General features: G+C 70.9%; 52 protein-coding genes and 5 tRNA genes (1 of these 57 running past the window's edge). 33 read left to right on the top strand and 24 right to left on the bottom strand.

The window, feature by feature from the left end; all coding sequences use genetic code 11:
* From LZ198_RS20575 to LZ198_RS20555, 5 genes are all read left to right on the top strand, one after another.
* Positions 1-141 carry the end of an aspartate aminotransferase family protein gene (locus LZ198_RS20575; RefSeq protein WP_253973723.1) on the top strand. 1089 nt of this gene lie to the left of the window's left edge, so the window shows 141 of its 1230 coding nt (coding positions 1090-1230); its start codon lies off the left edge, out of view; it ends in the stop codon at positions 139-141.
* Between the two features lie 109 nt (positions 142-250).
* Positions 251-1567 (top strand): J domain-containing protein, encoded by a 1317-nt coding sequence (locus LZ198_RS20570; protein ID WP_253973722.1) that lies wholly within the window; start codon positions 251-253, stop codon positions 1565-1567.
* A 17-nt stretch (positions 1568-1584) separates the two neighbouring features.
* Positions 1585-3426 (top strand): molecular chaperone DnaK, encoded by a 1842-nt coding sequence (gene dnaK / locus LZ198_RS20565; RefSeq protein WP_253973721.1) that lies wholly within the window; start codon positions 1585-1587, stop codon positions 3424-3426.
* Entirely contained in the window at positions 3427-4242 is an 816-nt protein-coding gene (locus LZ198_RS20560; protein ID WP_253973720.1) for a tetratricopeptide repeat protein, read from the top strand. It abuts the gene before it with no gap.
* A gap of 217 nt (positions 4243-4459) precedes the next feature.
* Positions 4460-5215, top strand: coding sequence for a VOC family protein (locus LZ198_RS20555; RefSeq protein ID WP_253973719.1), 756 nt, complete (start codon positions 4460-4462; stop codon positions 5213-5215).
* Here the strand turns inward: LZ198_RS20555 and LZ198_RS20550 are convergent.
* From LZ198_RS20550 to LZ198_RS20530, 5 genes are all read right to left on the bottom strand, one after another.
* Positions 5202-5681 (bottom strand): FAS1-like dehydratase domain-containing protein, encoded by a 480-nt coding sequence (locus tag LZ198_RS20550; protein ID WP_253973718.1) that lies wholly within the window; start codon positions 5679-5681, stop codon positions 5202-5204. The genes LZ198_RS20555 and LZ198_RS20550 overlap by 14 nt on opposite strands.
* A 4-nt stretch (positions 5682-5685) precedes the next feature.
* Positions 5686-6081 carry a MaoC family dehydratase gene (locus LZ198_RS20545; RefSeq protein ID WP_253973717.1) on the bottom strand — a complete coding sequence of 132 codons (396 nt, stop codon included), beginning with the start codon at positions 6079-6081 and terminating at the stop codon, positions 5686-5688.
* Between the two features lie 89 nt (positions 6082-6170).
* Positions 6171-7340: an SDR family oxidoreductase gene (locus tag LZ198_RS20540; RefSeq protein ID WP_253973827.1), complete on the bottom strand. Its 1170-nt coding sequence runs from the start codon at positions 7338-7340 to the stop codon at positions 6171-6173.
* 24 nt (positions 7341-7364) lie between these two features.
* Positions 7365-7961 (bottom strand): dephospho-CoA kinase, encoded by a 597-nt coding sequence (gene coaE, locus LZ198_RS20535; RefSeq protein WP_253973716.1) that lies wholly within the window; start codon positions 7959-7961, stop codon positions 7365-7367.
* A complete protein-coding gene (locus LZ198_RS20530; RefSeq protein WP_253973715.1) occupies positions 7962-8435 on the bottom strand; it encodes a hypothetical protein in 474 nt (157 codons plus the stop codon).
* Between the two features lie 133 nt (positions 8436-8568).
* On the opposite strand from LZ198_RS20530, the gene LZ198_RS20525 reads away from it, so the two are divergent.
* The 6 genes from LZ198_RS20525 to LZ198_RS20500 all read left to right on the top strand — a co-directional run bounded on the left by LZ198_RS20525 (position 8569) and on the right by LZ198_RS20500 (position 14816).
* Positions 8569-9081, top strand: coding sequence for a cytochrome c family protein (locus tag LZ198_RS20525; protein ID WP_253973714.1), 513 nt, complete (start codon positions 8569-8571; stop codon positions 9079-9081).
* A gap of 4 nt (positions 9082-9085) precedes the next feature.
* The gene (gene yihA, locus LZ198_RS20520) at positions 9086-9706 is read left to right on the top strand and encodes a ribosome biogenesis GTP-binding protein YihA/YsxC (RefSeq protein ID WP_253973713.1); all 621 of its coding nucleotides are present in this window, start codon (positions 9086-9088) and stop codon (positions 9704-9706) included.
* A gap of 78 nt (positions 9707-9784) precedes the next feature.
* Positions 9785-11452, top strand: coding sequence for a DUF6178 family protein (locus tag LZ198_RS20515; RefSeq protein ID WP_253973712.1), 1668 nt, complete (start codon positions 9785-9787; stop codon positions 11450-11452).
* Positions 11453-11603: 151 nt separating this feature from the next.
* Entirely contained in the window at positions 11604-12890 is a 1287-nt protein-coding gene (exoJ, locus tag LZ198_RS20510; RefSeq protein ID WP_253973711.1) for a spore coat polysaccharide polymerase ExoJ, read from the top strand.
* Positions 12880-14031: a spore coat polysaccharide biosynthesis glycosyltransferase ExoK gene (gene exoK, locus LZ198_RS20505; protein WP_253973710.1), complete on the top strand. Its 1152-nt coding sequence runs from the start codon at positions 12880-12882 to the stop codon at positions 14029-14031. Before exoJ ends, exoK begins: the two co-directional genes overlap by 11 nt.
* 104 nt (positions 14032-14135) lie before the next feature.
* A complete protein-coding gene (locus LZ198_RS20500) occupies positions 14136-14816 on the top strand; it encodes a DUF4097 family beta strand repeat-containing protein (protein WP_253973709.1) in 681 nt (226 codons plus the stop codon).
* Positions 14817-14959: 143 nt separating this feature from the next.
* Here the strand turns inward: LZ198_RS20500 and LZ198_RS20495 are convergent, their stop codons facing one another.
* Genes LZ198_RS20495 through LZ198_RS20480 form a run of 4 tightly spaced genes read right to left on the bottom strand, consistent with a single transcriptional unit; the run spans position 14960 to position 18706 of the window.
* Positions 14960-16054 (bottom strand): quinone-dependent dihydroorotate dehydrogenase, encoded by a 1095-nt coding sequence (locus LZ198_RS20495; RefSeq protein ID WP_253973708.1) that lies wholly within the window; start codon positions 16052-16054, stop codon positions 14960-14962.
* Between the two features lie 10 nt (positions 16055-16064).
* Positions 16065-17060, bottom strand: coding sequence for an amidohydrolase family protein (locus LZ198_RS20490; protein ID WP_253973707.1), 996 nt, complete (start codon positions 17058-17060; stop codon positions 16065-16067).
* Between the two features lie 46 nt (positions 17061-17106).
* Positions 17107-17838 carry a Smr/MutS family protein gene (locus tag LZ198_RS20485; RefSeq protein ID WP_253973706.1) on the bottom strand — a complete coding sequence of 244 codons (732 nt, stop codon included), beginning with the start codon at positions 17836-17838 and terminating at the stop codon, positions 17107-17109.
* A gap of 49 nt (positions 17839-17887) precedes the next feature.
* Positions 17888-18706, bottom strand: a complete 819-nt coding sequence (locus tag LZ198_RS20480) for a TerB family tellurite resistance protein (protein ID WP_253973705.1) — start codon at positions 18704-18706, stop codon at positions 17888-17890.
* Positions 18707-18762: 56 nt separating this feature from the next.
* Here LZ198_RS20480 and folD point away from each other — a divergent pair, with 56 nt between their 5' ends.
* Positions 18763-19644, top strand: a complete 882-nt coding sequence (gene folD, locus LZ198_RS20475; RefSeq protein ID WP_253973704.1) for a bifunctional methylenetetrahydrofolate dehydrogenase/methenyltetrahydrofolate cyclohydrolase FolD — start codon at positions 18763-18765, stop codon at positions 19642-19644.
* On the opposite strand, the gene LZ198_RS20470 is transcribed toward folD, so the two are convergent.
* Together LZ198_RS20470 and LZ198_RS20465 are read right to left on the bottom strand one after the other, a co-directional pair.
* Positions 19641-20261 (bottom strand): TIGR02265 family protein, encoded by a 621-nt coding sequence (locus tag LZ198_RS20470; RefSeq protein WP_253973703.1) that lies wholly within the window; start codon positions 20259-20261, stop codon positions 19641-19643. The genes folD and LZ198_RS20470 overlap by 4 nt on opposite strands.
* 391 nt (positions 20262-20652) lie before the next feature.
* Positions 20653-21864, bottom strand: coding sequence for an OmpA family protein (locus tag LZ198_RS20465; RefSeq protein ID WP_253973702.1), 1212 nt, complete (start codon positions 21862-21864; stop codon positions 20653-20655).
* 288 nt (positions 21865-22152) lie between these two features.
* Between LZ198_RS20465 and LZ198_RS20460 the strand changes: the two genes are divergently transcribed.
* Together LZ198_RS20460 and LZ198_RS20455 are read left to right on the top strand one after the other, a co-directional pair.
* Positions 22153-23097 carry an ADP-ribosylglycohydrolase family protein gene (locus LZ198_RS20460; RefSeq protein ID WP_253973701.1) on the top strand — a complete coding sequence of 315 codons (945 nt, stop codon included), beginning with the start codon at positions 22153-22155 and terminating at the stop codon, positions 23095-23097.
* Positions 23098-23519: 422 nt separating this feature from the next.
* Positions 23520-25064, top strand: a complete 1545-nt coding sequence (locus tag LZ198_RS20455; protein ID WP_253973700.1) for a sensor histidine kinase — start codon at positions 23520-23522, stop codon at positions 25062-25064.
* A gap of 69 nt (positions 25065-25133) precedes the next feature.
* Here the strand turns inward: LZ198_RS20455 and LZ198_RS20450 are convergent, their stop codons facing one another.
* Together LZ198_RS20450 and metF are read right to left on the bottom strand one after the other, a co-directional pair.
* Positions 25134-25553, bottom strand: coding sequence for a hypothetical protein (locus tag LZ198_RS20450; protein WP_253973699.1), 420 nt, complete (start codon positions 25551-25553; stop codon positions 25134-25136).
* Positions 25550-26422 carry a methylenetetrahydrofolate reductase [NAD(P)H] gene (gene metF, locus LZ198_RS20445; protein ID WP_253973698.1) on the bottom strand — a complete coding sequence of 291 codons (873 nt, stop codon included), beginning with the start codon at positions 26420-26422 and terminating at the stop codon, positions 25550-25552. The genes LZ198_RS20450 and metF overlap by 4 nt, the downstream gene beginning before the upstream one ends.
* Before the next feature lie 94 nt (positions 26423-26516).
* On the opposite strand from metF, the gene gcvT reads away from it, so the two are divergent.
* From gcvT to gcvP, 3 genes are all read left to right on the top strand, one after another.
* Complete coding sequence (gene gcvT / locus LZ198_RS20440; protein ID WP_253973697.1) at positions 26517-27602, top strand: glycine cleavage system aminomethyltransferase GcvT; 1086 nt, start codon at positions 26517-26519, stop codon at positions 27600-27602.
* Between the two features lie 38 nt (positions 27603-27640).
* Positions 27641-28027, top strand: coding sequence for a glycine cleavage system protein GcvH (gene gcvH, locus LZ198_RS20435; protein WP_253973696.1), 387 nt, complete (start codon positions 27641-27643; stop codon positions 28025-28027).
* A gap of 88 nt (positions 28028-28115) precedes the next feature.
* A complete protein-coding gene (gcvP, locus tag LZ198_RS20430; RefSeq protein WP_253973695.1) occupies positions 28116-31028 on the top strand; it encodes an aminomethyl-transferring glycine dehydrogenase in 2913 nt (970 codons plus the stop codon).
* Between the two features lie 121 nt (positions 31029-31149).
* On the opposite strand, the gene LZ198_RS20425 is transcribed toward gcvP, so the two are convergent.
* From LZ198_RS20425 to LZ198_RS20415, 3 genes are all read right to left on the bottom strand, one after another.
* A complete protein-coding gene (locus tag LZ198_RS20425) occupies positions 31150-32082 on the bottom strand; it encodes a cation diffusion facilitator family transporter (protein ID WP_253973694.1) in 933 nt (310 codons plus the stop codon).
* Positions 32083-32152: 70 nt separating this feature from the next.
* The gene (locus LZ198_RS20420) at positions 32153-33391 is read right to left on the bottom strand and encodes an energy transducer TonB family protein (protein WP_253973693.1); all 1239 of its coding nucleotides are present in this window, start codon (positions 33389-33391) and stop codon (positions 32153-32155) included.
* Positions 33392-33512: 121 nt separating this feature from the next.
* Positions 33513-35348 carry a SpoIID/LytB domain-containing protein gene (locus tag LZ198_RS20415; protein ID WP_253973692.1) on the bottom strand — a complete coding sequence of 612 codons (1836 nt, stop codon included), beginning with the start codon at positions 35346-35348 and terminating at the stop codon, positions 33513-33515.
* A gap of 81 nt (positions 35349-35429) precedes the next feature.
* Between LZ198_RS20415 and LZ198_RS20410 the strand changes: the two genes are divergently transcribed.
* Positions 35430-37115, top strand: a complete 1686-nt coding sequence (locus LZ198_RS20410; RefSeq protein WP_253973691.1) for a right-handed parallel beta-helix repeat-containing protein — start codon at positions 35430-35432, stop codon at positions 37113-37115.
* An 82-nt stretch (positions 37116-37197) separates the two neighbouring features.
* Here the strand turns inward: LZ198_RS20410 and LZ198_RS20405 are convergent.
* A tRNA-Cys gene (locus LZ198_RS20405) sits at positions 37198-37269 on the bottom strand.
* Between the two features lie 158 nt (positions 37270-37427).
* On the opposite strand from LZ198_RS20405, the gene LZ198_RS20400 reads away from it, so the two are divergent.
* The 4 genes from LZ198_RS20400 to fdxA all read left to right on the top strand — a co-directional run bounded on the left by LZ198_RS20400 (position 37428) and on the right by fdxA (position 40636).
* Positions 37428-38579: an acyl-CoA dehydrogenase family protein gene (locus LZ198_RS20400; protein ID WP_253973826.1), complete on the top strand. Its 1152-nt coding sequence runs from the start codon at positions 37428-37430 to the stop codon at positions 38577-38579.
* 100 nt (positions 38580-38679) lie between these two features.
* Positions 38680-39030 carry a rhodanese-like domain-containing protein gene (locus LZ198_RS20395; RefSeq protein WP_253973690.1) on the top strand — a complete coding sequence of 117 codons (351 nt, stop codon included), beginning with the start codon at positions 38680-38682 and terminating at the stop codon, positions 39028-39030.
* A 72-nt stretch (positions 39031-39102) separates the two neighbouring features.
* Positions 39103-40191: an aspartate-semialdehyde dehydrogenase gene (gene asd / locus LZ198_RS20390; RefSeq protein ID WP_253973689.1), complete on the top strand. Its 1089-nt coding sequence runs from the start codon at positions 39103-39105 to the stop codon at positions 40189-40191.
* Between the two features lie 109 nt (positions 40192-40300).
* Entirely contained in the window at positions 40301-40636 is a 336-nt protein-coding gene (gene fdxA, locus LZ198_RS20385; protein ID WP_253973688.1) for a ferredoxin FdxA, read from the top strand.
* Positions 40637-40712: 76 nt separating this feature from the next.
* Here the strand turns inward: fdxA and LZ198_RS20380 are convergent, their stop codons facing one another.
* From LZ198_RS20380 to LZ198_RS20370, 3 genes are all read right to left on the bottom strand, one after another.
* Positions 40713-41300, bottom strand: a complete 588-nt coding sequence (locus tag LZ198_RS20380; RefSeq protein WP_253973687.1) for a hypothetical protein — start codon at positions 41298-41300, stop codon at positions 40713-40715.
* Positions 41301-41672: 372 nt separating this feature from the next.
* Entirely contained in the window at positions 41673-42722 is a 1050-nt protein-coding gene (locus LZ198_RS20375; RefSeq protein WP_253973686.1) for a hypothetical protein, read from the bottom strand.
* 16 nt (positions 42723-42738) lie between these two features.
* Complete coding sequence (locus LZ198_RS20370; protein ID WP_253973685.1) at positions 42739-43938, bottom strand: MFS transporter; 1200 nt, start codon at positions 43936-43938, stop codon at positions 42739-42741.
* Between the two features lie 58 nt (positions 43939-43996).
* Here LZ198_RS20370 and LZ198_RS20365 point away from each other — a divergent pair, with 58 nt between their 5' ends.
* Positions 43997-44473 (top strand): GNAT family N-acetyltransferase, encoded by a 477-nt coding sequence (locus LZ198_RS20365; RefSeq protein ID WP_253973684.1) that lies wholly within the window; start codon positions 43997-43999, stop codon positions 44471-44473.
* Between the two features lie 3 nt (positions 44474-44476).
* Here the strand turns inward: LZ198_RS20365 and hrpB are convergent, their stop codons facing one another.
* The 4 genes from hrpB to LZ198_RS20345 all read right to left on the bottom strand — a co-directional run bounded on the left by hrpB (position 44477) and on the right by LZ198_RS20345 (position 50142).
* The gene (gene hrpB, locus LZ198_RS20360; protein WP_253973683.1) at positions 44477-47041 is read right to left on the bottom strand and encodes an ATP-dependent helicase HrpB; all 2565 of its coding nucleotides are present in this window, start codon (positions 47039-47041) and stop codon (positions 44477-44479) included.
* 36 nt (positions 47042-47077) lie between these two features.
* On the bottom strand, positions 47078-48664 hold the full coding sequence (locus LZ198_RS20355; RefSeq protein ID WP_253973682.1) for a hypothetical protein: 1587 nt from the start codon (positions 48662-48664) through the stop codon (positions 47078-47080).
* A gap of 68 nt (positions 48665-48732) precedes the next feature.
* Entirely contained in the window at positions 48733-49437 is a 705-nt protein-coding gene (locus LZ198_RS20350; protein ID WP_253973681.1) for an HAD family hydrolase, read from the bottom strand.
* Between the two features lie 48 nt (positions 49438-49485).
* Positions 49486-50142 carry a HEAT repeat domain-containing protein gene (locus LZ198_RS20345; protein WP_253973680.1) on the bottom strand — a complete coding sequence of 219 codons (657 nt, stop codon included), beginning with the start codon at positions 50140-50142 and terminating at the stop codon, positions 49486-49488.
* Positions 50143-50226: 84 nt separating this feature from the next.
* Here LZ198_RS20345 and LZ198_RS20340 point away from each other — a divergent pair, with 84 nt between their 5' ends.
* The 10 genes from LZ198_RS20340 to LZ198_RS20295 form a co-directional block, all read left to right on the top strand.
* On the top strand, positions 50227-50619 hold the full coding sequence (locus LZ198_RS20340; RefSeq protein WP_253973679.1) for a DsrE family protein: 393 nt from the start codon (positions 50227-50229) through the stop codon (positions 50617-50619).
* A 251-nt stretch (positions 50620-50870) separates the two neighbouring features.
* On the top strand, positions 50871-52154 hold the full coding sequence (cglB, locus tag LZ198_RS20335; RefSeq protein ID WP_253973678.1) for an adventurous gliding motility lipoprotein CglB: 1284 nt from the start codon (positions 50871-50873) through the stop codon (positions 52152-52154).
* A gap of 89 nt (positions 52155-52243) precedes the next feature.
* Positions 52244-53248 carry an ATP-grasp domain-containing protein gene (locus LZ198_RS20330; RefSeq protein ID WP_253973677.1) on the top strand — a complete coding sequence of 335 codons (1005 nt, stop codon included), beginning with the start codon at positions 52244-52246 and terminating at the stop codon, positions 53246-53248.
* 64 nt (positions 53249-53312) lie between these two features.
* Positions 53313-53762, top strand: coding sequence for a hypothetical protein (locus LZ198_RS20325; protein ID WP_253973676.1), 450 nt, complete (start codon positions 53313-53315; stop codon positions 53760-53762).
* 5 nt (positions 53763-53767) lie between these two features.
* Entirely contained in the window at positions 53768-54598 is an 831-nt protein-coding gene (gene rlmB / locus LZ198_RS20320) for a 23S rRNA (guanosine(2251)-2'-O)-methyltransferase RlmB (RefSeq protein WP_253973675.1), read from the top strand.
* Between the two features lie 102 nt (positions 54599-54700).
* Positions 54701-54773, top strand: a tRNA-Thr gene (locus tag LZ198_RS20315).
* A 78-nt stretch (positions 54774-54851) separates the two neighbouring features.
* Positions 54852-54935: transfer RNA gene (locus tag LZ198_RS20310), tRNA-Tyr, on the top strand.
* A 9-nt stretch (positions 54936-54944) separates the two neighbouring features.
* Positions 54945-55020: transfer RNA gene (locus LZ198_RS20305), tRNA-Gly, on the top strand.
* Positions 55021-55046: 26 nt separating this feature from the next.
* Positions 55047-55122, top strand: a tRNA-Thr gene (locus tag LZ198_RS20300).
* A 17-nt stretch (positions 55123-55139) separates the two neighbouring features.
* Positions 55140-55265: GTP-binding protein (locus LZ198_RS20295; RefSeq protein ID WP_229908275.1), on the top strand; the 126-nt coding region annotated here is incomplete at its 3' end.

Genomic DNA, 55265 nt, shown 5'->3' with positions numbered 1-55265 from the left:
CTGGCCCGGCTGCGCGAGGGGGGCGTGCTCGGCAACGCCGCCGGGGAGCGCACGGTGCGCTTCGCGCCGCCGTTCACCGTCACCCGCGAGGAGCTGGACGAGAGCCTCGCCATCATCGAGCGGGTGCTGACGGCCCTCTGAGGTCGTCACGCCGCCCATCCGACCGGGTCGGGGAGACACTGGGTGTTTGACGCCCTGTGTCTCCCAAACCTACGCTCGGCCTTTCGGCAACCCATCCGTGGACCGTCTCGTGAACGCGCCAAACATGATCGTCGGCCTGGGGGCCCGCACGGACCACCTGGCGACGGTGCCCAACCTGGATGCCTCCCGCCTCCAGCTCAGCGCGGAGGAGGCCTCTGTCCTGTCGCTCGTCGGTCGCGTCGAGCGAATCGACCAGTTGTTGTCGCGTTCCACCCTGGGTGAGGCGCGCACCATCGCCGTGCTCCTGTCCCTCCGGGCCAAGGGCGCCATCGTCCCCGCGCGCGTCGTGCCGCGAAACCAGCCCGCCCCGGCGGTGGACGCGGCGCTGGCCGAGGAAGTGGACCTGGAGCCGGAGCGGAAGCGGGAGATCATCGAGCTGGAGCGCTCGCTCGACACGCTGGACCACTTCACCGTGCTGGGGCTGCGCCCCGGGGCGCCCGCGTCCGAGGCGAAGCAGGCCTATTACAACGCGTCACGGCGCTTCCACCCGGACCGGTACTTCGGCAAGAACCTGGGCAGCTTCCGCGCCCGGATGGAGCGCATCTTCCGGAGGCTGACGGAGGCCCACAACGTCCTGACCCAGCAGGACAAGCGCGACGCCTACCTGAAGGCGAACCCGGCGCTGGCGCTCGCCTCCACCGCGGCGGCTTCGCCCGCGCCCGCCCCCGCGCCTCCGCCCCCGTCGAACCCCGCGCTGGAGCTGACGCCCATCGCGCCCCGGCCTCCGGCGCCACCTCCTCCGGCGCCCGCGCCGCCCCCGCCCGCGCCGGCCCCGCAGGATGGGGAGTCCGAGGCGCGCCGCGCGGAGCGGCAGGCCCGGCTGGCCCGCCACCCCTACATGGCGCGCAACGTGCGGCTGTCGGAGCTCATCGCCCGGGGCAAGGCGGCGGTGTCCCGGGGGGACTGGGAGCGCGCCTACCAGGACTTCCACCAGGTCCAGACGCTGGACCCCAAGAACCGCGAGGTGGCGACGCTGCTGGTGGAGGCGCGGCGGCGTCACGACGAACACCGCGCGTCCCTCGAGCTGGCCCGGGGCCGGGAGCTGGACCAGCACGGGGACTCGGTGGGGGCCCTGGCCGCCTACCGGCTGGCCGCCTCCCTGGACGCGCAGAGCGCGGAGGCCGCCTACCTTTCCGCCCGGTCGGGCCTCGAACAGGGGCAGGACGTGGGCGAGGTGCGGGTGCTGGCGCAGCGCGCCGTGGACCTCCAGGGGCAACGCGTGGAGCACCAACTGCTCCTGGGCAAGGTGCTCGTGGAGCTGGGGGCGAAGAAGCAGGCCAAGCGGGCCTACGAGGACGCGGCCAGGTTGGACCCGGACAACGCGGACGCGAAGGCGGCCCTCAAGAAGTTGCGGTGGACGTTCTAGGATGAGCGCGGACTCCCATGGCTGAGCCCGAACCCCTCATTGGCATCGACCTGGGCACGACGAACAGCATCGTCGCCACCGTCCAGGACGGTCAGCCCGTGGTCATCAAGAACCGCACCGGACAGGCGCTCACGCCGTCCGTCGTCGCGGTGTCGAAGAATGGCAAGCGGCTGGTGGGCAGCATCGCCAAGCGCCAGGCCATCACCAACCCCCAGGAGACGGTGTACGCCGCCAAGCGGCTCATCGGCCGGAAGTTCTCCTCGCACGAGGTGCAGGACGCCCTGCGCCAGTTGCCGTACGAGGTGGTGTGCGGGCAGCACGACGACCTGCGCGTGCGCATGGGCGGCAAGGACCTGGCCGTGCCGGAGCTGTCCGCGATGATCCTCCAGGAGCTCAAGGCGGACGCGGAGGCCCACTTCGGGCGGCCGGTGAGCAAGGCCGTCGTCACGGTGCCGGCGTACTTCAACGACGCCCAGCGCCAGGCGACGAAGGACGCGGGCCGCATCGCCGGGCTGGACGTGCTGCGCATCATCAACGAGCCCACCGCGGCGGCGCTGGCCTATGGCTTCAGCCGCACGGTCAACGGGCGCGTGGCGGTGCTGGACCTGGGCGGGGGCACGTTCGACGTGTCCGTGCTGGAGATCAACCAGGGCGTCTTCGACGTCGTGGCCACCGGGGGCGACACGTACCTGGGCGGCGAGGACTGGGACAACCGCATCATCGAGTGGCTCGTCTTCGGCTTCGCGAAGGAGCACGGCATCGACCTGCGCAAGGACCGCATGGCCTTGCAGCGGCTGAAGGACGCGGCGGAGAAGGCGAAGGTGGAGCTGTCCGGCATGCGCGAGACGCAGCTCAACCTGCCCTTCATCAGCACGCCGCCCGGAGGCGGGGCCGCGCTGCACCTGCAGGCGGCGCTCGCGCGCGAGAAGCTGGAGGACCTGACCAACGACCTGACCGAGCGCGTGGTGGGCCTCACCACGGAGGTGCTCGGTGAGGCGGGGGTGCGGCCGTCGGAGCTGAAGGAGGTCATCCTCGTGGGGGGCATGTCGCGCATGCCCCGCGTCGTGGAGGCCGTGCGCAACTACTTCCGTCGCGAGCCGTGCAAGGGCGTCCACCCGGAGGAGGTCGTCGCCCTGGGCGCGGCGGTGCAGGCGCACGCGCTGGTGGCGCAGGAGAGCGAGCTGCTCCTCCTGGACGTCACGCCGCAGAGCCTGGGCGTGGCCATCGCGGGTGGGTTCGTGCGGCGCATCATCCCCAAGAACACCACGGTGCCCACCTCCGCCACGGAGGTGTTCGCCACGTCGAAGGACTTCCAGCGGGTGGTGAAGATCATGGTGCTCCAGGGCGAGCACGACGCCGCGCACCAGAACGAGCTGCTGGGGGAGTTCGTCCTCTCCGGCCTGCGCGAGGCGCCGCGCGGGCAGGTGGAGATCGAGGTGACGTTCGACATCAACGCCGAGGGCATCGTCTCCGTCTCCGCCAGGGACCGCGAGACGAGCCTGCGCCAGTCCATCACCGTCACCGCGTCGAGCGGGCTGACGGAGGACGAGCTCAAGCGCATCATGGACGAGCAGCGCGGCTATCTCATGGCGGCGCGCATCTCCGAGGAGCTGATCGCCCGGCGCGTGGAGCTGGACACGCTGGCGCGCGACGTCATGGACGCGCTCACGCGCGCGCGGTTGCTGCCGGGGGGCGGCGGCCTCCCCCCGGACGCGGTGCCCCGGGCCGAGCAGGTGTTGGAGCACGCGCGGCAGGTGCGCGCGGGAGAGGACGTGGGCGCCCTGGGGCGCGCGTGCGAGCTGCTCGCGGCCAGCCTCGCCCAGCTCAAGAACCCCGCGCGAAGCGGCATGGGGAGATAGATGAGCACCCAGCGCGCCAACCAACTCGTGGAAGCGGGATTGTGGCTGCGCCTCAGTGGCGACGCGCAGGGTGCGCAGAAGCTCTTCGAGCGGGCGCTCGAGCTGGACCCCGGCAACACCCGCGCCCAGGAGTCGCTGGCGACGCTGGTGGGCGGGAACACGGGCACGGGCCCGTTCTCCGCGCCGTCCACGGAGGTCTCCACCCGCGCCACGCCGCTTCCCTCGCTGGAGGGTGACTGGGGCGCGTGGGCGGTGGGTGAGCCGAGCCTCGCCGTGGAGGAGACGGCCGTCGTCCGCACGGCCAGCGTCCTGCTCCCGGACGCGGACGCGGGGCCTCCGGAGAGCGACGTGCTGGAGCTGCTGTCCCGCGACGAGACGCCCATCACCCAGGAGTACGGCCTTCCCCCGGACACGTACCGCGCCCCGCTGGGCGAGACGGAGCTGGAGCGACTGCTCCGTGGTGCCGGGGACCTGCTGGAGCTGGACGACCACTCGGGGGCCGTGGACCTGCTGTTCAAGGCGCAGGAGCTGGCGCCCGGGGACCCGCGCGTCGAGGCCCTGCGGCTGCGCAGCGAGCGGATGCTGATGGCGATGCTGGAGTCGAAGCTGGGGGACCTGGGGCGGGTGCCCCGCGTGCGCCTCCAGCCCGACGACGTCATCTGGCTCAACCTGGACCACCGCGCCGGCTTCGTGCTGGCGCAGATCGACGGCGGGGTGACCTACGAGGACCTCTTCGCCCTGTCCGGGATGACGCGGCTCGATACCGCCCGCATCCTCGCGCAGTTGCTCGACGAGGGCGTCATCGCCTCCGGGTGAGGCGCGAGCCCGCTGCCCTCCGAGCGCGATGCCCGTCTGGATTCGCGGCGCGAAGCCGGGGCCTCCGTTTCCCAGACCGCCGGTGGCGAAGGCGGGCACCCTGTCGACGTGGGAGGGCTGACCCGCGCCCACCTGTGTCGCGACGCGCACCCCGGAGGGCACGGCGCCAGATTCCTGTTGTTTTGACAGGTATCTGTCGAAATGGCAGGGTTTGGTCATGTCGACCGAAGTCAGCATTCCGATGCTCCCCTGTGTCGAACTGGAGCCGACGCTGGGGTTCTACGCGCGGCTGGGGTTCGAGGTGACCTATCGACAGCGCTCACCCAATCCCTATGCGGTGACGCGGTGGGGCGGTGCGCAGCTCCACTTCTTCGGGCTGAAGGGCCTGGAGCCGTCCCGGGCGTTCAGCACGTGTCTGTTCATCGTCGACGAGGTCGAGCGTCTCCACGCGGACTTCTCGGCGGCCCTGCGCGCGGACCTCGGCAGGCTGCCCCTGCGTGGCGTGCCGCGAATCACGCGGATGCGGCCGGGCCAGTCGCGCTTCTCCGTCGTGGACCCGAATGGCAACACCGTCATCTTCGTGCGCCGGGACGAGCCCGCGGGCTACGGGGACGAGGCGGCGGCGCCGGAGCGGAGCACGGGGTTGGGCAAGGCGCTCGCGTTGGCCCGTCGCCTGCGCGACTTCAAGAACGACGACGCGGCGGCGGCGAAGGTGCTGGAGACGGCGCTGCGCAAGGGCGTCGAGGGGAGCCGCCTGGAGAAGGCCCGGGTGCTCGCGGCCCGCCTGGAGCTGGCCGTGGCCCTGGAGGAGGCCGCGGGGGTGACGGTGCTGCTCGAGGCGCTCGGGGCGCTGGCGCTCACCCGGGAGGAACGCGTGGCGCTCGACGCGGAGCTGCGAGCGCTCGAGACGCTCCTCGGGGACGGCGCGACGCGCTCGCTCCCCGAGGGGGCACGCCCCGTCAGCCGCGGATGACCGCGGTCCAGGTGCCCTTCACCACGACGTCGCCGCGCTGGTTGCGCGACTCGGAGGTGACGACGACGAACTCCATGCCGGCCTTCTCGAAGATCTCCGCGATGCGGCCGGTGGTGGTCATCACGTCGCCCGGGCGCATGACGTCCAGGAACTCCAGCTCCTGCTCGCCGTGGACGAGCATCAGCAGGTTGATGCCCAGCTCGGGGTCCGCCACGGCCGAGCCGAACGGGCGGATGGCGAAGACGACGGCGAAGCTGGGGAAGGCGATGAGGTCGCCGTAGGGGCCGTCCTTGGCCGCCTGCGCGTCGTGGAGCAGGGGGCTGACGTGCGCGGGCGCCTCTCCGGGCGTGCCGGCGGCGGGGTGGGCGCCTCCGAGCGCCAGCGCGAACTCGCGCATCTTCTCCGCGCCGATCGTGTACGTGTACGGGCCGTACTCACGGCCGATGAAGCGTTTGTCGATGGCCATGGCGCTATCCGATGGAGGCTTCGACGACGGCGCCCTTGAGGACGGCCTCGCCGCGCTGGTTGGTGGCGGTGACTTCCGTGACGAGCCGGTGGCCCTCGAGGACGGTGACGCGGCCCTGGAAGGTGACGGTGTCCTCCAGCCGCACGGGGCGGGAGAAGCGCACCTTCACGCGGCGGATGCGGCCCGGGTCTCCCACGAAGATGCCGACGGCCTCCACCGCCCAGCCCAGCGTGCAGAGGCCCTGGAGGATGACGCCACCCAGGCCCGCGGCCTGGCCGACCTCCGGGTCGATGTGGATGGGATTGAAGTCCCCGGACGCGCCCGCGTAGTAGATCGGCCGGTACCGGTCGCACTCGCGGACGTGCGTGAACGTGTCGCCTACCTGGAACGTGCGTGCCATTCGGTGATGTCTAGCACGGGCCGCCAGCGCCCCGGTTCACGAAGTGCCCGCGTTCCACGTCGCGAAATGCAAGGGGGGCGTGGCGTATTTCAATGTCCGGAGCGGGCCGCCGCGGCGCCGCCGTCCTCGCGCTCCGTGGCCGGTCCGTGGTCCAGCGGGTCCTCGACCTCGGAGCCCTCGCGGCGCTTGCGGTACTGCTCGCGCACGTACGTCACCAGCTGGTCCAGGTACGCGGAGAGGGGAGGGCAGCGGACACCCGTGCCGTCCAGCAGCTCCAGCGTGTTGTGGCAGTTGTAGATGGCCAGGTGGTTCACGTAGCTGATGGCCGCGCGCTGCGGGCGAGCCAGCTTCTCCAGCACCGGCAGCCGCAGCATGACGTCGGCCGCGCGCGCGGACAGGTTGAAGCGGGGCAGCTTCTTGTTGGCCTTCTCCGCGATGAGCTCGTACACGCGCCGCGCGCTCATGGGGTTGGGGTCCACCAGGTGGAAGGTGCGGCCCGCCGCGCGCGGGTCCTTCGACAGCCGCAGCACCGCGTCCACCACGAAGTCCACCGGCACCACGTTGAGCGGCGCCACGCCGTTGCCCGGCAGGGGCAGGGGCACCACCAGCGGCGACGTCACCAGCAGGATGCCCAGGTAGTAGGGCCCCTCGAACTTGTCGATCTCCCCCGTGCGCGAGTCGCCCACCACGCTGGACGGCCGGAAGATGGTGACGGGCAGGGTGGCCGACGCGCGCATCACCAGCCGCTCCGCCTGGAACTTCGTCTCCTCGTAGGGATTGCGGAAGCCCTGGCCGCGGTCCAGCTCGTCCTCGGCGATGACGCCCACCCGGTCCCCGGACACGTAGCAGGTGGAGAAGTGATTGAAACGCGACAGACGCTCGCAGTCGCGCGCCAGCTCCAGCATGTTGCGCGTGCCGTCCACGTTCACCCGCCACGCGGTGTCCTTGGGCACGCCCAGTTGCGCCACGGCGGCCAGGTGGAAGATGTCCGTCACCCGCTCGCACAGGCGCTGGTACTCCTCCCCGGACAGCCCCAGGTGCATGTCCACCACGTCGCCGGTGAGCAGCTCCACCGTGGCCCCCTTCAGTCGGGACGCGTGCTTCTGCGCCTCCTTGAGGGCCTTGGGCTGCACCAGCGCGAAGATGTGGCCCTTGGGATCCTCCCGGGCGATGTGCTCCACCAGTCGCTTGCCGATGAACCCGGGGTAGCCGGTGATGAAGTACGTCCCCGAACCGGCCTTCTTGCGCGTCTCGCTCATTGCGGCGCGCAGCATACCCGTCCGTCAGCCGCGCGCGAGCATGGCGCGCCAGACCGACTCGACCTGGGCCCGGGTGGCCGCCAGGTCACCCCTGTTGTCGATGACCCACGTCGCGTGGGCCCGCTTGTCGTCCAGGGGGAGCTGGGCCGCCAGCCGGGCCTCCGCGCCGGCCGCGTCCAGGCCGTCTCGCGCCATCAGCCGGGCCTTCTGGACCTCCCGGGGGACCCACACCAACGCCATGCCGTCCATCCACGGGTGCATGCCGCTCTCCACCAGCAGGGGGACGTCGTAGACGACGCGCGACACGCCTCGCGCCTCGGCGTCGTTCAGCCGCTGGGCGAAGGCGTCCCTCACGGCGGGGTGGACGATGGCGTTGAGCGCGGCGCGCTCGGCGTCGTCGCCGAAGACGCGGGCCCCCAGCTTGGGGCGGTCCAGGCGCCCGTCGGGGCCCACCACGCCCGGGAAGCGCTCCGCGATGGCGGCCAGGGCCGGGGTGCCCGGCTCCACCACCTCCCGCGCGAGCACGTCCGCGTCGACGACCTCCGCGCCCAGCTCGCGCAGCATCCACGTGACGGTGCTCTTGCCGGAGGCGATGCCGCCCGTCAGTCCGAAGACGCGCACCTACTTGGCGGCCTTCTGCGTGGTGAACGTGAACGACTGCACCGTCTTGCCGTCCTCGTTGAAGAAGATGGCGAGCCCCAGCTTGGGGTACAGGAAGTAGGTGCGGAAGTCGTCCGTCAGCTTGCGCTGGTAGCAGGGCGTCGCGGGCGCCGGGCCGGAGGGGCACGCGGGGCCGTAGTTCGTCTCGATGGTCTCCTTGTCGATGACGGGCCCGGGGAACACGTCGATGCGCTCGATGAGGCCCGTGCCGGGGTCCACCTTGAACTGCGCCTGGCTGGTCCCCTTGATGGCCTCCTTCCCCAGGTACGCGATGATCTCCTTGCCGTCCTGGGTGACGGTGCGCGACGGCTCGCCGAACTTCTTGACGACTTCGTCTTTCTTGGTGACGCCGGGCTCCACGCCCTGCCAGGGCTTGGCGACGGCGACGGTGGGGGCGGCGAAGGCGAGCACTGCGAGCGCGGTCAGGGTCCTCATCACGACTTCCTCCCTAATGGAAAGGGCGGGCGGGCCTCAAGCGCCTCCCTCTCATTCCAACGGACGATTCCGACGGGCATTCAACCACGAGACGCCTTGCCCCGTCCGGGGGGGTCTGCTACTTCGCGAGCCCATGCGCGCTCCTGGCACCCGCATCCTGCCCTTCCTCTTGCTGGCGCTGTGCTGTGGCGTGGCCGGGGCGGCTGATTTCGTCGGCGCGGACAGCTGCAAGGGGTGCCACCCGGAGGCCTACGAGGCCTGGCAGCGCTCCAAGCATGCCCGGGCGGTGAACTCCCTCACCGAGCAGCAGCAGAAGGACGGCCGGTGCCTGTCGTGCCACTCCCCGGACCAGGCCGCGCAGGCGTCCGCGAGTGTGAGCTGCGAGACATGCCACGGCGGCGGACAGTACTACTCGCCGGAGTACGTCATGAAGGATCCGGAGCTGGCCCGGCTGGTGGGGCTGGTGGATCCGTCGGAGAAGCAGTGCCGCTCCTGCCACGACGCCTCCTCGCCCTCCCTGCGGCCGTTCGACTTCAAGGAGTCGCTCAAGGCCATCGACCACTGGTCCGCGGAGCGGGCCCGTCGCGCCGCCCGCACGGAGTCCACCCCCACCGCGGCGCCCTCGACAGCGACCGCCAAGAAGTAGGGCCGTGATCAAGATCCTCGACGCCCGTTTCGTCACCACCGCGGTGGAGCCCAAGGGTTATCCGCAGGAGCACGCCGCGGAGGTGGCTTTCGTGGGCCGCTCCAACGTGGGCAAGTCCTCGATGATCAACGCCTTGTGCGGCCGCAAGAAGCTGGTGCGCGTGTCCAACACGCCCGGCCGCACCCGCACGCTCAACTTCTTCGACGTGGACCTGGAGTGGGGCACCAAGCGCCACCAGGTGCGCCTCGCCGACCTGCCCGGCTACGGCTTCGCCCGCGCCAGCAAGGCGGACAAGGCCCAGTGGGAGAAGATGATCACCACCTACCTGGAGAAGCGGCACCGGTTGGAGGTGGTGGTGAGCATCATCGACGCGGAGGTGGGCCCCACCCCGGACGACCTGGCCACGCTCGACTACCTCCAGGAGTTCAAGCGCCAGGTGATGGTGGTGGCCACCAAGGTGGACCGGCTCACCAAGGCCAAGACGCGCCCGAGGCTGCAGGAGCTGGCGAAGCTCATGGACCTGCCCCTGGAGGCCGTCCTGCCCTTCTCCTCGACGGCGCGCCTGGGCGTGGACGAGGTCTGGGCCGCGCTGCTCGGCACGTTCGGCAAGACCACCCGCGTCTGAGGGCCCGGGAATCGGGTAGTGGTCGCTCGGGTGGGGTTGTGCTCCCCGCCCGGGAGGGGCTGTGGTAGGCACGCCGCCGTGTCAGAGAACGGCAAGGGAAATGGCAAGGACGCGCAGCTCGCCCTCCGCGAGCTGAGCCAGCGGTTGATGCGGTTGTCGCCCCGCCAGCGCGTGGACGCGCTGCTGGAGGGGCCGGACGCCCAGGCGGTGATCCGCGCGCTGCCGCCAGAGAACCTCTACGTCACCATCCAGGAAGTCGGCCTGGCGGACGCCACGGAGCTGGTGCAACTGGCCTCGCCCGGCCAGTTCCGCGCCTTCGTGGACCTGGGCGGCTGGAAGCGCGACGCGCTGGACGCGCACGACGTGCTCACCTGGCTGCGCGCGGCGCGCGTGGGCAGCGACGACTCGGCGGAGTTCCTGCGCAAGCTGCACGCGCTGGACCTGGAGGTGCTGGAGCTGCTGCTGCGCGAGTTCGTCGTCGTGCACGACCTGGAGGAGAACCCGGACGTCAACCCCCAGGGCGTGACGCTGGAGACGCCGGAGGGGCGCTACCTCGTCGAAATCAAGGCGGAGGGGGTGGAGATGTCCGCCGTGCGCACCCTCCTCAACGACCTCATCGCGGAGAACCCCTTCGAGGCGGTGCGCCTGCTGGAGGCGGTGCGCTGGGAGATTCCCGGGGAGATGGAGGAGACGGCCTTCCAGTTCCGCCAGGGGCGCCTGCTGGACCTGGGCTTCCCGTCGCTGGAGGACGCGGTGTCGCTCTTCAGCCGCGTGGACGTGGGGCCGTCGCCCCGGCCCGGCCCGGGCAGCGCGCTGGCGACGACGCAGGGGCACGTGGACTACCTGGAGGCCGCCTTCCGGGGCCTGGACGACCTGGAGCGCACCAACGCCGAGGACGAGCTGACCAGCGTGGCCAACGCGGCGCTGGTGGCGGAGCTGGCGGACCCGGGGGACCTGGACGCCGTGCGCCGGGTGGGGGAGATGGTGCGTGACTACCTCAGCCTGGGCCTGGAGCAGTTGACGGGCGCGGACCCCACCCGCGCCACCCAGCTCCTGCGCGACACGCCCCTGCGCCGCGTCTTCCAGACGGGCTTCACGCTGACGCTGCAGCTCAAGTTCCGCGCGGACCGGCTCGCCAAGGTGCCCGGCGCCGTCCTGGACGGGGTGCTCCTGGTGTTGCCGGAGGAGGCGGCCGCGCTGGAGGCCCTGCGGCGCAAGCGCCCCCGGCGCGCGCTGAAGGTCGAGGGCGCGGAGCCGGTGCCGTTCCGCTCGCTCAAGGAGGTCGCCTCCAGCGAGGCGGCGCTGGCGCGCGCCGAGGCCCAGGTGGAGGTCTTCCGGGGCCTGTTGGGAGGCACGCCGGAGGCCGCGCGCGTGGCGGTGGCCCGCTTCGGCGTGCCCCTGGAGACGCTGGGCGTGGACCGGCTGTTCGCCGCGGGCGTGGCCATGGCGGTGCTGGACGAGCGCGCGGACGCGCGCCCGGTGCCGCTGGGCCGCGCGGTGGAACTGGGGCAGCGCCTGTTCGAGGGCACGCCCCAGGCGCCCCGGCTGCGCGCCTCCGCCGCCGAGCGCGCCCTGGCCGGGCTGGAGGGGGCGGTGGCGCCCGCGGCCCGGGACGAGCTGCGGCGCATGGTGGCGGTGACGCTCGGCCGGCTGCTGTCCGAGCTGGGCGCCGCGTGGCTCGAGGAGGAGCAGTGGAGCCCCGTCGCCTCCGAGGTCCTCCCGATGGAGAGCGCGCCGGTGCCGTAGGTTTTTCAGCCTCGGGGGGCACCGCCCGCACCGCGGTGCCTCCAAGTCAGCGGAGATCCGAGGCTTTGTCGGCCCGGAGTCCTGGCGCGTCCCTTGCTCAAGGCTGGCCCTCGCGTGGCTGTTCGCGCGCCAACGCCTGAGGAGGAGGGACATGGTGCCGGGTGAGCAGGGGCAGCGGCGTGACGTGTGGGCCTTCTATTCGCTGACCGCGTTCGCGGCGGTGATGTACGCGGTGCCGGGCGAGTGGATACCGGCGCTCGCGCCGCTGCGGCTGGCGTTCGTGACGTCGGCGTTGGCGGCGGGGTTGATGTTGGTGCGCAGGCTGGGACGGGCGGAGCCCATCCACCTGGACGGCGCGCGGGGACTGGCGCTCATCGGCTTCTCCACCCTGGCGCTGTCCTCGGTGGCGTGGTCGGTGAACCCGGAGGTGACGCGGGCCACCGGCATCGAGCTGCTCAAGCTCACGGCCATCTACCTGACGTTCATCAACGTCATCACCAGCCAGCGGCGCCTGGCCGCGGTGTGCGGCGCCATCGTGATGGCATCCGTGGTGACGTCCATCGGCGTCATCAACTGGTACCTGGTGGGGGAAGCGCTGGTGGAGGGCTTCCGGGCGCGGTGGGTGGGCGTCTACGCGGACCCGAACCACATGGCCATGAACCTGGTGCTGGTGGTGCCGCTGGCGGTGGCCTTCCTGGCGCGCAAGGGCTCCAGTTGGCTGTGGCGGCTGGCGTGCCTGGTGGCGGCGGTGCTGGCGGTGGTGGCCATCGTGGTGTCGCACTCGCGCGGCGGCTTCATCGGCCTGTCGGTGGCGATGGCGCTGTGGGCCATCCGCGAGAAGCGCCGCATCCAGGCCGTCGTCGTCGGCTCGCTGTTCGTGGTGGGCCTGGTCGTCTTCGCGCCCTCCAGCTTCTGGGCCCGCAACGAGACGGTGGCGGCCTTCCACGAGGACGCCTCCGCCATGGGCCGCGTCTACGCGTGGCAGGTGGCCAGCCGCATCAGCCTGGACCGCCCGCTGCTGGGCGTGGGCGCCGGCGGCTTCCGCTACGCCTGGGCCGAGTACGCGCCCCCGGAGGCCCGGCGCGCGTACGTGGCGCACAACATCTTCCTGGACGTCATCGGCGAGCTGGGCTGGGTGGGGCTCGCGTTCTTCATGGTGTTCGCCGGCGGCGCCGCGGGGGGCGCGCTGGGGGCGTCGCGAAGTCGCGAGGTGGGGTGGATGGCGCGGGCCCTGGCCGCGTCCATGGCGGGCTATCTGACGTGCGACTTGTTCTCCGGCTACATCCTCTCCGCGCACTGCTACGTGTTGTTCGGGCTGGCGGCGGCGGCGCATCGGATTGCCCGCGCGGAGGAGGCGGCGGAGGCGGTGGGTGTCACGGGGCCCGTGCGGTCCGACGGTCCGGTGACTGCGTGGGAGGGGTCGGGACATGCGGCGTGAAGAAGCTCGGATGGAGCTGGAGCCCATCCGCCTGGTGCAGTTCACCCGGTCGTTCCATATCGGCGGCACGGAGGTGCAGGTGCTGGAGCTGCTGCGGGGGTTGCCTCCGCACTACCGGCTCCAGGTCTCCGTCCTGGAGGACGCCGGTCCGCTGATGGGGGCGGTGTGGAACCTGGGCCACGTCGCGGAGGCGTTCCCGCTCAAGGGCTCCGTGGCGCAGGCCAACACCGCCTACCAGGTGCTCCGGCTCGCCCGGTGGCTCCGGGCGAACCGCGTGGAGCTCGTCCACGTCCACGACTTCTACTCCACGCTCATCGCCGTGCCGGCGGCGAAGCTCGCGGGCGTGAAGGTCATCGTCGGACGGTTGGACCTGTCCCACTGGCAGGGCAAGGCGCGCCGGGCGGTGCACGCGCGGCTGACGGCCATGGCGGACCACGTCGTCGCCAACGCGGAGGCCATCCGCCGCCTGCTCGTGGCCGAGGAGGGGCTGCCCGCCTCGAAAATCTCCGTCATCCACAACGGCCTGGACCTGGCCCGCTTCGACGCGCGCGTGCGCGACGGCCTCAAGGCGCCGCTGCCGGACACGGGGGGCGCCCCCGTCGTCGTGCACGTGGCCAACATGAACCACCCGGTGAAGCGCCAGGAGGACCTGCTGCTCGCCCTGGCCATCCTCCACCACGGCGGCACGCCCCTGCACGCCTACCTCGTGGGCGACGGCCCGCGCCGCAAGGGCCTGGAGAAGCTCGCCGCGCAGCTGGGGGTGTCCGACACCGTACACTTCCTCCGCCACCGCACGGACGTGGCCGCCATCTACGCGCGCGCCAACCTGGGCGTGCTCTGCTCCAACGCGGAGGGCATGTCCAACGCCATCATGGAGGGCATGGCCGCGGGCCTCCCCATGGTCGTCACGCGCGTGGGCGGCAACACCGACCTCGTGCGCGACGGCGAGCGCGGCCTCGTCGTCCCGCCGGAGCGCCCCGCACAGCTCGCCCAGGCCTTCAGCCAGCTGCTCGCGCATCCTGAGAATGCGAGGAAGATGGGCCGCGCCGCGCGGGAGTTCGTCGCCCGCGAACTCTCGTTGGAGCGGCTGATCCGCCTCCATGACGCGCTGTACCAGAAGGTGGCGCGAGGCATCGGCTGAGTCCATGTCAGACCGGCGTGGATACTCCACGTCGCTCGCCGGCAATGGGCCTCCGGGTCATCCGTAGGGCAGGGTGTTCCCACCCTACCTCGGAGCACCTTCGTATGTGGCTTCCCCTGCTGGCAGTCCTGGCCTCGGCTCCGGCGTCCCAGAACTGGAAGTTCGAGACGGACGGGACCCCCCAGGTCCAGGTCTCCGTTGTTGATGGCGCCGTTCGCGTAGATGCGGTAGACGGGAATAACGTTGTAATCGAGGCGGTTCTGGAAAACCCGGGAAGTGGCCGGGAATCCATCGAGGTGGTCCAGAAGGGGGATGTCATCCAGGCACGGGTGTGCTGCGGCCCCTGCGAGGAGGGGAACCACTCGTGCAAGGGGAAGGCCCCGGCGGTCCGGATGACGGTGAAGGTGCCCCGGCAGGCGGAGCTGGAAGTCTCGGTGGTGAACGCGGCGGTGGCGGTGAAGGGCGTGGCGGGGGAGCAGGAGATTGCGAGCGTCAACGGACGTGTGGAAGTGAACGGCTCGGAGCGACGTTTGTCGGTGAGCGCCGTTGATGCGGAGGTGGTACTGGCTCCTCGGAAGTTGGGAGCCACGTCGGTGAGCACGGTGTCGGGCGATGTCCGGCTGAAGCTTCCGGACCCGGCGGACGCGACGGTGGAATTCACGTCTGTCGGAGGGCGTTTGAACGGGAAGTCGGCGGGAATGGGGTCGCGGAACGTGACCTACGGCGCCGGCACCCAGACGGTGGAAGTGAGCACCGTGAGTGGTTCGCTCACCGTCCAACCATAGATTTCGAGGCCCGCCTCCCAGTCAGGCGGCCCGGGGCGCTCGCCGGTGAAACTCCAAGGCGCCGGCGAGCGCTCATTTTTTCGTCCAGTCCCCGACGTCCGGATGGAGGCCCCTCCCAGGCGCCTCTCCGGCCGTCGAGGAGGCTAGGCGCGCGGCGCGGAGGGCGCCCGGTGGTCGGCGCCCACGACGTCCGCGACGCGTGAGAAGCCATCCCGGGCGAGCAGCGCGGCCAGCGCGGGCAGCATGCGGCGCACCATGCCGGGGCCCTCGTAGATGAAGCCCGTGTACACCTGCACCACGGATGCGCCGGCGCGGAGCTTCTCGTAGACGTCCTGCGCGGTGAAGACGCCGCCCACGCCGATGATGGGCAGGCGCCCCCCGGAGCGCTGGTACGCGCGGCGGATGACCGCGTTGGAGGGCTCGCGCACGGGCGCGCCGGACAGGCCCCCGGCCTCCTTCGCGACCGGGTGCTCGAAGGGCCGGGCGATGGTGGTGTTGGTGGCGATGAGGCCCGCCAGCCGCTGCCGCAGGGCCACGTCCACCACCTCGTCCACGGCCTCGGGGGCGAGGTCCGGGGCGATCTTCAGGAACAGGGGCTTGCCGGGGGCCACCGTGGAGAGGCGCTCCTGGACGGCGGAGAGCAGCAGGGAGAGCTGCTCGGGCTCCTGGAGGCTGCGCAGCCCCGGGGTGTTGGGCGACGAGGCGTTGACCACCACGTAGTCCCCCAGGGGCGCGAGCGCGTCCACGCAGGCCACGTAGTCGTCCACCGCCTTCTCCAGCGGCGTGTCCTTGTTCTTGCCCACGTTGACGCCCAGGGGGCCGGGGCGCCACGTGAGGCGACGCAGGCGGACCGCGGCGTCCGGGGCGCCGTGGTTGTTGAAGCCCATGCGGTTGATGACGGCCTGGTGTTCCGGCAGGCGGAACAGGCGCGGCCGTGGGTTGCCGGGCTGGGGGCGGGGCGTGAGGGTGCCGATCTCCACGGCGGAGAAGCCGCAGGCGAACAGGCCGTCCACCGCCTCCGCGTCCTTGTCCAGGCCCGCCGCCAGGGCCACCGGGTGGGCGAAGCGCAGGCCGGCCACCTCCACGGCCAGCGTCTGCGCGAGCCCGGCCAGCGCCCGGGTCCGGAGCGAACGGCACAGCCCGGGCAGGTGCCCCAACTGGCGCAGGCCGGCCACGCCGAGCCGGTGCGCGCGCTCCGCGTCGAGCTGGAAGAGGAGCGAGCGGGTCAGTCCGTACATGGCCTGCGTCTCAGCCCGCGATGAACGACGCCTGCCGCGCCCACGCGAGCGTCTGGTCCACCTGCTCGGGGGTGAGGATGCCGTTGCTCTCGATGAGCTCGATCTCCCGGCGCATGTCCGTCTCGAGCAGGTAGGGGCCGTCCGTGTTGATGGTGAACTTCACCTTGCGGTCCCAGAAGGTGCGGATGATGTGGCGCAGCTCCTCCACGCCCTCCACCGCCTTGGTGTGCAGGTTGGAGGTGGGGCACAGCTCCAGGACGATGTCGTTCTCGCGCAGCACCTTCATCGCGTTCTCGTCGTAGGCGGCGCGGATGCCGTGGCCGATGCGGTGCGGCTTGAGCTTCTCCACCACGGACATGACGCCCTCGGCGCCCGTGCCCCGCGTCTCGCCGGTGTGCACGGTGCACTTGAGGCCGCCCCGGCGCGCCCGCGCGAACAGGTCCTCGTACTGCGTCACCACCTCCGGCCGCAGCTCCATGGCGTTGGTCTCCGTGCCCGCCAGGTCGATGCCGTACACGCCGCGCGTGCGGTACTTGATGGCCTTGTCCACGATGATGCTGTTGAGCCGGTGGTCGAACTCGCGCGCCAGGCAGAAGATGAAGCCCACCTTCACCCCGTACTCGAGCACCGCCCGGTCCATGCCCCGCAGCGCCGCGTGGATGATGTGGTCCAGGTCCAGCTCGGAGTTGAGGTTGCGCTTCATCGGGTTGAAGCGCAGTTCGATCTGCGTCACCCGGCTGCCCCGGTACTCCTTGCCGATGATCTCGTACACCGAGCGCTCGATGGCGCTCGGCGACGATTGGATCTTCTCCGTCCAGGTGTGGAGGATCTTCAGGTAGTCATCCAGGCTGCCCACCTTGCCCGGACGGGAGGTGATGAGCTCCACGAAGTCGAAGTAGTTCTTGACGGGGAGCTTGAAGCCTTGCTGATGGGCGATGGACCAGAGGATGTGGGGGGCCACCGAGCCGCCCACGTGGATGTGCAGGTCGATCAGTTCGCGTGCCATGCCGGCATGTATGCACACTGCCGGCCACGCGTAAAGGTTGCGACCGTCACCGCCGCAGCAGCACGTAGACGGCCCCCGCGCCGCCGTCCTGCGGACGTGCGGTGGCGAACGCCAGCACCATGCCCGCCACGCGTTTGTGGGAAAGCCACGACTTCAGGCCCTCCTTCAGCACGGGGAGCTGGTCCTTGGAGTGCAAACCGCGCCCGTGGACGATGAGGACGCAGCGCTTCTTGGCGCGGCGGCTCTCGGAGAGGAAGCGCTCCACGGCCTCGCGGGCCTGGACCTGCGTCATGCCGTGCAGGTCCAGCCGGGCCTGGACGGAGAAGTCGCCCCGGCGCAGCGAGCGCAGCAGGTTCCGGTCGATGCCGGGGCTGGCGCCCTCGAGGAACTCGTCCGTGCCGGAGATGTCGAAGTCGCCGCTGCCGGCGACCAGCTCCGAGAGCTGGGCGAGCGCCTCCGCGTTCTCGTCGATGAAGTCCGGCAGGCGCGGGTCGGTCCGGGGTGGCTCGCCCCGGTGCGTCAGCTGCGCGACACCGTCCATGGCGGAGAAGAAGAGCGAGGCCTCCTCCTCGGCGGACTCCTGGGCGGCCTTCTGCTTCTTCGAGGGCGCGGGGGGCGCGGCCTTGCGCCGGGCGGCCTCCGTGGCGGCGGCCTTCGCCTTCTCCTCCTCCGCCTTCTGCTTCTTCTCCGTGTCCTGGATGGACTTGATGGCGGACTTGAAGGGGTTGTTGTGGAAGGTCTCTTCCTTCTTCGGGGGCGGCTTGCGGTGCTGGCTCATGGCGAAGCGGTGTCTCGTCTCGGGCGGATGCCCGGGTTGTAACCCCTGACTACAGGCCGCGCAGGCGGCGGATTTCCTCGTAGGCGTCGCGGACTTCCTGGAAGCGGCGGGCCACCGCCTCGGCGTCCGGGCCCTTCAGGTGGGAGTGCTTGTCCGGGTGCAGCTCCGCGGCGAGCCGGCGGAAGGCGCTCTTCACCTGGGCGTCGCTGGCGTCGGGCGCCAGGCCGAGCGCCTCGAAGTGCGCCGACGCGTCCCCCAGCCGCGCGGAGGCGACGACCTCCTGCTCGTCGTCCGACAGGCCCAGCGCCGCGCCCACCCGGCGCAGCACCTCCCGCTCGGAGCGCTGCATGCCGCCGTCCACGAGCGCCAGCTCGTACAGCGCGTCGAGCAGCCGCTGGCGCTCGGTCGTGTCCATCGCCTCCTGGCAGGCGTCCGCCGCGGCGTCCAGGTCCGGAGGCAGGGCGATGAAGTCCTTGAGCCGTCCCCGGACGAACTCCAGCGAGTCCACGCCGTAGTGGAGGACCTCCTCGAAGTAGCGGCGGATCTCCCGCACCTCCTCGCGGCGCACCTCGCCGTCCGCGCGGGCCACCTCGACGAAGAGGGCGCAGAGGCTGCGGGTCAGGTGCGCGTCCTCCTCCTCCTGCAGCGAGGCCGCGTCGCGCGCGGCGCCCGTGGCCCCGGCGAACGCGGCGGTGGGGAAGTCGGCCATCACGTCCGGGGACTCCGCGGGCAGCGCGTGCTGCTCGTCGTAGAAGAAGTGCCCCACCACGCCCCCGACGACGCCCAGGAGGACGATGGCCCAGGCGCTGCCGGTCATCAGTCCCACGGCGAGCCCGATCATCGCCCCCAGCACTTTGCCTTGTCCCATGGCCTCGGTTTCGCTCCCTTCCTGGTGGGGCAGTCTCGCATAGAGTGCCCCACGCTATGGGCCAGTTGATCGACGGCAAGGCAGTGGCGGCCCGGGTGCGGGCGCAGGTGAAGACGGACGCGGACCGGCTCCGGGCGGCGCGGGGGCTCACCCCCGGGCTGGCCGTGGTGCGCGTCGGGGAGGATCCCGCCTCCAAGGTCTACGTCACCGCCAAGAAGAAGGCGGCCGAGGAGGTCGGCTTCCACTCGTGGGAGCACCACCTGGACGCCCGCGTCTCCCAGGAGGCGCTGCTCTCCCTGGTGCACCGGCTCAACGAGGACCCGGCCGTCCACGGCATCCTCGTGCAGCTCCCCCTGCCCGGACACCTGGACGCGGACGCGGTGGTCGCCGCCGTCCTGCCGGAGAAGGACGTGGACGGCTTCCACCCGGTGAACGCCGGCAACCTGCTGCTCGGACGCCCCGGCCCGCGCGCGTGTACGCCGCTGGGGGTGATGCGGCTCCTCGAGGAGGTGGGCTGCGACCCCGCCGGCAAGCGCGCGGTGGTGGTGGGGCGCAGCAACATCGTCGGCAAGCCGATGGCGCTGATGCTCTTGCAGAAGCACGCCACCGTGACGGTGTGTCACAGCCGCAGCGACCTGCCGTCCGAGGTCTCCCGCGCGGACATCCTCGTGGTGGCGGCGGGGGTGCGCGAGCTGGTGAAGGGCGCGTGGATCCGCCCGGGCGCGGTCGTCATCGACGTGGGCGTCAACCGCAAGGAGGACGGCAAGCTGGTGGGCGACGTGGAGTTCGCGAGCGCCCTGGAGCGCGCGTCCTTCATCACCCCGGTGCCGGGCGGGGTGGGGCCCATGACCATCGCCATGCTCCTGGGCAACACGCTCGAGGCGGCGTCGCGCCAGACGCGGCACGTCCTGGGCCCGGAGGCCGGGGTCGGGTCCTAGAACCAGGACACGACGTACTCGCAGTCCAGCATGCTCAGGGGGCGTCCTCGCACGCGCGCGGTCCGCGTGCCCACGGCCTGGAGCACCGCCAGCAACACCCCCTCGTGGTACGTGTGGGGCATGAAGTCGCGGAACATGTTGAACAGGCCCTCCTGGGGCTTGGTCCACGTGACGTGGCGCTCGCCGTAGGTGACGGCGGTGCGGTAGCCGGAGGGCAGGTTGTTGATGAGGCGCTGGGGGTCCCCGGCGGCGAGCATCAGGAAGCTGCGGCCCACGACAGAGTCGAGGAAGTCGTGGGTGGCCTGCGCGCCGATGATGCGCATCGCCGTGTCGAAGCCGCCCAGCCGCGGGGCCAGGAGCTCCGCCGCGGAGAACGTCATCTTCAGGAAGCTGCTGACGGGGTAGAGGAAGAAGGGGACGAAGCGGCGCTCGCCGGAGGCCGCCAGGCAGCGCGCCGCGGCCTGCTCTCCCGACTCACGCCGCACCACGTCCAGCACGCCCAGGAAGAACATGCCCCGGGCCCGGTCCTCGTCCGCCGTGAGTCCCAGACGCCGTTCGAGCTCGTTGACGGGGTCCACGACCTCCCTCTCCTTGCTCCGGAACGCAATCACTGTCATGGGTTCCCCCTCGGCGTTTGAGAATTGCCCCACGGCGGGCAGGCGCTCGAGTTCTTCCATGAAGGTGAGCCAGTCGGTGAGGACTGGAAAGGCCGCCCGGGTCCGACGCGAGTCGATGTGTGCTGTCGCGGTCGGGACAGTTCCCTGCCCCGTCCAGACGGAGGCGGGGCGGCGGAAGGCCGCGTCCCATCCCCCCGCCGGGTTGATTGCCAATTCACAACGTGCATGCCGACCCCGCGCGGAACTGGCGGGTTCTGGTCGTTCCCTGAGACGGGCAGGTGGAACGTCGTGCGTGGGGGTAGGGCGCACGCGTGGCTTGGGTGATACATGCGGGCCTCCGCGTGCAAAGACACACGGAGGCCCGGGGGGGCGCGAGGCCCCAGGTCCTGTCTCAACGGGAGAGGACCTGCACCTCGATGCGCCGGTTCTGGTCGCGCCCCTGCGCGGTGTTGTCGCTGGCGACGGGGGCGGAGGCGCCCGCGCTGGCGACCTCCACGCGGTTGGCGTCGACCCCATCGGAGATCAGCGCCGAGCGCACGGACTCCGCGCGCTGCCGGGCGAGCTGCTGGTTGGCCGCGGCGTCGCCGGTGCCGTCGGTGTGGCCCGCGATGCGGATGCGGGAGTCGGGCTTGTCACGCATCACCGAGGCCAACTGACCGACGCTGGCGTCGCTCTGCGGCGTCATCTGCGCGGAGCCCTGCTGGAAGCCCACGCCGGCCAGGATGAAGCTGGCGGCGCCGCTGTCGAAGGCCTGGCGCATGCTCTGGGCGTCATTGGCCACCGGCGGAACGCGGCCGGTGCCCGCCGTGCCCGCGCCGCCCGTGGCCTGGTCCGTCGGGCGCTGCTGGGGCGCCGGCTGGGTGACGGAGGCCTGCTGCTGACGGGTGTGGTCGCGGCGGCTGCGCGTCAGGAACCAACCGGCCAGCAGCGCGAGCAGCGCCACCGGGATGACCCAGGAGAGGTTGCGCTTGGGGGGCGTGTGCTGCTGCTGGGCCACGTGCTCCACCGGCGCCCGCCGCACCGTCTCCACGCTGGGGGTCGTCCGCGTCTCGGTGACGACCTCCTCCACCGCGCGGGTCGGCTTCGCGCCCAGCAGGTTGCCCAGCCCCGCGGGCAGCATCGACGCGATGGACGAGCGCTGGCTGCCGAGCAACTGGCTCAGCCCCCCCGCGCTCATGCGGTTGTCGCGCACCTGCTTGCCGATGACGCCCATCATGATGGGCGCCACCATGGCGAGGAGCTTCGACGCGGAGCCGCTGTTGCTCAGGCCCCCGGTGCGCGTCAGCGTGCTGGTGATGGTGCTCAGCTTGTCGCCGAAGAGGCCGCCGAGCATGCCGTGCCCGCGCTCCGCCATGTCCGGCGACATCACGTCCTCGTTGCCCGCGTTCGGGCCGGTGAAGCCGCCTTCGTTGAGCTGGGACATCAGGCGGCTGGCCCCGGCTTCCGTGGAGCCGCGCTCCACCACGCTGCCGCCCACCGCGGCGATGGCGCCGGGCAGCGCCCGTCCCAGCGTGCCGGGGTCCTCTCCCAGGGACGAGCCCATCTGCTGCACCACGTTGCCCGAGAACCGATCCCGCACCATGTCGATGAGGTTGAACGCCATGCGGATGCCTCCTCCGGATTCGTTCGCACCAGGGGTTTGGTCCGGTGCGGCGAGTCGCTCATCCGTCACAGAGGGCCGGCGCGAACGACTCTTCTGCTCTTCAGACCTCGATGGTGAGTCCGCCGTCCGGGGCGAACATCGCCCTGTCGTCGGGGCCGGCCATGTAAGCCATTCCCTGGTTGCTGGCGCGACCCAGGGCCGTGAGCACCGGGGCGCCGGGCATGGCTTGACGCCTCGCCTGCCCGGGAGGAGGGTGCCTGCCCGGGAGCGACCCGGGGAGGGGACGACATGGTGACGCGCGAGGAGCGGATCACAGGTGGATTGTTGGGATTGCTGATAGGCGATGCCCTCGGCGTGCCGTACGAGTTCCACCCTCCCGCCCGGCTGCCGTCCCGCGATTCCATCGAGTTCGAGCCACCGCCGGGGTTCGATCGCGCGCACCCGGGCGTGCCGCCGGGCACCTGGTCCGACGACGGCGCGCACGCGCTCTGCCTGCTCGACTCGCTGCTGTACCAGGGCCGGTTGGAGGTCGAGGACCTGGGCCGCCGCCTGGTGAACTGGCGCGAGTGGGGTTACCTCGCCGTGGATGGCCAGGTGTTCGACGTGGGCATCCAGACGGACCTCGCCCTGCACGCGCTGCGCTCGGGGACGCCCGCGCTGGAGGCCGGGCCGGCCGGGGTGAGGGACAACGGCAACGGCTCCCTCATGCGGGTGCTCCCGCTGGCGCTGTGGCACACCGGCTCCGACGCGCAGCTGGTCGCGGACGCCATGGCGCAGTCGCGCGTGACGCACGGCCACGCGCGCGCGCTCGCGTGCTGCGCGCTGTATTGTCTCTGGGCGCGCCGCGTGCTCGACGAGGCCCCGGACCCGTGGGAGTCCGCGCTCGACACCTTCCGCTCCCTGCACCCCGAGGGCTCCGAGGTCCGCGCGGAGCTCGACACCCACCTCTTCCCGACCGACGCCGTCCCCGCCTCGGGCACGGGCACGGGGTATGTCGTGGACTGCCTGCGCTCCTCGCTCGAGTGTGTCCAGCGGGGTGGCACGTTCGAGCAGATGGTGAAGGCCGCCATCGCCCTGGGCCACGACACGGACACCACCGCGGCGGTGACCGGCGGCATCGCGGGGCTCCTGCACGGCGTGCGGGGCATCCCCGAGCGCTGGCGTTCGGCGCTGCGGGGGAAGGACGTGTGCGACCCGCTGCTGCACAAGCTCCTGGCGCACGCGGCGCGCTGACGGGAAACCACGAGCCCCGCTCCTCCCACCCCCCCGGGGAGGAGCGGGGCCCTTGAATCCAACGCCAGCCGTCGGCGGAGCCTCCAGCCCGGCCCGCATGGACAAGCCATACGAGGCAGGCCGCGTCTTCCGCCGTCACCACGCGGTCGATGATAGGGTGATGGCGATTTCTTGCAACTCGATCCAAAGCGGGATTCGCGGGCCGTCTTTTCGTCTGGCTTTGGAATTGTACCCCGGTACAACGCCATTCATTGCCGCGCCTGCGTGTAAACCCGCACATCGCGTCCGTGCCCGGGCGTTGGAACGCTCTGTTGGTCGAGTCACAACCTGCTTAACCTGACAGAATGGTATTGCTGGATGGGTGCGGCGCGTTAGAATGGGGCGGATCCTGAGGGGCCAGTACGGCCGGGGTGAGCCTGAGGATGTCGAACAATCACGAAGTGGATGCGCTCGACGTGCGGGCGTCGTCGGGGCATGCGGGCGCGTGCGAGTCCTTCATGCGGGGCTCCGGGGCGGCGGCCAGCCTCCGTCCTGGCGTGCCCGGCGGCGTGGGAGGACTGGAGGCTCCGCATCCCGACGTCGAGCGGGATTCGCGGGCCCGCGTGCTGCTCGCCGCCTACCTGGACGCCATCCGTCGTCGCGCGGACGCGCTGTCGGTCTGGTTGATGGGAGGGCAGTGGTTGGTGGCGTTGCTGCTGGCCACCGTGGCCACGCCCTCCGCGTGGGCGGGGCGGTCGGGGGACCTGTGGGAGTGGTGCCTCGTGTCCGGCGTGCCGCTGGCGGTGCTGCCCGCGTTGCTCGTCTGGCGCAGGCCGGGCGCGGTGGTGACGCGGCACGTGGTGGCCCTCACCCAGGTGCTGTGGTCGGTGCTCTTCATCCTGCTGTCGGGCGGGCGCATCGAGGCGCACTTCCACGTCTTCGGCTCGCTGGCGCTGTTGTCCTTCTATCGCGACCCGCGCGTGCTGCTGACGGCGGGTGGCGCGGCGCTGCTGGTCCATGGCGCGCGGGCGGCGGGGTGGCCGGAGCTGCTGGCCGTCACCGCGGACACGGGCTGGCGGGTGCTGGAGCTGGCGCTGTGGGTGGGGTTGGTGGACGCGGTGCTCATCGTCGCGTGCCGGGGCGTGTCGCGGGAGATGTGGCGCGTGGCCGAGCAGCAGGTGTTGCTCGAGCGCGCGTGTGAGCGCGAGCGGGTGGACCGCGAGCGCGCCATGGAGCGCAGCCTGCGCGAGCTGCGCGACTCGCGGGAGCTGGCCGCGCGCATGGAGAAGCTGGCGGCGGTGGGGCAGCGCACGGCGACGGTGAGCCACGAACTGCGCAACCCCCTGGCCGCGGCCCGGACCGCCAACGCCGCGGTGGCCCGGCGGCTGCGCGGCACGGACGGGGTGGGGGACGGCTCGCGCCTCCAGCGCTTCCTCGACATCGTGGAGCGGGAGCTGGCGGTGTGCTCCAACATCACCTCGGAGCTGCTGGAGTTCGTGCGCGAGCGGCCCCTGGTGCTCGGGCCCTGCGCGCTGCACGCGCTGGTGGACGAGGTCATCGACGTGGTCCCCGCCCGCGCGGGGGTGCGGGTGGAGAACCGCGTCGCCGCCGGCATGGAGACGCCGTGGGTGGACCGGGAGCTGCTGCGCCGCATGCTCATCAACCTGGTGCAGAACGCCATGGAGTCCATGCCCTCGGAGCGCGAGGGCGTGGTCGAGGTGTCGGCGGAGGAGGGGGGCGGCAGGGCCTTCCACATCCGCGTCTCCGACAACGGCTCCGGAATCCCGGACCGCGTGCTGGAGCGCATCTTCGATCCCCTCTTCACGACCAAGGAGCACGGCACCGGGCTGGGCCTGGCCGTCGTGTCCGACACGGTGCGCCAGCACGGCGGCACCCTGCGCGTGGAGAGCAGCGAGGGGAAGGGCAGCGTCTTCACCATCTCCCTGCCGCGGGCCCAGGCCGCCCCGGACGTGTCCTGCAATCCCTAGCAGACCCGCGCGGTGGCGCCGCGCGGGCGCCGGGGGGCCCGCATGCGAGGGATTGGCGCGGCGGGCGTTTCAGCTCCGGAAGGCCTCGCGCACGCCGTCGCGGCGCAGCGTGAAGAGCATCCAGATGGCCACCGGCACGCCGACGACGCAGGCGGGCGACAGGATGTAGAGCGCGGTGATGCCGCCCACCGTCGCCAGGCCGTAGCCCTTGAGGTTCAGCGCGCTCATCGCGCCCCAGGCGGACAGCACGCCGCACAGGACGCCCACCAGCAGCATCAGCGCCAGCCCCGGCGAAAGGTCCAGCGTCGCGGCGGCGCCCTGGGGCGCCAGCGGCGAGGTCACCTTGAGGGCCGCGAGCACGAAGCCGATGAGGTTGAAGAGGACGTTCAACACCCCGGAGCACAGCAGGAAGAAGGCCGGGGCCCGGATCATCTCGACGACCTTCGTGCGAGGATCTTCCGGGGGCAGGTGGATTCCAGGACCGCTCATGTACGGGCTCTCAGTGCGCTCACGATCATCCGCGTCGCCGGGGATTTGTTGAGCGTGTAGAAATGGATGCCGGGCACGCCGCGCGACAGCAGCTCCATGCACTGCACCGTGGCGTGCGCCACGCCCAGTTGCACCAGCGCGTCCGGCTGGTCCTTCACCCGCTCGAGCTGCAGCCCCAGGCGCATGGGCACCGTGGCTCCGCACATGCGCGTGAAGCGCTGCACCTGCTCGTAGTTGGTGATGGGCATGATGCCGGGGACGATGGGGACGTTGATGCCCGCGCGCCGGGCCCGCTCCACGAAGTCGAAGTAGAACGCGTTGTCGAAGAAGAGCTGGGTCACCACGAAGTCCAGCCCCTCGTCCACCTTCGCCTTGAGATGACGCAGGTCGTCGTCGCGCGAGGCCGTCTCCACGTGCCCCTCGGGATAGCACGCACCCCCCAGGCAGAAGGTGAAATCCTCTTCTCGGATGAATTGCACCAGCTCCGACGCGTAGGCGAAGCCGCCCTGGGCCGGGACGAACGTCTTCTCGCCCAGCGGCGGGTCGCCGCGCAGCACCAGGACGTTCTCCACCTTCGCCGCCGCCAGCCGCTGCAGCAGGTCCCGCAGCTCCTCGCGCGTGTGGCCCACGCACGTCAGGTGGGCCATGGCCTCGATGCCCGTCTGCGCCTTGATGCGGCTGACCAGCTCCACCGTCCGGTCGCGCGTGCTCCCTCCGGCGCCGTACGTCACGGACACGAACCCCGGCTCCAGCGGCGCCAGGTCCTCCAGCGTCCGGAGCAGGTTGGCCACGCCCTCGTCCGTCTTCGGCGGGAAGAACTCGAACGAGAAACAGGGGTTGGACGGATTCAGCCGATTACGAATCTTCATGTCCGGCCCAGTGTAGACGGTCCGCGTCGGCCTTGATCGGTGAAGGTGCGCGGCTATAGTCCGCGCCGTTTTCAACCCCCTTCAGGAGAAGACGATGACCCGGCGTACGCCCCTCAACGAGGCACACCGCGCGCTGGGCGCTCGGATGGTCGACTTCGCGGGCTGGGACATGCCCGTGCAGTACTCCTCCCTCATCGCCGAGCACGAGGCCGTGCGCAACGCCGTCGGCTTGTTCGACGTCTCGCACATGGGGGAGATCGAGTTCTCCGGCCCGGGCGCCCTCGAGACGGTCAATGCTCTCATCTCCAACGACCTGGCCCGCATCGCGGACGGCCAGGCCGTCTATGCGGGGCTGCTCAACGAGCAGGGGGGCTTCGTGGACGACATCGTCGCCTACCGCTTCAGCCCCGAGCGCATCCTCATCTGCGTCAACGCCAGCAACCGCGAGAAGGACTTCGCGTGGATGAAGGCCCACGCCAAGGGGGGCACCCCGGTGGACCGCGGCGAGGAGTTCGCGCAGATCGCCGTACAGGGACCCAAGGCAGCCGGCCTGGTGCAGCGGCTGACCCGGATCGACCTGTCGAAGATCGGCACCTACCGCTTCGCCGAGGGCGAGGTCGCCGGCGTGCGCGCCATCATCTCCCGCACCGGCTACACGGGCGAGGACGGCTTCGAGCTGTACTGCGCCCCGGGTGACGCGGTGGCGCTGTGGAACGCGCTGCTCACCGAGGGCCAGCAGGACGGCGTCAAGCCGTGTGGCCTGGGCGCGCGCGACAGCCTGCGCACGGAGATGAAGTACGCGCTCTACGGCAACGACATCGACGACACCCACACCGCGCTGGAGGCGGGCCTGGGGTGGATCGTCAAGCTCGACAAGCCGGCGTTCATCGGCAAGGAGGCGCTGGTCGCGCAGAAGGCCGCGGGCGTGAAGCGCAAGCTGGTGGGCTTCGAGCTGACGGGCGCGGGCATCCCCCGCCACGGCTACGCCATCCACAAGGACGGCCGCCCGGTGGGCGAGGTGACCAGCGGCACCGCCGCGCCCTCGCTCGGCAAGAAGGCCATCGGCATCGGGTACGTGCCCGCGGAGCTTTCCTCCGAGGGGTCCACCTTCGACGTGGACATCCGGGGCCGCGCGGTGCCCGCCGTGGTGGTGAAGACGCCGTTCTACAAGAAGCCCTGAAGCCCCTGTCGTCCCCCTGTGTTTCAGAGGAGCACCCCATGTCCAACATTCCCAGCGATCTGAAGTACACCAAGGAGCACGAGTGGGCCCGCGTCGAGAGCGACAAGGTCACGGTCGGCATCACCGACCACGCCCAGAACACGCTCGGTGACGTCGTCTACGTGGAGCTGCCCAAGGTGGGCGCCACCGTCACCGAGGGCCAGCCCTTCGGCACCGTCGAGTCCGTCAAGGCCGTCTCCGAGCTGTTCGCGCCCATCTCCGGCAAGGTGCTGGAGGTCAACCCGGAGCTGGAGTCCAGCCCCGAGGACGTCAACGCCGACCCCTACGGCGACGGCTGGCTCATCAAGATCGCCCCCTCGGATACCAAGCAACTGGACTCGCTCCTGTCCGCCGCCGCGTACGCCAAGCTGCTCGAGTCCGCCTGAGAGTGAAGCGCCGCGGGACCGTTGTTAGTGACGGTCCTCGAATTTTCCGACCCGGTCGTCAGCGGGTCGCTCGCGAGCCACCACCGCCATGTCCTTGAACTGGAAGTACCAGGAGTCGTTCGCCGGCCGGCACATCGGTCCGGACGAGCAGGAGCTGAAGCAGATGTTGTCCGCGCTGGGCGTGGACTCGCTCGATGCGTTCATCGAGCAGACCGTGCCGCCGGCCATCCGCTCCAGGGAGCCGCTCCGGCTCGGGCCCGCGCGCGGCGAGCACGAGCTGCTCACCCTGCTGGAGGCCATCGCCGCGAAGAACCAGGTGTTCCGGTCCTTCATCGGCATGGGCTACTACGACACGCACACGCCCAACGTGGTCCTGCGCAACATCTTCCAGAACCCGGGCTGGTACACGCAGTACACGCCGTACCAGGCGGAGATCGCCCAGGGCCGGCTGGAAGCGCTGCTCAACTTCCAGACGATGGTGATGGACCTGACGGGGCTGGAGGTGGCGAACGCCTCGCTGCTCGACGAGGGCACCGCCGCCGCGGAGGCCATGGCGCTGGCGCTGCACGCCAAGGGCGAGGACGAGGGTGTCGCCTTCTTCGTCTCCGAGGCCTGCCACCCGCAGACGGTGGACGTGGTGCGCACGCGCGCGGCGCCGCTGGGGCTGGAGATCGTGGTGGGCGACCACCGCACCGTGGACCTGGGCGCGAAGAAGTACGTGGGCGCGCTGGTGCAGTACCCGGCCACGGACGGCGCGGTCCACGACTACCGCGCCTTCGGTGAGAAGGTGCACGCGGCGGGCGGCCTGCTCGTCGTCGCGGCGGACCTGCTCAGCCTGACGCTGCTGACGCCCCCGGGCGAGTTCGGCGCGGACGTGGCGGTGGGCAGCGCGCAGCGCTTCGGCGTGCCCATGGGCTACGGCGGCCCGCACGCGGGCTACTTCGCCACGAAGAACGCCTTCACGCGCGTGATGCCGGGCCGCCTCATCGGCGTGTCCGAGGACGCCCAGGGCCGGCGCGCGCTGCGCATGGCGCTCCAGACGCGCGAGCAGCACATCCGCCGCGAGAAGGCGACGTCCAACATCTGCACCGCGCAGGTGCTGCTGGCCGTCATCGCCAGCATGTACGCCGTCTACCACGGCCCCAAGGGCCTGAAGTCCATCGCCGAGCGCGTGCACGGCCTGACGGTGCTCCTGGCGCGGGGGCTGGCGAAGCTGGGGCTGAAGACCAGGCACGAGCAGTACTTCGACACGCTGCGCGTGGAGCTGTCGCCGCCGCAGGTGCGCGCGGTGCTGGCCGCCGCCGAGGCGGCGCGGATGAACTTCCGCCGCATCGACGAGAAGACGCTGGGCGTGTCCCTGGACGAGACGACGCGGCCTGCGGACGTGGAGGCCATCCTGACCGCCTTCGCCACCGGCGCCGGCAAGTCCGCGGCCCCGTCGCTGGAGGAGGTGGGGGCAAGCCCCGTGGAGAGCCCGGTGGAGCCGGGGCTGCGCCGCGCGAGCCCGTTCCTCACCCACGCCGTCTTCAACAGCTACCACTCCGAGACGGAGATGCTGCGCTACATCCGGCGGCTCGAGGCGAAGGACCTGTCCCTGACGCACTCGATGATTCCGCTGGGGAGCTGCACCATGAAGCTCAACGCCACCGCGGAGATGATCCCGGTGACGTGGCCCCAGTTCGGCCGGCTCCATCCGTTCGCGCCCACCTCGCAGGCGGCCGGCTACAAGGTCATCTTCGAGCAGCTGGAGCAGATGCTCTCCACCATCACCGGCTTCGCGGGCTGCTCGTTGCAGCCCAACGCCGGCAGCCAGGGTGAGTACGCGGGGCTGCTCGTCATCCGCGCGTACCACCAGGGCCGTGGCCAGGGGCACCGCGACGTGTGCCTCATCCCGTCCTCCGCGCACGGCACCAACCCGGCCTCCGCCGTCATGGCCGGCTACAAGGTCGTCGTCACGAAGTGCGACGAGAACGGCAACATCGACCTGGCCGACCTGCGCGTGCGCGCGGACGAGTACAAGGACCGGCTGGCGGCGCTGATGGTGACGTACCCGTCCACGCACGGCGTGTTCGAGGAGGAGATCAAGGAGATCTGCTCCATCATCCACGAGCGCGGCGGCCAGGTTTACATGGACGGCGCCAACCTGAACGCCCAGGTGGGCCTGACGGCGCCGGGGCTGGTGGGCGCGGACGTCTGCCACATCAACCTGCACAAGACGTTCTGCATCCCGCACGGCGGTGGCGGCCCGGGCATGGGCCCCATCTGCGTGGCCAGCCACCTGGTGAAGTTCCTGCCGGGGCACCCGGTCATCCAGACGGGCGGCGCGGACGGCATCGGCGCCATCTCCGCGGCGCCGTGGGGCAGCGCGAGCATCCTGCTCATCTCGTGGATGTACATCTCGATGATGGGCGGCGAGGGCCTCACCCAGGCCACGAAGCTGGCCATCCTCAACGCCAACTACATCGCCGAGCGGCTCCAGCCCCACTACCCGGTGCTCTACCGGGGCAAGCGCGGCAAGGTGGCGCACGAGTGCATCGTCGACCTGCGCCCGCTGAAGAAGACCTCCGGCGTGGAGGTGGAGGACGTGGCCAAGCGGCTCATGGACTACGGCTTCCACGCGCCCACGGTGTCCTTCCCGGTGGCCGGCACGCTGATGATCGAGCCGACGGAGAGCGAGTCCCGCGCGGAGCTGGATCGCTTCTGCGACGCGATGATCGCCATCCGCCAGGAGATCCGCGAAATCGAGGAGGGCCGCATGCCCAAGGACAACAACGTCCTGAAGCACGCGCCGCACACCTCGCGCGTCGTCACCGCGCCGGAGTGGAACCGGCCGTACTCGCGCGAGCTGGCCGTGTTCCCGGCCCCGTGGGTGCGCGAGAACAAGTTCTGGCCGTCCGTGGGGCGCCTGAACAACGTGCTCGGTGACCGCAAGCTCGTGTGCTCGTGCCCCCCCATCGAGGACTACATGACGCCGGAGCCGTCCAAGGCCGCCACGGCCTGAGTCGCGCCCGTCGGTGCCGTTCGAGGGCCGTCTCCCACCTGGGGAGGCGGCCCTTCTTCATGGGACCGCGCGGGGCAGGGCGCGGGGCCCGGGGACCTCGTGCTGCGTCCGGGGCGCGCGCTCAGCCCGGGTGGGGGCTGACGTCCGCGCGCGCGGGGGGGGCGTGCTCGGGCTCGACGTGGACCACCACGTCCACCACCTGCGGGTAGGCGGCGTGGAGGGTGCGCTCCACGCGGTCCGCCACCTCGTGGGCCTGGGCGGTGGTGAGCTCCGGGTCGACCTCGATCTTCAGGTCGACGTAGACGCTCTCCTCCATGCCCCGGCTGCGCACGTCGCGGCAGCTGCGCACGCCCGACACGGCCATGGTGTGCTGCGCCACCTGCGCGGCGTCCAGGCGCGCGGTGTCGGAGAGGATGCCCACCGCCTGCCGGACGATGCCGTAGGCCACCCACGCCACGAACACCATCACCACCAACGCCACCACGCCGTCCGCCTTGGGATAGCCCAGCGCGACGAGCCCCAGCGAGGCCAGCACCGCGATGGTGACGAAGACGTCCGACAGCGTGTGGCTCGCGTCCGCCAGGAGCAGGGTGCTCTTGTAGCGCTCGCCGTAGTGGCGCTCCACGCGGGTCACCACCAGGTTGATGACCAGGGTGACCACCATGACGCCGGCCATGGCGGGCGTCACCTCCGCGTGCCGGTCATGCATCAGGGAGTCGAGCGCCATGCGCCCCAGCTCCAACATGCCGATGCCGATCATCGCGCCGATGCCCAGCGACGCGAGCGCCTCGAACTTGCCGTGGCCGTAGGGGTGGTCGTCGTCCGCGGGCCGCGACGCCACGCCCATGGCCACCAGCCCCAGCACGTTGGAGCTGCCGTCGATGAACGAGTGCAGCCCGTCCGCCGTCACCGCGGCCGACTGGCTCATGAACCCGAAGATGAGCTTCGCCCCGGCCACGAACCAGTTCGCCAGGAGGATGGCGAACAGCACGAAGCGGATGCGCTGGTTGCGCTGCTGCAGCGCGGCGGTCCTGTCGGCGGGGGAGGTTTCCACGTCGCGCCACCCTAACGGGAAGCGCGCCCGGTCGCGAGACCTCGTGGCGTCTCGCGTGAATCACTGGACGTCAGTTGGGCTGCCGGAACAACCGCATCCGCGGACCACCGCCGAACTCCATGAAGAAGCCGAAGGAGAACTTCACCTTGGAGTCGTCGCTGAGCAGCCCCGCTGGCGGGTTGGGGAAGGGCTGCGCGCGCTGGAACGAGGACACCGCCTCCAGGTCCAGGAAGTCCAGGCCGCTGCTCTTCTCCACCTGGATGTCGGTGATGCGCCCCTTCTCGTCGAGGGTGATCTCCAACAGCGTGTACCGGTCCTTGCCGGAGTACATGGAGCCGGTGGGGTCCCTGCGCTGGAGCTGGTCGTTCGGGTTCCAGTGCATGCCCACGCTCTGCTTCACGCGGTTGAAGAAGCTGGCGTACTTCCACTCGCGGGAGTTGAGCAGCGTCTGGTCGCCCTCGTCCACGTCGCGCAGGTGGTCGTTGGGCGCGGCGCCCAGGACCTTGTCCATGGCCGCCTGCGACGGCATGAGCGCGGCGATGCCCGGCGAACCCACGCGGCCCGAGGAACCCGCCTCCTCGTCGCCCTGGCCGGGCTGGATGCGCAGGCGCTTCGAGTTGCCCGTCATCTCGTCGCTCTCGTTCTGGTTGCGCACCGCCACCCCGCCCGGCGTGGTGGGGTCCGACTTCACCTTCACCTCGTCCTTGCGGTGGATGTCCGGCATCTCGAAGGCGAACTTCTGGGTGCTCTCCGAGGCGGGCTTGTCGTCGTTGCCCAGCCCGTTGTTGCCCCCCGTGCGCGGCGCCTGGGGCTGCGCGCTCGCCCCCTTCTGCTCCTGGGGCGCGGTCCGCTGGGGCATGGCGTTTCGGTAGAAGGGGGTCTGCTCGCGGGCGCGCGTCTCCTTCTCCACCCGGTTGTCGTGCTCCGCCAGGTACTTGGCGTCCGGGGCCTTCTGCTCGTTGCCCGGGGCCAGGTCCACCACCTGGCCCTCCAGCTTCTCCTCCTTCTTCTCTTCCTTCTTCTCCTCGACGCGGGGGCGCTCGGAGGGGCGGGGCTGCGTCTGCGGCGACGCCTTGCCCCGGTTGCGCGCCCACTGGTCGGCCGTCAGGGGCCGGACCGCCACGGAGGTGGGAGGACGGGTGACGTCCTTGTGGTCGCGGGAGGCGGGGGACAGCGCACCGGTGAGCAACACCGCGCCCAGATAGACGGCGTGCAGCAAGAGGGCGAGCGCCACCGCTGCGACCACGCGCCAGGGGGAGCCTCGCCGCCGCTTGCGGCGCCAGTCTGTGTGAGAAGAACCCGTGCTCACGGCGCGATGATAAACCTCCGAGGCGGCGGGCTAGTCCCGACCCGTTCGGCACACAACAGCAGGACAGGGGAGGGCATTCACGAGACGTGTACTGCTCAGCAGGCGCGCCCCCCGCTGGACCTCAATAGATGGGGGCCACTTCCGCGCCATTGAAGTAGTGCCGGAGGATGTCCTGGTAGCGCTGGCCAGCCTCCGCCCGACCGATAGCTCCATTCTGGCACATGCCTACTCCGTGGCCCCAGCCTCCGCCACGGAAAACCCAGTGTGTGGGCCGTCCCTCGGTGTCCCGCTCGGCCTCCACGACCGCCATGCTGCTGTTGAGCATCCCGAAGAGGCGGCGGATGTTCAGCTCGCCGCGCACCTGGGTGGCGCCCTGGTCCCCGGACACGGAGAGTACCCGCGCTCGGCCGGAGACCCCCCGCTCACCCAGGCTCATCGCCTGGACGCGTCCCACCCCCAGCTTCGCCGTCAGTGCGTCCACCTGACCCGCCGTGAAACGCTTCTCCCAGCGGAACTTGCTCGGCTGGGCGAAGCTGGACATCCGACAGGCGGCCCGCGGCGAGGGGGCGGCCAGCCAGGCCTCCAGGCGTGAGGGGTCCAGGTCCGGCGCGGAGGGGTCCAGCGTGTCCGGTCGTCCGCGGAGGTTCGGGTCCGGGGGGCCGCCCCAGACGATGTCGTTGTCCTCCGTGTGGCCCCCGCACACCGCGCTGTAGACGGAGTCCACCAGCCGGCCGCCCACGCCGAACAGGGCCTCGCCCCGCGTCGCCTCCACGGCCGCCGTCGTGCTGGCCGCCTCGCCCGTGCGTCCCCGGTACACCGCGCAGTGCTGCTCCGCGCAGAGCAGGTACGGGTCCGCCAGGTGCTTGATGCCCACCTTCGCCAGCACCTCGCCCCGCGCGGTGACGGCCTGGGCCTTGAGGGCCTCCGGGTGGGCCCGGGCGAAGATCTCCGCCGGGACGAGCCCCTTGAGCAGGTCCTCCAGCGGCACCACGTTCACCACCGCCAGGAGCCCGGCGCGGTCCACCACCAGTTGGAGCGCGCCCCGGAAGGTGCGGTCCTCGAAGCCGTGGAAGTCGTAGCCCACGCCGTACTCCACCTGCCGCACGTCGAAGCCCGCGCCGTCCGGCGTCTCCGCGTCGAGCCGATCCTGCGCCAGGCCCACCACCGCGCCGGACTCGTCGCGCACCTCCAGGATGGCGCGCGCCGGCTGGCGCACCTCCTCGAAGAGGTTGGTCCGCACGCCGAACGTGCGCAGCAGCTCCGCTTGGCCCTTCGCCGCGTCCTCGACGGAGTGCGCCTCGTCCACCAGCAGCAGCACGCGCCGGTTGTCGATGACCTTCCCCGCGATGCCGTACACCGCGCCCAGCACGTGTGTCCGCACCGCCAGCCCCCGCGCGCGCCACTCCTCCTGCGCCGCGGCCAGCCCCTCGCGGTCCGCGAACCGGAACTCCGCCAACTGCACGCGCGCCAGCAGCGCCGCGGGCTCCCCTTGCGTCACGCGCACGGTCCAACGCGTCCCGGAGGCCGCGTCCAGCACCCGGTCCCCGGCGCCGCCGAAGCGCATCCGCATGCGGCCCCGCGGCGAGAACGTCACCTCGCGCCGTCCCTCCATCAGCCGGATGGGCAGGCGGGGCTCGCCGCCGCGGAAGTCCAGGCGCTTGAGGTCGCCCGGGCCCGGGATGCCCTGGGCCAGCGGGTCCTCTCCGGGCGCGGGCGGCAGGTCCAGGGCGGCGCCGGACGTGTCGGTGCCCGCGTCCGCGCTCCCGCCGTCCTCGCCGGGCGCGGCGGGAGTGCCCGCGTCCACGGGGCCCGCCACCGGCATGGCCACGGGAGGAGGCTCCGCGCTGGACGGGGTCTTCGGGCTCGCGCAGGCGGTGGCGAGCAGGGCGGAGAGCAGGAGCGGGACGGCGGTGCGCACGGGGGGCGTCACCGTACCCGCCAGGGAGGGGCCTGTCACGGACCGGTCGCCCGGCGCTCCGCCCGCCCCCACTTGTCGTCCGGCGAATAGACCCCGGCGCGGTGGGCGTTCCAACCGCTCATGCGATTTCGAGGAGGCAACTGCTTGACGTTGAAGACTCCGAAGGCCGCGCTGGCCGCCAGCTTGTTCGTTCTCGGTGCGACCGCCGCCCACGGCGCGAACGTGAACCTGCCGTTCCTGGGCAACATCGACCTGCCCACCACGCCCCCGGCCGCCGCGCCCGCCCCCGCCGCTCCGGCCGCTGGCGCCGACGCCGCGCCCGCGAACGCCACGGGCACCCTGCCGCCCATCGGCGTGCAGCCCGTGCCGGACACGCCCGTCGCGTCTCTTCCCTCGCACGCCGACCATGCGGCCATCGTCACGCCGTCCCCCCAGCCGGGCATCCATGCCAAGGCCCTGTCGGCCGCGGCCACGCCGTCCTACTCCCGCGAGTGGGTGGTGAGCCGCTCCGGCAACGACTCCGGTGACGGCAGCGACGCCCAGCCGCTGAAGACCCTCTCCGCGGCCATCGGCCGCGCGGGCCCGGGCGAGGTCATCCGCGTGAAGGCCGGCACCTATCCCGAGCGCATCGTCATCGGCGCCAACGCGAAGGCGGGCAGCGACGGCAAGCCCATCACCCTCCAGGGCGAGGGCAGCCCCCGCGTCATCCCGGGCGGTGGTTCCGGCGCGCTCGTGCAGGTCCGTCGGCCGCATTGGATCATCGACGGGTTCAATCTGGACGTGCAGGGCCAGAACATCTTCGGCGTCGCCTTCGAGGGCAACGTCGCGGGCTCCACGCTGGCGAACTCGGAACTGCACCACGGCGGTGGCGGCGCGGGCGTGACGACCTTCAACAAGGCCACCGGCGCCATCATCGAGAACAACCACATCCACAACTTCGTGCGGACCACCGGCAACAAGGACTCGCACGGCATCGTCGTGCAGCCCACGTCCAAGAACATCACCGTCCGCAACAACGACGTCCACGACAACTCGGGTGACTCCGTGCAGTGTCTGGGGCCCGAGGGCTTCAGCTCGCTGCCGCCGGCGGACGGGCTGCTGGTGGAGAACAACCACTTCTACGCCAACCGCGAGAACGCGGTGGACATCAAGACGTGCTACGGCGTGGTCGTCCGCAACAACCGGATGCACCAGTTCCGGCCCACCAGCACCGCCAAGGGCGACGTCGTCGTGGTCCACTACTCCGCCAGCAACGTGATGGTGGAGGACAACGAAATCTACGACGGCGCCAAGGGCATCTCCGTCGGTGGCAACCACGAGGGGCCGGTCCCCTCCGGCATCGTCATCCGCCGCAACCGCATCCACGACATCACCAGCGCCGGTGGGGGCGAGGGCACGGGCATCCGCCTGGAGAACTCCAAGGGGACCATCGTCGTCAACAACACCATCACCCGCGCCAACTCAGCCCTCATCATGGGCCACGGCACGGGCGGCGCCACGCAGAGCCCGGTCATCCGCAACAACATCCTCGACGCCCCCGTCGCCATCGACATGGGGGGGCAGGCGCCGGGCCTGAAGCTGGGCCACAACCTCCTGTCGGCCGGCGGTCAGTGCAAGAAGGACGGGGTGGTGATGGCCGTGGACCAGTTCATGTCCAGCGCCGGTGACACCTCGTCCGCCAGCGGCTCCGCCGACCTGGGCGAGGGCTTCAGCCCCGGCGCCCTCGCCGTGGACAAGGGCGTCGACGTGGGCCTGCCGTTCTGCGGCGCGGCCCCGGAGATCGGCGCCGTCGAGCTGGGCTGCTGAAGCGCCCCTGCCTCGGAATCGACCCGTGAAAAAGAGAAGGCCCGATGCGGAGCGACTCTCCGCATCGGGCCTTTTCTTTCAGAGGCGCCACCCGGATTCGAACCGGGGAATGAAGGTTTTGCAGACCTTTGCCTTACCACTTGGCTATGGCGCCAGCGGCTTGGGGACCGGGTTTATACGCAGCCCAGGTTGGTCCGGTCAAGGAAGAGCAGCGGGGCGGGGCGGCGCCCCGGTACCATCCCGCCCGGAAGGGTGTTCCCGGTGGCGGGATGCGTCGCGAGCCCGCCTCGCTCACATGGACGAGAGGTCGTGATGCTGCATGGCCATGGGTTGTACCAGGAAGAGCACGAGGCGTTCCGGCGCACGGTGCGCGCGGTGGTGGACAAGGAGATCCTCCCGTTCGCCAACCAGTGGGAGGAGGCGGAGGAGTTCCCCCGGGAGCTGTTCGCCCGCTTCGGCGAGCTGGGCTTCCTGGGGCTGAAGTACCCGGAGGAGTACGGCGGCACGTCCGCGGGAGAGCTCTACGAAGCGGTGCTCCTGGAGGAGCTGGGACGCTGCGGGTCGGGCGGCGTGTCCGCGGGGCTGGGGGCTCAGTTCACCATCGCCACCGGGCCCCTCCATCTGTTCGGCACGGACGCGCAGAAGCGCCGCTGGCTCGCCCCGGCCATCCGCGGGGAGAAGGTCGGCGCGCTCGGAATCACGGAGCCGGACGCCGGCTCCGACGTCGCGGGCCTGCGCACCACCGCCCGGCGCGACGGGGACCACTTCGTCGTCAACGGCTCCAAGACGTACATCACCAACGGCGTGCGCGCGGACTTCGTGGTCATGGCGGTGAAGACGGACGCGTCCGCCGGCCACAAGGGCCTGTCCATGCTGGTGGTGGAGAAGGGCACGCCCGGCTTCACCGTCAGCCGCAAGCTGCGCAAGCTGGGCTGGCGCGCGTCCGACACGGCGGAGCTGTTCCTGGACGACTGCCGCGTCCCCGCGGAGAACCTCCTGGGCGTGGAGGGGCAGGGCTTCTCGCAGATCATGGGCAACTTCCAGTGGGAGCGCCTGTCGCTCGCGCTGGGCGCGGTGGGCGCCATGGACGACATGCTGGAGAAGGTCGTCGAGCACGTGAAGACGCGCCGGGCCTTCGGGCAGTCGCTCAGCCAGCTCCAGGTCGTGCGCCACAAGATCGCCGACCTGTTCACCGCTCGCGAGTGCGCGCGCCAGCTGACCTACCATGCGCTGCGCCTGCACGCCGCCGGGGAGTGGGCCGTCGCCCAGACGTCCATGGCGAAGAAGGTGGCCACGGAGACGGCCTGCCGGGTGGCGGACGAGTGCCTGCAGCTCCACGGCGGCGCTGGCTACATGATGGAGTACGACATCCAGCGCCACTGGCGGGACGCCCGGCTGGGCCCCATCGGCGGTGGGGCCAGCGAGGTGATGAACGAGATCATCGCCCGCCAGCTCGGCCTGTAGGGTGGGCAGCCGGCCCGGCGAGCGGGGCCGCGGGGCGCGCGGCATGGAAGAGGTCCCCGGGGGCCCGGGTTGAGTCCCGAGAGCCCCCGCGGAGGTCCTCGTGGAGCCCACCATCCTGTGTACCGAGCTTTACCTGCGCCTGGGAGACGACGAACTGCTCGTCATCGACTGTCGCAGCCCCACTGAATGGGAACGTCATGCCCTGCACATCCCCGGCGCGTTGAGGATGTCTCCCACCGAGGTGGCACGCGACCACCGCGTGCTCCCCGACGACGAGCTCATCGTCCTATGTGGCTGCGCGTCGGACGGCGCGGACCTGCGGCGTGTCTGCCGCCTGCTGCGCATGCACGGGCGTGACGCCGTGTGTCTGGACGGTGGACTCCAGGCGTGGATCCGCGGGGGATACCCCACCGAGCGCCACGTCCGCCCCCGGGCCGCCGCCCAGCACTGACGGGCGGTGGATGCAGCGCGTCGTCAAAGGGTGTATGGAGCGGCGGTCATCCTCCCTCGGAGAATCGCCCCCATGGCCAAGCTTCGTGCCGCCCTCATCGGCGCCACCGGACTCGCGGGTCAGCAGTTCATCGCCGCGCTGAAGGACCACCCGTACTTCGAGCTGACCGGCCTCGCCGCGTCGCCGCGCTCGGCGGGGAAAACCTACGGCGAGGCCCTGCGCAACGCCAACGGGATGACCGGGTGGTTCGTCTCCGAGAAGCTCTCGCCCCAGGTGGCCGCCATGAAGGTGGTCAGCGGCGACGCGCTCGAGGCCAAGGACTACGACCTCGTCTTCTCCGCCGTGGAGGCGGACGTCGCGCGCGAGCTGGAGCCGAAGCTCGCCCGGGACATCCCGGTCTTCTCCGCCGCCAGCGCCTTCCGCTACGAGGCGGACGTCCCCCTCATCATCCCCCCCGTCAACGCGTCCCACGCGCCGCTCGTCCGCGAGCAGCAGCGCCGCCGGGGATGGAAGGGCTTCATCGCCCCCAGCCCCAACTGCACCACCACGGGCCTGGCGGTGACGCTGGCCCCCCTGGCCGCGCGCTTCGGGGTGAAGGCCGTCATCATGACCAGCCTCCAGGCCATGTCCGGCGCCGGGCGCTCCCCGGGCGTCATCGGCATGGACATCCTCGACAACGTCATCCCCTACATCCCCAAGGAGGAGCACAAGGTCGAGGTGGAGACGAAGAAGATCCTCGGCGCCCTCGACTCGGGGGGTTCGGCCATCACCCCCCACGACCTCCGGGTCTCCTGCACCTGCACCCGCGTCAACGTCCTGGAGGGCCACACCGAGTCCGTCTTCGTCTCCCTGGCGACGAAGGCCACCGTGGCCGAGGTGACCCAGGCGATGCGCGAGTGGCGCGGCGCCGAGGTCGCCAACAACCTGCCGACGTCCCCTCCCGCGTGGATCGAGCTGATGGACGACCCCTTCCGTCCCCAGCCCCGTCTGGACCGCGAGACGCACGGCGGCATGGCCACCACGGTGGGGCGCGTGCGCGAGGACGGTGTACTGGAGAACGGCTTCAAGTACGTGCTCGTCTCCCACAACACGAAGATGGGCGCGGCGCGCGGGGCCATCCTCGGGGCGGAGCTGCTGCGGGCCCAGGGCCTGCTGGGCTGACAGCGCCGTTCGCTCGACACGCGACACAAATTCCGGGTGCCATCCCCGGTGTGACCCATTAGTCTGCGCGCCCACGGACGCGCTGAAGAATTCCTAGAGGAGAGTGTTCATGGCCTACGTCGTCGCCGACCCTTGCATCAAGTGCAAGTACACCGACTGTGTCGAGGTCTGCCCGGTCAACTGTTTCTACGAGGGGGCGAACTTCCTGGTCATCCACCCCGACGAGTGCATCGACTGCGGTGCCTGCGAGCCGGTGTGCCCCACCAAGGCCATCTTCCCGGAGACCGAGTTGCCGGAGAAGTGGAAGGAGTACAAGGCCCTCAACGCCGACTTCGCCACGAAGTGGCCGAACCTCGCGGAGAAGAAGAAGGAACTGCCCGAGGCCGAGGAGTTCAAGGCCAAGGACGGCAAGCGCTCGCTGCTGGACCCGAACCCGGGCAAGTAGCCGGACAGCGTCCGTGCGCTGGATGAAGGCCCTCCGCCGGTCTCCGGCGAGAGGGCCTTCGTCGTCTCGGGCGCCGTCACTCCGAGCGCAGGGTGCTCAGCCTCAGGCCCCGTGCCTCCAGGGCTTCGCGCAGGCGCTCCAGCGCCGCGCCGGGCACCGGAGCCCCCCGGCCCTGGATGCGGAGCGACACCTCCCGGGGGCCCGTCCGCTCGACCTCGACCGTCGCGGCCAGCGAGCCCCTCAGGCTCAGGCTCAGGGCGGGGCGCTGCGACTTCACGAAGACCTCGATGCGTTCGATGAGCTCGAGCGCCGCGTCGACCTGCGTCGTCGGGGCTTCCGTCGCCGCCGCGCCTGACGTCGTCGCGGCGTTCGAACCGCGAGGCGTCCCGGCGCCCGGCTCCATCCCCGTCTCGACTCGCGTGGGGTCCAGGGCAGGAGGTGGGCTGTCCTTCCGCGAGTCCTGGCCGGGGGACTGAGCGCTCCTCGGAAGCTCCCGCGCCAACTCCCGCGCGACGAGTTCCGTGAGGCGATGCTCGGCGTGCTCCTGCTGACGCGCGCCCGCCTCGCCGCGCGACGTGCTCAGCCGAAGGGACTCGGCATGCATCACCTGTCGCTTCGCCACGAGGGCCTCCGGGCTGGCCAGCGCCACGCGCGTCCGCGCCATGTCGGCTGTGGTGAGCGCCCCCGTCGTCGGCGTGGGCGCGGGGGCGGGGAGGGAACCGACGCCCGACGGACCTCTCTTGGGGGGCGAGGGTGGCGCGGTGCGCAGGGGCGCGCCCAAGGTCCCAGGCCGCGCTGGACGGGCGGTCCTGAGGGCTTCCTGGAACCGTGCGCCCTCGGGCGTGGCCTTGCTGGAGGGGGTGGCGCTGCGGGATGCGTCCGGACGGTCGACCTTCATGGCTGCCCTCGCGTGAAGTGGTGCGAGGGCGTGAGCAGGCCCCATGCCAGGGGCGCGGTGGCCGTCCTCCCACGCGGGGAGCGGTGGCTCCTCGGGGGGCCCGCGTGCGGTGGGTGGGACGGCCGTCTCGCGCCGCGGTCAGCGGAACTTGCCGAAGGCGCCGGGCTGGACGGGGGCGATACCCGTGAGGTCGTTGACCGCGAGCGGGCAGTTGGCCAGGGCCATGGGGTCGACGAAGGTGGCGATCTTCGTCCAGTCCCGGTCCTGGAAGATGAGGGCGTCGCGCAGCTCGATGGAGGTGATGCCCTTCTTGAACTCCCAGAAGCGGCCCCGGATGACCACGCGACTGCCCTTGAGGAGCTTGTTGAGGTCCATGTACTGCTTGTCGAGCAACTGGGCGGTGATCTCCACGCGCTCGCGCTTGCGCGGCTTGCCGAAGCGGAACTCGTAGGACGTGGTCGAGGCCGGCTCGGGCTCCATCCACACCATGCGAGCCATCATCTTCGCGGGCTCCGGCTCCTCGCCCTTCTTGAGGCGCTTCTTCTTCGGCTGCTCGAGCTTCACGTCGACGAGCTCCAGGCCGGCGAACGTGACGTCGTGGTCCAGGTAGTTGTCGCGGAAGAGGGCCTCGGCGGTGGAGGACGCCACGGAGTTCACCCGGAGCACCTCTTCCTTGTAGCGCTCGCGCAGCACGGGGATGGTGAGCAGGAAGCTGTCGATGGGCTGCACGCCGTCTGCGAGGAACTTGAGCCGGGGGATGTCGATGGCGGGGTAGTGCGGCAGGAGGGCCTCGGCGGTGGCCAGCCACTCGGCGCGCAGCTTCTTGTCGATGAGCACGCGGCGCACCATGGCCACGAAGAAGGTGTTGCCCTGGAACTGCGGCGTCACCAACTGCGTGTTGAGCGCGTGCGCGAGCACGGGGTCGAGCATGAAGTTCTCGTCGCGCTTGTGGAACAGCGGCCCCACCTCTCCGAGCATGGTCAGCAGCGCGCCCACCACCTGCGCGCAGCCCGCGTCCTCGGTGCCCTGGTCCAGCGCGCGGTACATGCGCGTGCGCACGAAGCGCCGGTCCAGGTCCGTGTCGCGGAAGACGGGGGCCTCGCCGGTGCCGAAGAAGACCTCCGGCTGGGCGGCGGCGGGCAGGGACAGCAGGCTCAGGGTGAGCGCGAACAGTCGGGCGAGTCGCATGCGGCCTGGAAGCCTATCACCCCGTGGCCTCCGTGGAGAGCCCCTGCTCCCTTGCGGGCGCGCTGACGGCCCGCGACACGAAGACGGCGGCTGCGACCTCCAGGACCGCGGCCACGGCGAAGAGCCGGTGCCCGCCGAGCCAGTCGTAGCCCGCGCCCGAGGACATGTAGCCCACGAGCCCCCCGAGCCCGAACGTGACGGCGGCGAACAGGGCCTGTCCCGACGCGCGCAGCTCCGGGGGCACGCGACGCGTGAGGAAGGCCACGCTCGCGACGTAGAACGCGCCGAAGGTCAGGCCGTGCAGCGGCGCCAGCGCCACCAGCCCTCCCGCCGTCGAGGTGAGGGCCATGCCGCCCCAGCGCACCGCGCTCGCCGCGAACGCGAACGTCAGCACCTGCCTCGGCGTCCGCGCCTCGGTGAGTCGCGGATAGAAGGCCATGACGCCGACCTCCGCCAGCACGCCCAGCCCGGCGACCAGCCCCACCACGGTGGTGGATAGCCCCAACTCCATGACGTGGATGGAGAAGGTGCCGTGGAACGGCGCGCAGGCCATCCAGTGCAGACAGGTGCCCGCGAGCAGCCAGCGCATGTCGGCGTGCCGCAGCAGCCGCAGGCCCGCGAGCGGATGCAGGCCCCGGTCGGGCGCGGTCGTGTCCTTCAGCAGGAGGCTCCACGGGACGAGCGCGGACAGCAGCAGCAGCGGCACGCGCACCACGGCGGGGCCTACGCCGGGCGCGAAGAGGCCGAAGAGGACGGTGGACACGATGAAGCCCACGGAGCCGAACAGGCGTACACGCGCGAACGAGTCCCCGGTGCGCGCCACGTGGTGGAGGGTGAGCGTGTCCATCAGCGGCGTGAACGACGACGCGAAGCAGGCGTAGAGCGCCATCGTCGCCACCAGCGCGGGGAAGGTGCGCGACGTCGCCACCAGGCTGAACGCGAGCGCCGCGCCGAGCGTCAGCGCGGTGAGGACCCGGGCCGCACGGCCAGTGCGGTCGGCGATATGTCCCCACAGGTGGGGAGCGAGCAGGGAGATGGCCGGCGACAGGCCCAGCAGCACACCCACCTGCGTCGCGGAGAGGGAGAGCGAGCGGAGGTACGCGGGCAGGAACGGCAGGATGATTCCCACCGAGGCGAAGTAGAGGAAGTAGAAGCCCGCCAGGGGGAGGCGTCGGGCGCCGGGGGCCAGGCTCATGAAGGGTTTGAACCTTGACATGTCCGGCCGCTTTTTCCGCCTGTTGACCTCGCTTTCTTTTGTGTACCTTGCCCTCGACATGGCCAGTCCCACGGAAACATCCGCGCCCGTCACCATCACCCAGATCCAGGGTGAGGCGGAGCTCATGCAGGCGCTCGCCATCCGCGAGGTGGTGTTCATCGAGGAGCAGCACGTCCCCGAGGGCATCGAGCGCGACGCCGAGGACGCGAACGCCTACCACGTCATCGCCTACCAGGGCGGCCACGCCATCGGCACGGGTCGGCTGGTGATGCTGCCCCAGCCTCCCACGGGGCAGCAGGGCAAGTGGGGGCAGGTGGGGCGCATGGCGGTGCTCCAGGCGCACCGCAAGGCCCGCGTGGGTTCGTTGCTGCTGACGTCGCTGGAGGACGAGGCGCGTCGCCGTGGCGTCGAGGGCATCATGCTGCACGCCCAGCTCTACGCGCTCGAGTTCTACAAGAAGCACGGCTACACGGCCGTGGGCTCGGTGTTCGAGGAAGGTGGCATCGACCACCTGGAGATGCACAAGCGCTTCTAGCCCTCAGCGGCGCGGAGGCCGGGGCGCGGGTGGCTGCGCGTGCCTCGGGTCCTCCGGCCACGAGTGGCGCGGGTACTTGCGGCACAGCTCCTTGCGGATCGCCGGGTAGTGCCGCTCCCAGAAGCCCGCGAGGTCCGTGGTCACCTGCACCGCGCGCATGTTGGGCGCGAGCAGATGGAGCACCAGCGGGACGCGCCCCGCGCAGACGCTGGGGCCCTGGGCCATTCCGAAGAAGTCCTGGAGGCGCGACTCGACCCAGGGCGGCTTGCCCGGCTCGTAGTGGACCTTGACGCCGCGGCCGCCGGGCAGCGTGACGCGCTCGGGCGCGTGGGCCGCGAGCAGGCGCTGCTGCTCCGACGAGAGGCGCGCGTACAGGGCATCCAGCAGCGACACACCCTCCAGGTCCTTGAAGCTGCGCGCGTCCGAGCACAGCGACGCGAGCGCGTCGCGCAGGAAGGCGTCATCCACGGTGGGGAACTTCGCCTCCGGGAAGGCCTGGGCGAGCAGGGCCACGCGGGTGCGCCACTGCTCCAGGGCCTCCGGGTCGGCGAACTGTCCTGGTCCCGCGGCGAGCGCCGCCTCGACGAGCACCCGGGCGGCTGCTTCCGAAGGCGGGGCGGGGGCGCGGGTCTCCTCGAGCACCAGGTTGCCGTAGGACAGGCGTGTGAGGCGCTCCACGCGGCGCGCGTCGGCGTTCCACTGGAGGGTGTCCACCTCCTCGAGCGTGTCGGGGTAGAGGTCGAGGAGCCACTCGGGCTCCACGGCGCTGGCCAGTCGCACGACGGCGCCGCGACCGGGGCGCTCCTCGGCGTCCACGGTGACCATGAGGTCCGCGTCCTGGACGACGCTCAGCTCGGAGAGGGACGCGGTGCCTCCGCCGAACATCAGCAGCTCCGGGGCGCGAGGTCGCCGCCGACGCGCGACGCGGTCCGGGTAGCCCGCGAGGATGCTGAGCATCAGGGCCTGCTCGACGTCTTCTGGGCGGTGGGGGCGCTCGGCCTGACCGCGCACCGCGCGCCGGAGCTGCTTCTGGACGCGGTCCACGGACTGCACCGCGCCCTGTTCGAGCGACAGCGAGTGCAGCCGGCCCGAGGCGAAGTTGGCGCGCTCGGCGTCCCGGAACCGCTCCAGCAACTCCAGCAGGTCGGAAGGGCCGCTGACCACGGCGGCCGCGCGGTGGCCTCCGCCCAGGTTGGCGCGGGCCTCTCGGCGGATGTCTCGTTCGCCCATGAGGGCCGCGAGCGTGGCGGCCTCGGCGCCCACACCGCGGCGTTCGCCCTCGACGATGACGCGGGCCTGGCGTGGGTGGACGGGGAAGCGCAGGAGCCGCTTGCCGATGTCCGTCACCTGTCCCCGAGCGTCCACGGCGCCCAGCCTGTCGAGCAGGGTCTCCGCGGCCTCGAGTGACGCGGCGGGAGGAGCCTCGAAGAAGGGGAAGGCGCCCAGGTCGGTGACGCCGGACGCGCGCAGGGCGAGGATCGTCTCGGCCAGGTCCATGCGGCGGATCTCCGGCGCTTCCTGCTCGGGGCGGCCGTCGAAGTCGTGCTGGGTGTAGAGCCGCAGACAGTGTCCGGCGCGGGTACGGCCCGCGCGGCCCGCGCGTTGGATGGCGGAGGCGCGGCTGACCTTGGACAGCTTGAGTGTGGGCAGACCGGACCAGGGCGAGTGACTGGCGACGCGGGCGAGGCCGGTGTCGATGACCACGGCCACGCCATCGATGGTGACGGACGTCTCCGCGACGTTGGTGGAGAGGATGAGCTTGCGGCGCGAGCTGCGGCGCACGGCGCGGTCCTGCTCGGCCGGGGTCAGGTCTCCGTGGAGGGGGAGCACGTCGGTGTCGTGCCGTTCGGCGAACTCCGCGCAGGCGTCGCGGGTGCGGCGGATCTCTCCCGCGCCTGGGAGGAACACGAGGATGTCGCCGTCGACGCCGTTCGCGAACAGGCGCTTGAGGCCGGAGAGCACCTGTTGGTCCAGGTGACGGTCATCGGGCGCGGGCAGGTACTCCACGCTCACGTCGAAGCGGCGCCCCTGGGAGCGGAGGGAGGGACAGCCGCCCAGGTAGGCGCGCACCGGTTCGGCCTCCAGCGTCGCGGACATGACGACGAGCTTGAGGTCGGGGCGTTGTCCTTCCTGGAGTCGCCGGAGCATGGCGAGGGAGATGTCGGCGGAAAGGTGCCGCTCGTGGAACTCGTCGAGCACGACGATGCCCACGTCGCGCAGCGTGGGGTCGGTCAGCAGGCGGCGTCCGAGGACGCCCTCGGTGACGAAGGACAGGCGCGTCTTCGGGCCACGGACGTCCTCGAAGCGGACCTGGTATCCGACCGTCTCGCCCACGCGCTCGCCAATCTCATCGGAGACCCGTTGCGCGGCGAGGCGCGTGGGGAGCCGACGAGGCTGGAGGACGACGATCTCCTTGCCCTGACCGAGTCCCGCTTCGAGCAGCGCGCGAGGTACACGTGTCGTCTTTCCCGCGCCGGGGGGCGCCTCGAGCACGAGTGACCTCGCGCCACGCAACGTGGAGACGATCTCCGGCAGGAGCGGGTCGATGGGAAGGGGGGCGTCCGCCATGGACGGGTTCCTCTCACGCGGCGGGGTGGGGCCCGCTCAGGATGTTTCGGTGCCAGCGGTGTCGGATGCGCCCTTCTTCTTGCGCACGCGAGGCCCCTGCGCGCGAGCGGCCTCCTGCGTGTGCTCGGCTCGGGGCGAGGGCTCGCCGCCGGCCGCCCGCTTCGGCGCGGATGCCTCCTCGGTGGGGAGTGCATCGGCGCCGGTCGCATTCTTCCGGTCTGGGGCGTGGGTCGACGCTTGTGGGGAAGCGGTGCTCGCGGTCCGCTTCGGTGCGGATGCCTCCCCGGCGGAGAATGCGTCGGCGCCGGTCGCCTGCTTCCGGCCTGGGGCGTGGGCCGATGCCTGTGGGGAAGCGGTGCTCGCGGTCCGCTTTCGCGCGGGCGCGTCTTCGGTCGAGGAGGCCCGCGCATCGGCGGCGGTCGTCTGCTTGCGTCCCGGCGCGTGTCCGGAGGAGGCGGGGGCATCGTCGGAGGGAGCGCTGTGTTCGTGCGCATCCTCGGTCGGGGCGGCATCGACGCTGGAGGCCGACTTGCGCCCCGGCGCGACCTCGGCCGCCGGCGCGTCCGACGCACGTACGCCCTTCTTTCGGTGGACGGGACGCGCGGGAGCCGTCGCTCCGACGCCCTCTTCGGTGGAAGACGTCGCGTCACCTTCGGCGGCGACCTCCGATGCGTGGACTTCGGGGGCGCCGCTCGCCGCGGTGGCCTCGGTGTCCGTCGCGGATGCCACGGATGAACCGTCCCCGGTGGGCGTGTCGAGGTCGGTCTCGTCATCGTCCGACGCAGCGGCCTCGGTGGGGGCGAGGTCGTGTTCGGGGCCTCCAGCATCGAGCGCGGCGACTTCAGCCAGCTCGGCCTCGGTGGGCTCCATGGAGTCCGCGGGCTCGGAGTCGAGCCCGGGGATGCCGTCGTCGGTGAGGGCCAGGCCCCGACCCGCGCGGCGCTTCGGTTTGAGGCCGAGTCCCGCGGCTTCGTAGACGCTGGGCACGGGGACCAGCGCGGCCTCGGAGAGCAGTCGTGCCTGGCGCAGGGCCACGTCGAGCTTGCGACCCAGTGCGACGAGCTCCTCGCGCAGGACGGTCTCGACCTCGGGGGCAAGGGGGGCGGGCTCGTGACTCGAGCGCCAGGCCGCGTGGGCCGTCAGGACCTGCTCCATGACGGGACGCACGAGTGCGAAGTCGTCGCGAGCGAAGATGCGCGCCACGTAGGTGCTGCGCGTGCGGCGCTCGAAAGAGGTGGCGTACTCGACGATGACGTCGCGGGGCGCGCGGCGAAGCTGGGGGAACTTCAGGTGGGGGAAGAGCGCCTCGATGACGGGCGCGCGACTGCTGGCGGTGAAGGTGATTCCGGCTTGGAGCTTCTCCAGCGAGTCGACCCACAACCCGAGCTGCTGGAAGGCGTACTCCTCGCGGGCCTCTTCCAGTTCGGGCAGGTCCTTGACCCGGTCGAGGACGTCCGCGGAGGGTTCCCGGGAGGTGCGCACCAGCTCCAGGGCGGTGGCGAGCCACCCCTTCTCGGCCTCGAGGCCCGGCCTGCCGGTGAGCATCTCTCCGGCGGTGGCGAGTCGGCTCTCGAATGCCTCTGCGAAGCGGATGAGCTCATAGGACTCGAGCGTGGACGACATGCGGACGGGCTCCTCGAAGGGGCGGCGGAGATACCACACCCGGTGGGCATCTCCGAGTGGGGGCGGCGTCAGCGCTCGCCGAGCAGGACCGCGAGCGCCTCGCGGTGCGAGAAGTCGGGGAAGGCGGCATGCGCGCCCGCCGCGAGGAGGGCCTCGGCGGTGAAGGTCCCGGTACCCACGCCGATGCACTCCGCGCCGATGCCCAGGGCCGCGTCGACGTCCTTGGGTGTGTCGCCGATGACGACGACGCGGCAGTCGGCCAGAGGGGCACCGAGCAGCGCGGCGCCGGCCTGCGCGCCGTGGCGGATCAGCTCCACGCGGTCCTCGTGGTCGCAGCCGAAGCCACCGAAGTCGAACTGGTCGTAGATGTTCACGCGCTCGAGCTTCACCCGGGCGCCCTCACGGATGTTGCCGGTGCCCAGGCCCACGGCGAAGCCGGGGCGCGTGCGGGCTTCGAGAACGGCTTCTCGCATGCCTGGGTAGACGCGGTAGCGCTCGTCATCGACCTTGGCCACCTCGTCCGCCAGGTAGGTGAGGTACGAGGCGATGCCCGTGTCGATGGCGGCTTCGCTGTCTTCGACGCCGATGATGCGCAGCGCCTTGCGGACGATGCCCCGGTCCGTCATGCCCGACATGTGGAACGAGTCGCAGGCGTCGATGCGGCCGTGGAGCTGTTCGAAGGCGCGGTTCATGGCGCGCCGCCCGGCCCCGCCGGTGGTGATGAGGGTGCCATCGATATCGAACAGGAGGACCGTGGGGCGCATGGCCCCCATCTAACGGAAGGCTCGTGCCGAGGCGAGCCCCGAGTCACGCCAGTGCCGTCACGGCTCCGCGAGGCTGAGGCCCCGCTGGAGGGCTTCGCGGACCAGCGGACGTTCCTCGACGGGCAGGCGCTCCTCCAGCGCCAGTCGGGCCTGCTGCCCGCCCAGCCGCCCGAGCGCCACGGCGACGGCCTCGCGCACCTGGTCCTCCTGATCCATCAGACGCGGGGTGAGGACCGGGATGGCGCCGATCCCCAGGCATCGCCCGAGTGACTGCGCGGCGCTGACGCGGACCTCCGCTGGCGCGTGGACATCCGCGAGGACTTCCTGAAGGGGGTTGGCGCCCAGGGACGGGTCGAGCAACGCGAGTGGGGCCACCGCGCGGGTTCGTCGAGATGCGGGCGCGGAGCCATCCACGACCAGGGCGCTGAGGACGGGGATGGCCTGTGGCCCGAGTCGTCGCCAGCTCTCTTCCTCAGGTGCTCCCGGCGCGTCGAGCAGGGCCAGCACGCGCGCCTGGAGGTCGCCCGAGGGGGCGCTCTGCGCGGAGGAGCCCGCGGACGGGTCGACCATCGTCTGGCGGTACGCCGCGGCCGAGACGCCCGCGGGGCCCACGGCGAGCCCCAGTCCCAGCGCCACGGTCCACCAACGCCCGCGCTTGGCGCGGGGAGGTGAGGCTGCGGAGCCGGGCAGGGTGGGGAATGTCGGGGTGGTCATGAGGGCGCTCCCCTGATGGCGTGAGGTCCAAGTGTACATGCCGGACGCCCGTTCTGGCTCGATGCACAATAGAGTGCCGGGACGATGGCCGGACGCGTCTTCTTCTTCTTGCAGCACGCAACGTACGAGCCCGCGTTCCAGGCGAGCTCGATGGGTATCACCGCCGCGGCGATGGGGGACGAGGTGTACTTCGTCTTCGCATTCGACGCGCTGCGGGCTCTGGTGGATGGCCGTTTCGGTCAGCCGGAGCGGGAGGTGGAGCACGCCGAGCATGCACGGGGAGAGGCTCTCGGGGTGCCCGCGCCCGCGAAGATGCTGGAGGAGGCGCGTGGGCTGGGGGCGAAGGTCATCGCCTGCGACACGACGGTGCGTCTGTGCGGCTACGAGCCGGATGCGTTGCGGGCCGCGCTCGACGAGGTGATGGGGCTCGCCTCACTGTGGCGCCTGACGCAAGGCGCTCGCATGCTCTCGCTGTAGGTCCGAGGCTCGAGCCTGGCCGGGCAGGCGTGGATGTCGTCCAGTTGGCACCACGAGTGTGTCCTCTCGGGTGACGAAGTCGACTCTCGCTGTAACGTCGCAGTCCCAGTCAAATGGCTGGGGGACGGTCTGCGGACGCTGTAGCCTCGGGACCGAGTCACGCGTTACTCTGTCCCCACGCCGTCCCCCCGAAGAACCCGGCCGCGCGGAAGCATCGCGTCCCCACGAGAAGCAGAAGGAATCCATCACCTATGCGCGCCAAGCAGATTCTCCTGAGCGCCCTGGCCCTCGGCGCCTTCACCAGCGTCGTCATGGCGGGGTGTCAGTCGTACGACTTCGAGCGGGTGGAGCCACTCGCCATCGCCGCGACGCTGAAGGCGGTGGAAGTCAAGGCCCTCGCCAGCAAGCCCAACGCCATGCTGCTGGTGGACGTCTCCGGATCGATGACGGGCCCCGTGGATCCGAGTCGCTCGTCCTGCATGGTGACGAACAACCAGGGGGACACGGTGCTGTGCCGCGGCGAAAACCCCTGCCCGACGGCCACCTGCCCCACGCGCTGGACGGAGCTGCAGGCGGCTGTGCCCCAGTTCCTTGCGAACAGCGGCGCCTTCGTTCGCTACGGCCTCACGACCTATCCCCAGGCGACCACCGGCTCGGGGGTCGGGGCTTGCTTCGCCCCCACCGAGCAGTCGGTCCGGCAGCCCCTGCCCGCGGAGGAGGATGACGCGTCGCTCGTGGCGAACGCGGAGGCCATCAACCAGATCATTCAGGGCATCCCGAACTTTGGTACGGGCCAGCCCCTGGGCGGCACCCCGACGAGCATGAGTCTCGCCTACGTGGGGAACCTGGCGAGCCTCCAGTCTGACGACCGTAACGACTACGTCATCCTGCTGACGGACGGCCTGCCCAACTGCAACGAGTTCAACCCGTACTCCTACGACACGGACGCGGCGAACTGCCGGTGCACCATCGAAAACAATGGGTGCACGAGCTCCTTCCTCAAGCGTGGCTGCCTCGACAAGACGGCGTCCGTGGATGCGGTGACGACGCTTGCCAACAAGAAGATCACCACCATCGTCATCGGCTTTGGCGCCGAGACGGCAGCGGGGGATGGCCCCGATGTCCTCCAGGCGATGGCGGTCGCGGGTGGCTTCCAGCGCAAGTGCACGAGCCCCACGTCGTGCGGCGCCAACGATACGTGCAACCTGACCACGGGTCTGTGCAACCGTCAGTTCTTCCAGGCGGGCAACCAGGCGGAGCTCTCTGCGGCCCTGGAGCAGATCAGCAAGGAGATCCGGAATCCCGAGCCGTGCTTCGTGCCGCTCGAGCCTGCGGAGATGCCCTCCGACCCCAAGCTGATCCTCGTTTACGTCGAGGGCGAGAAGCTCGCCTCCGGGGACAACACCTGGGTCCTGGGCGCGCACTCGACGCTCGGCTCGGGAGTCATCTTCAACGGCTCGACGTGCGAGCGGCTGAAGAACTCGCGGCCCGAGGCCCCGGTGAACGTCGAGGTCCGCGCCATCCGCCAGCAGTAGTGGCGGTCGGTCGGGAGCCCGCGGCTTTACCCGGAGCGGGGCGGGGATTATAGGTCCCCCGCCTTCCGGCCCGGCCGGGGCTCCCGCCCATGAAAGTCACCCTCCTTTCGCGCTCCGCTTCCATCCCGTCCACTCGGCGCCTTGTCGAGGCGGGGCGCGCGAGGGGCCACCGGATGCGCGTGCTCAACCCTCTCCGGGTGCAGATGCACCTGGATGGGGGGAGCGCGACGCTCTACTACGATCGTAAGAAGCTGGCCCCCACGGACGTCCTCGTTCCGCGCATCGCCCAGTCCATCAACACCTACGGCCTGGCGGTGGTGAACCAGTTCGCGCTGGGGGGTGTGGCGCTCGTCAACCACGCCCAGGCCATCGCGATGTCGCGCAGCAAGATGCGCTCGCTCCAGCTCCTGTCCGCGCATGGCATCGACATCCCCGCGACGGTGATGGCGCGTGACGCCGCGCACCTCAAGGAGATGGTGGGGCTGGTCGGTGGCGTGCCGGTGCTGGTGAAGCTGTTGCAGGGGCAGGAGAAGCACGGCGTCATGGTGTGCGAGAGCCTCCAGTCGTTGGAGGCCGCGCTCGAGGCGGTGCTGGGGCTCGGCCACAACCTGGTCATGCAGGAGTACGTGAAGAGCACCAGCCAGGACGTGCGTGTGCTCGTCGTGGGGGGCAAGGCCATCGCCGCGGTGCGGCGACGTCCTCGGGCCGGGCGCCTGGCGCACACCCTCATCAAGGGCGCGAGGCTGGAGGCCATGGAGCTGTCCCCAGGCCAGCGCGCCACGGCGGAGAAGGCGACACGGCTGGTGGGGCTGGAGGTCGCGGCGGTGGACCTGCTCGACGTGGAGGAAGGTCACCCCAAGGTCTTCGAGGTGAACAGCTCCCCCGCGCTGCCGGAGATGGAGGCGGCCACGGGGATGGACCTGGCCACGCCCATCATCGTCCGGGCCGAGGAACTGGTGGCCGGGCAGGCCCCTGTCTCCCTGCCGGATCTGGGGCCCGCGCAGACTCCGGTGTCCTCCCTCGAAACGCCTGCGCCGGGGCCGCGTGGCAAGCGCAACGCGCGTCCACCCCGGAGCGGGACGGGGGAGGGGTGAAGAGAATGGCGTCCTCTTCGTCCCAGGCGTGATACGCAGCACCCCCTTCCAGGAGACCCCTCCCATGCCGCACATCCGAACCTTCTCTCCCGTGGCCGCGCTACTGCTGGCCCTGTCCTGGGGCGCGCCCGCGCTCGCCGACGAGGTCGACCCGGCGAGCCTCTACGAGGTCTCCACGGAGGGCTCCTCCGCGCAGCTCAAGGCCGGGGAGAAGGGTGTGTTCGTGGTCTCCGTCAAGACGAAGCCGGGCGCGCACGTCTCGGACGAGGCGCCGCTGAAGCTCGAGGTGAAGGGGGCGCACGTCTCGGTGGCCAAGGAGAAGCTGGGCCGTGAGGACTCCGTGTCGAAGAAGGCGGCGGGCCAGGAGTTCGTGGACCCGCGCTTCGAGGTCCCCCTGACGGCGACGGCCGCCGGCAAGGGCTCGGTGGACGCGAAGCTGGTCTTCTTCATCTGCACCGAGAAGATCTGCGCGCGTCAGCAGAAGACCCTCTCCGTCCCCGTCGAGGTCCTCTAGTTCCCATGCGTGAGCGTCCCCCCCGAGGTCAGCGTGAGGGCGGTGAGTCCCAGTCCCGCTTCGTCCATGGAGTCAACCCGGTCCTCGAGGCCCTCCGGGCCCGCCCGGACGAGGCCGAGCGCCTCTACATGGTGGAAGGGCAGGTTGGTGCCCGGGCGGCCGGGGAGCTGTTGAGCCGCGCCCGGGACTCGGGCGTCCGCGTGGAGAAGGTGACGCGCGAGCGGCTGGGCGCGATGGCCGAGGGCGGCGTCCACCAGGGCGTGGTGCTGGAGCTGCGCGGCTTCCGCTACTCGGAGCTGGAGGACATCCTGGAGGCGGCGCAGGCCAGCAAGCGGCCGGCGCTGGTGGTGGTGCTGGATGGCATCCAGGACCCGCACAACCTGGGGGCCATCATCCGGTCGGCCCACGCGCTCGGGGCCCATGGCGTCGTCATCGCCAAGGACCGGGCCGTCCAGGTGACGGGCACCGTGGCCAAGGCATCCGCGGGCGCTGTGGAGCACACGCTCATCGCCCGCGTGGTGAACATCTCCCGGGCGTTGGAGGAGTTGAAGGCGGCGGGCCTGTGGGTGGCGGCGGCGGACGTGGACGCGACCGAGCCCATGTGGAGCGCTCGGCTGGACGGGCCCTTGGCCCTCGTCGTGGGGGCCGAGGGGGGCGGTGTCCGGGAAGGGGTCCTCAAGCACTGCGACCACCGCCTGCGGATTCCCATGGCAGGTCAGGTCGGTTCACTGAATGCGTCCGTTTCCGCCGGCATTCTGCTATACGAGGTCGCGCGGCAGCGGGGCAGCGCTCGCTCGCCTGCCAGCCAGCACTCGGGATCAAACCCCTTGACTTGAGTGATGGGGACTTCTAAAAGGGCGCGCCTCGCACATCGGTGCCGGGTTGTTGACGGTGCCGGTGGAGGTAGGGTAGGGCGGTGGGTAGGGTGCCGGGTGAGTGCCGGTGTAGCTCAGTCGGTAGAGCAACTGATTTGTAATCAGTAGGTCGCGGGTTCAAGTCCCGCCGCCGGCCAAGCAGGACGAGGCCGCGGGATGAGGGCCTCGGCAGAGCAGTTGGGGTTGTAGTCAGGGGTCGGTTGTCAAAATATTCGGAGGGATACCCAAGCGGCCAAAGGGAGCAGACTGTAAATCTGCCGGCTCTACGCCTTCGATGGTTCGAATCCATCTCCCTCCAATCGGCAACGCGGGAATAGCTCAGTTGGTAGAGCGTCAGCCTTCCAAGCTGAATGTCGTGGGTTCGAATCCCATTTCCCGCTCCAAACGTTGTAGTCCACAGCATCGCCAAGCCCTGATAGCTCAGTTGGCAGAGCGCATCCTTGGTAAGGATGAGGTCACCAGTTCAATCCTGGTTCAGGGCTCCATTTTTTAGAGGAGTGTCATGGCCAAGGAGAAGTTCGAGCGTAACAAGCCCCACGTGAACATCGGCACGATCGGACACGTGGACCACGGCAAGACGTCGCTGACGGCGGCCATCACGAAGGTGCTGGCGAAGACGGGCGGCGCC

This window comes from Myxococcus dinghuensis (genome assembly GCF_024198235.1).
GTDB lineage: Bacteria > Myxococcota > Myxococcia > Myxococcales > Myxococcaceae > Myxococcus > Myxococcus dinghuensis.
The sequence above is the reverse complement of the archived record's forward strand: the minus strand, read 5'-3'. Positions and strand labels throughout refer to the sequence as shown.

Coding starts and splice junctions, on each gene's coding strand:
- exoJ (WP_253973711.1), top strand. CDS start 11,604: ATGGTGCCGGGTGAGCAGGGGCAGCGGCGTGACGTGTGGGCCTTCTAT.
- gcvP (WP_253973695.1), top strand. CDS start 28,116: ATGTCCTTGAACTGGAAGTACCAGGAGTCGTTCGCCGGCCGGCACATC.
- metF (WP_253973698.1), bottom strand. CDS start 26,422: ATGAAGATTCGTAATCGGCTGAATCCGTCCAACCCCTGTTTCTCGTTC.
- LZ198_RS20330 (WP_253973677.1), top strand. CDS start 52,244: ATGAAAGTCACCCTCCTTTCGCGCTCCGCTTCCATCCCGTCCACTCGG.
- LZ198_RS20540 (WP_253973827.1), bottom strand. CDS start 7,340: ATGAGCGAGACGCGCAAGAAGGCCGGTTCGGGGACGTACTTCATCACC.
- LZ198_RS20490 (WP_253973707.1), bottom strand. CDS start 17,060: ATGGCACGCGAACTGATCGACCTGCACATCCACGTGGGCGGCTCGGTG.
- LZ198_RS20555 (WP_253973719.1), top strand. CDS start 4,460: ATGTCGACCGAAGTCAGCATTCCGATGCTCCCCTGTGTCGAACTGGAG.
- LZ198_RS20345 (WP_253973680.1), bottom strand. CDS start 50,142: ATGACCACCCCGACATTCCCCACCCTGCCCGGCTCCGCAGCCTCACCT.
- gcvT (WP_253973697.1), top strand. CDS start 26,517: ATGACCCGGCGTACGCCCCTCAACGAGGCACACCGCGCGCTGGGCGCT.
- LZ198_RS20400 (WP_253973826.1), top strand. CDS start 37,428: ATGCTGCATGGCCATGGGTTGTACCAGGAAGAGCACGAGGCGTTCCGG.
- rlmB (WP_253973675.1), top strand. CDS start 53,768: ATGCGTGAGCGTCCCCCCCGAGGTCAGCGTGAGGGCGGTGAGTCCCAG.
- LZ198_RS20350 (WP_253973681.1), bottom strand. CDS start 49,437: ATGGGGGCCATGCGCCCCACGGTCCTCCTGTTCGATATCGATGGCACC.
- LZ198_RS20545 (WP_253973717.1), bottom strand. CDS start 6,081: ATGGCACGCACGTTCCAGGTAGGCGACACGTTCACGCACGTCCGCGAG.
- LZ198_RS20340 (WP_253973679.1), top strand. CDS start 50,227: ATGGCCGGACGCGTCTTCTTCTTCTTGCAGCACGCAACGTACGAGCCC.
- LZ198_RS20355 (WP_253973682.1), bottom strand. CDS start 48,664: ATGTCGTCCACGCTCGAGTCCTATGAGCTCATCCGCTTCGCAGAGGCA.
- LZ198_RS20450 (WP_253973699.1), bottom strand. CDS start 25,553: ATGAGCGGTCCTGGAATCCACCTGCCCCCGGAAGATCCTCGCACGAAG.
- LZ198_RS20465 (WP_253973702.1), bottom strand. CDS start 21,864: ATGGCGTTCAACCTCATCGACATGGTGCGGGATCGGTTCTCGGGCAAC.
- LZ198_RS20550 (WP_253973718.1), bottom strand. CDS start 5,681: ATGGCCATCGACAAACGCTTCATCGGCCGTGAGTACGGCCCGTACACG.
- LZ198_RS20500 (WP_253973709.1), top strand. CDS start 14,136: ATGTGGCTTCCCCTGCTGGCAGTCCTGGCCTCGGCTCCGGCGTCCCAG.
- LZ198_RS20455 (WP_253973700.1), top strand. CDS start 23,520: ATGTCGAACAATCACGAAGTGGATGCGCTCGACGTGCGGGCGTCGTCG.
- LZ198_RS20410 (WP_253973691.1), top strand. CDS start 35,430: ATGCGATTTCGAGGAGGCAACTGCTTGACGTTGAAGACTCCGAAGGCC.
- hrpB (WP_253973683.1), bottom strand. CDS start 47,041: ATGGCGGACGCCCCCCTTCCCATCGACCCGCTCCTGCCGGAGATCGTC.
- LZ198_RS20375 (WP_253973686.1), bottom strand. CDS start 42,722: ATGCGACTCGCCCGACTGTTCGCGCTCACCCTGAGCCTGCTGTCCCTG.
- fdxA (WP_253973688.1), top strand. CDS start 40,301: ATGGCCTACGTCGTCGCCGACCCTTGCATCAAGTGCAAGTACACCGAC.
- cglB (WP_253973678.1), top strand. CDS start 50,871: ATGCGCGCCAAGCAGATTCTCCTGAGCGCCCTGGCCCTCGGCGCCTTC.
- exoK (WP_253973710.1), top strand. CDS start 12,880: ATGCGGCGTGAAGAAGCTCGGATGGAGCTGGAGCCCATCCGCCTGGTG.
- LZ198_RS20495 (WP_253973708.1), bottom strand. CDS start 16,054: ATGTACGGACTGACCCGCTCGCTCCTCTTCCAGCTCGACGCGGAGCGC.
- LZ198_RS20470 (WP_253973703.1), bottom strand. CDS start 20,261: ATGACAGTGATTGCGTTCCGGAGCAAGGAGAGGGAGGTCGTGGACCCC.
- gcvH (WP_253973696.1), top strand. CDS start 27,641: ATGTCCAACATTCCCAGCGATCTGAAGTACACCAAGGAGCACGAGTGG.
- folD (WP_253973704.1), top strand. CDS start 18,763: ATGGGCCAGTTGATCGACGGCAAGGCAGTGGCGGCCCGGGTGCGGGCG.
- asd (WP_253973689.1), top strand. CDS start 39,103: ATGGCCAAGCTTCGTGCCGCCCTCATCGGCGCCACCGGACTCGCGGGT.
- LZ198_RS20380 (WP_253973687.1), bottom strand. CDS start 41,300: ATGGCGCGGACGCGCGTGGCGCTGGCCAGCCCGGAGGCCCTCGTGGCG.
- LZ198_RS20530 (WP_253973715.1), bottom strand. CDS start 8,435: ATGAGGACCCTGACCGCGCTCGCAGTGCTCGCCTTCGCCGCCCCCACC.
- LZ198_RS20480 (WP_253973705.1), bottom strand. CDS start 18,706: ATGGGACAAGGCAAAGTGCTGGGGGCGATGATCGGGCTCGCCGTGGGA.
- LZ198_RS20485 (WP_253973706.1), bottom strand. CDS start 17,838: ATGAGCCAGCACCGCAAGCCGCCCCCGAAGAAGGAAGAGACCTTCCAC.
- LZ198_RS20560 (WP_253973720.1), top strand. CDS start 3,427: ATGAGCACCCAGCGCGCCAACCAACTCGTGGAAGCGGGATTGTGGCTG.
- LZ198_RS20460 (WP_253973701.1), top strand. CDS start 22,153: ATGGTGACGCGCGAGGAGCGGATCACAGGTGGATTGTTGGGATTGCTG.
- dnaK (WP_253973721.1), top strand. CDS start 1,585: ATGGCTGAGCCCGAACCCCTCATTGGCATCGACCTGGGCACGACGAAC.
- LZ198_RS20525 (WP_253973714.1), top strand. CDS start 8,569: ATGCGCGCTCCTGGCACCCGCATCCTGCCCTTCCTCTTGCTGGCGCTG.
- LZ198_RS20325 (WP_253973676.1), top strand. CDS start 53,313: ATGCCGCACATCCGAACCTTCTCTCCCGTGGCCGCGCTACTGCTGGCC.
- LZ198_RS20370 (WP_253973685.1), bottom strand. CDS start 43,938: ATGTCAAGGTTCAAACCCTTCATGAGCCTGGCCCCCGGCGCCCGACGC.
- LZ198_RS20365 (WP_253973684.1), top strand. CDS start 43,997: ATGGCCAGTCCCACGGAAACATCCGCGCCCGTCACCATCACCCAGATC.